The organism is Streptomyces stelliscabiei, from assembly GCF_014873495.1.
Taxonomy (GTDB): Bacteria; Actinomycetota; Actinomycetes; order Streptomycetales; family Streptomycetaceae; genus Streptomyces; species Streptomyces bottropensis.
Genome location: NZ_JADBGF010000001.1, coordinates 5,558,832 through 5,616,502 on the forward strand (window position 1 = coordinate 5,558,832; position 57,671 = coordinate 5,616,502).

Annotated in this window: 50 protein-coding genes, 1 tRNA gene and 3 pseudogenes (2 of these 54 cut by a window edge); 30 read left to right on the top strand and 24 right to left on the bottom strand. The window is 69.3% G+C overall.

The window, feature by feature from the left end:
- Positions 1-327, top strand: partial view of an MSMEG_6728 family protein gene (locus H4687_RS24465; protein ID WP_046915929.1) — the 3' portion only. Its footprint begins 153 nt before the window's first position; only the last 327 of its 480 coding nucleotides appear in the window; its start codon lies beyond the left edge, outside the window; it ends in the stop codon at positions 325-327.
- Positions 328-487: 160 nt separating this feature from the next.
- On the opposite strand, the gene H4687_RS24470 is transcribed toward H4687_RS24465, so the two are convergent.
- A complete protein-coding gene (locus tag H4687_RS24470; RefSeq protein ID WP_046915930.1) occupies positions 488-715 on the bottom strand; it encodes a hypervirulence associated TUDOR domain-containing protein in 228 nt (75 codons plus the stop codon).
- 247 nt (positions 716-962) lie between these two features.
- Here H4687_RS24470 and H4687_RS24475 point away from each other — a divergent pair, with 247 nt between their 5' ends.
- The 3 genes from H4687_RS24475 (at position 963) to H4687_RS24485 (ending at position 5,116) form a co-directional block, all read left to right on the top strand.
- Positions 963-2,621, top strand: a complete 1,659-nt coding sequence (locus H4687_RS24475) for a serine/threonine-protein kinase (protein WP_046915931.1) — start codon at positions 963-965, stop codon at positions 2,619-2,621.
- Entirely contained in the window at positions 2,618-3,682 is a 1,065-nt protein-coding gene (locus H4687_RS24480) for a hypothetical protein (protein WP_046915932.1), read from the top strand. Before H4687_RS24475 ends, H4687_RS24480 begins: the two co-directional genes overlap by 4 nt.
- A 123-nt stretch (positions 3,683-3,805) precedes the next feature.
- Positions 3,806-5,116 carry a DUF418 domain-containing protein gene (locus H4687_RS24485; RefSeq protein ID WP_078907384.1) on the top strand — a complete coding sequence of 437 codons (1,311 nt, stop codon included), beginning with the start codon at positions 3,806-3,808 and terminating at the stop codon, positions 5,114-5,116.
- A gap of 180 nt (positions 5,117-5,296) precedes the next feature.
- On the opposite strand, the pseudogene H4687_RS24490 reads toward H4687_RS24485, so the two are convergent.
- From H4687_RS24490 to H4687_RS24505, 4 genes and pseudogenes are all read right to left on the bottom strand, one after another.
- Positions 5,297-5,473 (bottom strand): annotated as a pseudogene (locus tag H4687_RS24490) (TetR/AcrR family transcriptional regulator); the annotation flags it as partial.
- Between the two features lie 417 nt (positions 5,474-5,890).
- On the bottom strand, positions 5,891-6,091 hold the full coding sequence (locus H4687_RS24495) for a hypothetical protein (RefSeq protein ID WP_225966803.1): 201 nt from the start codon (positions 6,089-6,091) through the stop codon (positions 5,891-5,893).
- A 179-nt stretch (positions 6,092-6,270) separates the two neighbouring features.
- Positions 6,271-6,978 (bottom strand): annotated as a pseudogene (gene lepB, locus H4687_RS24500) (signal peptidase I); the annotation flags it as partial.
- Between the two features lie 622 nt (positions 6,979-7,600).
- Positions 7,601-7,777, bottom strand: coding sequence for a hypothetical protein (locus tag H4687_RS24505; protein WP_159026164.1), 177 nt, complete (start codon positions 7,775-7,777; stop codon positions 7,601-7,603).
- Between the two features lie 44 nt (positions 7,778-7,821).
- Here H4687_RS24505 and H4687_RS24510 point away from each other — a divergent pair, with 44 nt between their 5' ends.
- The 10 genes from H4687_RS24510 (at position 7,822) to H4687_RS24555 (ending at position 18,847) form a co-directional block, all read left to right on the top strand.
- On the top strand, positions 7,822-8,025 hold the full coding sequence (locus H4687_RS24510; protein WP_046915934.1) for a hypothetical protein: 204 nt from the start codon (positions 7,822-7,824) through the stop codon (positions 8,023-8,025).
- Between the two features lie 224 nt (positions 8,026-8,249).
- The gene (locus tag H4687_RS24515) at positions 8,250-9,110 is read left to right on the top strand and encodes a MerR family transcriptional regulator (protein ID WP_046915935.1); all 861 of its coding nucleotides are present in this window, start codon (positions 8,250-8,252) and stop codon (positions 9,108-9,110) included.
- Between the two features lie 274 nt (positions 9,111-9,384).
- Entirely contained in the window at positions 9,385-9,540 is a 156-nt protein-coding gene (locus tag H4687_RS24520; RefSeq protein ID WP_159026165.1) for a hypothetical protein, read from the top strand.
- A gap of 1,138 nt (positions 9,541-10,678) precedes the next feature.
- The gene (locus tag H4687_RS24525) at positions 10,679-11,626 is read left to right on the top strand and encodes a UTP--glucose-1-phosphate uridylyltransferase (RefSeq protein ID WP_046915936.1); all 948 of its coding nucleotides are present in this window, start codon (positions 10,679-10,681) and stop codon (positions 11,624-11,626) included.
- A gap of 71 nt (positions 11,627-11,697) precedes the next feature.
- Positions 11,698-12,483, top strand: a complete 786-nt coding sequence (locus H4687_RS24530; RefSeq protein WP_046915937.1) for an SDR family NAD(P)-dependent oxidoreductase — start codon at positions 11,698-11,700, stop codon at positions 12,481-12,483.
- Between the two features lie 76 nt (positions 12,484-12,559).
- The gene (locus tag H4687_RS24535; RefSeq protein WP_225966804.1) at positions 12,560-14,221 is read left to right on the top strand and encodes an FAD-dependent oxidoreductase; all 1,662 of its coding nucleotides are present in this window, start codon (positions 12,560-12,562) and stop codon (positions 14,219-14,221) included.
- A gap of 105 nt (positions 14,222-14,326) precedes the next feature.
- The gene (gene wecB / locus H4687_RS24540) at positions 14,327-15,523 is read left to right on the top strand and encodes a non-hydrolyzing UDP-N-acetylglucosamine 2-epimerase (protein WP_046915939.1); all 1,197 of its coding nucleotides are present in this window, start codon (positions 14,327-14,329) and stop codon (positions 15,521-15,523) included.
- On the top strand, positions 15,520-16,308 hold the full coding sequence (locus tag H4687_RS24545; protein WP_225966805.1) for a hypothetical protein: 789 nt from the start codon (positions 15,520-15,522) through the stop codon (positions 16,306-16,308). The genes wecB and H4687_RS24545 overlap by 4 nt, the downstream gene beginning before the upstream one ends.
- A gap of 20 nt (positions 16,309-16,328) precedes the next feature.
- Positions 16,329-17,570: an FG-GAP repeat domain-containing protein gene (locus tag H4687_RS24550; protein ID WP_046915940.1), complete on the top strand. Its 1,242-nt coding sequence runs from the start codon at positions 16,329-16,331 to the stop codon at positions 17,568-17,570.
- 131 nt (positions 17,571-17,701) lie between these two features.
- Positions 17,702-18,847: an acyltransferase family protein gene (locus H4687_RS24555; protein ID WP_233443522.1), complete on the top strand. Its 1,146-nt coding sequence runs from the start codon at positions 17,702-17,704 to the stop codon at positions 18,845-18,847.
- 180 nt (positions 18,848-19,027) lie between these two features.
- Here the strand turns inward: H4687_RS24555 and H4687_RS24560 are convergent, their stop codons facing one another.
- The 4 genes from H4687_RS24560 to H4687_RS24575 are packed head-to-tail and all read right to left on the bottom strand — an operon-like array spanning position 19,028 to position 22,869.
- Complete coding sequence (locus tag H4687_RS24560) at positions 19,028-20,005, bottom strand: MsnO8 family LLM class oxidoreductase (protein WP_046915942.1); 978 nt, start codon at positions 20,003-20,005, stop codon at positions 19,028-19,030.
- A gap of 14 nt (positions 20,006-20,019) precedes the next feature.
- Entirely contained in the window at positions 20,020-20,544 is a 525-nt protein-coding gene (locus H4687_RS24565; RefSeq protein WP_046915943.1) for a hypothetical protein, read from the bottom strand.
- Positions 20,541-21,431: an alpha/beta hydrolase gene (locus H4687_RS24570; protein ID WP_233443521.1), complete on the bottom strand. Its 891-nt coding sequence runs from the start codon at positions 21,429-21,431 to the stop codon at positions 20,541-20,543. Before H4687_RS24570 ends, H4687_RS24565 begins: the two co-directional genes overlap by 4 nt.
- Positions 21,421-22,869, bottom strand: a complete 1,449-nt coding sequence (locus H4687_RS24575) for an MFS transporter (protein ID WP_046915944.1) — start codon at positions 22,867-22,869, stop codon at positions 21,421-21,423. The genes H4687_RS24570 and H4687_RS24575 overlap by 11 nt, the downstream gene beginning before the upstream one ends.
- A gap of 240 nt (positions 22,870-23,109) precedes the next feature.
- Between H4687_RS24575 and H4687_RS24580 the strand changes: the two genes are divergently transcribed.
- Positions 23,110-23,994, top strand: coding sequence for a helix-turn-helix transcriptional regulator (locus H4687_RS24580; protein WP_046915945.1), 885 nt, complete (start codon positions 23,110-23,112; stop codon positions 23,992-23,994).
- A gap of 39 nt (positions 23,995-24,033) precedes the next feature.
- Here the strand turns inward: H4687_RS24580 and H4687_RS24585 are convergent, their stop codons facing one another.
- Positions 24,034-25,260 carry an IS701 family transposase gene (locus H4687_RS24585; RefSeq protein ID WP_050398821.1) on the bottom strand — a complete coding sequence of 409 codons (1,227 nt, stop codon included), beginning with the start codon at positions 25,258-25,260 and terminating at the stop codon, positions 24,034-24,036.
- Positions 25,257-26,528: an MFS transporter gene (locus H4687_RS24590; RefSeq protein ID WP_078907379.1), complete on the bottom strand. Its 1,272-nt coding sequence runs from the start codon at positions 26,526-26,528 to the stop codon at positions 25,257-25,259. Before H4687_RS24590 ends, H4687_RS24585 begins: the two co-directional genes overlap by 4 nt.
- Positions 26,529-27,022: 494 nt before the next feature.
- Here H4687_RS24590 and H4687_RS24595 point away from each other — a divergent pair, with 494 nt between their 5' ends.
- From H4687_RS24595 to H4687_RS24605, 3 genes are read left to right on the top strand one after another with little or no spacing between them, the layout of a single operon-like run.
- Positions 27,023-27,493 carry a hypothetical protein gene (locus H4687_RS24595; RefSeq protein ID WP_233443520.1) on the top strand — a complete coding sequence of 157 codons (471 nt, stop codon included), beginning with the start codon at positions 27,023-27,025 and terminating at the stop codon, positions 27,491-27,493.
- Between the two features lie 11 nt (positions 27,494-27,504).
- Entirely contained in the window at positions 27,505-28,026 is a 522-nt protein-coding gene (locus H4687_RS24600; RefSeq protein WP_050398855.1) for an ImmA/IrrE family metallo-endopeptidase, read from the top strand.
- A 23-nt stretch (positions 28,027-28,049) separates the two neighbouring features.
- Positions 28,050-29,159, top strand: coding sequence for an MAB_1171c family putative transporter (locus tag H4687_RS24605; RefSeq protein WP_050398853.1), 1,110 nt, complete (start codon positions 28,050-28,052; stop codon positions 29,157-29,159).
- Between the two features lie 161 nt (positions 29,160-29,320).
- Here H4687_RS24605 and H4687_RS24610 read toward each other — a convergent pair.
- A pseudogene (locus H4687_RS24610) lies at positions 29,321-29,823 on the bottom strand (IS256 family transposase); the annotation flags it as partial.
- A 977-nt stretch (positions 29,824-30,800) separates the two neighbouring features.
- On the opposite strand from H4687_RS24610, the gene H4687_RS24620 reads away from it, so the two are divergent.
- Complete coding sequence (locus H4687_RS24620; protein ID WP_192781713.1) at positions 30,801-31,976, top strand: site-specific integrase; 1,176 nt, start codon at positions 30,801-30,803, stop codon at positions 31,974-31,976.
- A gap of 90 nt (positions 31,977-32,066) precedes the next feature.
- On the opposite strand, the gene H4687_RS24625 is transcribed toward H4687_RS24620, so the two are convergent.
- Positions 32,067-32,140: transfer RNA gene (locus H4687_RS24625), tRNA-Gly, on the bottom strand.
- Between the two features lie 329 nt (positions 32,141-32,469).
- Here H4687_RS24625 and H4687_RS47560 point away from each other — a divergent pair.
- The 3 genes from H4687_RS47560 to H4687_RS24635 all read left to right on the top strand — a co-directional run bounded on the left by H4687_RS47560 (position 32,470) and on the right by H4687_RS24635 (position 33,805).
- Complete coding sequence (locus H4687_RS47560; RefSeq protein ID WP_257035710.1) at positions 32,470-32,592, top strand: hypothetical protein; 123 nt, start codon at positions 32,470-32,472, stop codon at positions 32,590-32,592.
- A gap of 110 nt (positions 32,593-32,702) precedes the next feature.
- The gene (dcd, locus tag H4687_RS24630; protein ID WP_050398817.1) at positions 32,703-33,278 is read left to right on the top strand and encodes a dCTP deaminase; all 576 of its coding nucleotides are present in this window, start codon (positions 32,703-32,705) and stop codon (positions 33,276-33,278) included.
- Complete coding sequence (locus H4687_RS24635; protein WP_050398816.1) at positions 33,275-33,805, top strand: phosphoribosyltransferase; 531 nt, start codon at positions 33,275-33,277, stop codon at positions 33,803-33,805. Before dcd ends, H4687_RS24635 begins: the two co-directional genes overlap by 4 nt.
- 90 nt (positions 33,806-33,895) lie before the next feature.
- Here the strand turns inward: H4687_RS24635 and H4687_RS24640 are convergent, their stop codons facing one another.
- The 8 genes from H4687_RS24640 to H4687_RS24675 form a co-directional block, all read right to left on the bottom strand.
- Positions 33,896-34,717 carry a hypothetical protein gene (locus H4687_RS24640; RefSeq protein WP_233443518.1) on the bottom strand — a complete coding sequence of 274 codons (822 nt, stop codon included), beginning with the start codon at positions 34,715-34,717 and terminating at the stop codon, positions 33,896-33,898.
- A gap of 198 nt (positions 34,718-34,915) precedes the next feature.
- Positions 34,916-35,944 carry a Yip1 family protein gene (locus H4687_RS24645; protein WP_097249700.1) on the bottom strand — a complete coding sequence of 343 codons (1,029 nt, stop codon included), beginning with the start codon at positions 35,942-35,944 and terminating at the stop codon, positions 34,916-34,918.
- Positions 35,945-36,059: 115 nt separating this feature from the next.
- Positions 36,060-37,571, bottom strand: coding sequence for an FG-GAP repeat protein (locus H4687_RS24650; RefSeq protein ID WP_046918923.1), 1,512 nt, complete (start codon positions 37,569-37,571; stop codon positions 36,060-36,062).
- A gap of 114 nt (positions 37,572-37,685) precedes the next feature.
- Positions 37,686-38,081 carry a nuclear transport factor 2 family protein gene (locus H4687_RS24655; RefSeq protein ID WP_046918922.1) on the bottom strand — a complete coding sequence of 132 codons (396 nt, stop codon included), beginning with the start codon at positions 38,079-38,081 and terminating at the stop codon, positions 37,686-37,688.
- A gap of 205 nt (positions 38,082-38,286) precedes the next feature.
- A complete protein-coding gene (locus tag H4687_RS24660; RefSeq protein ID WP_050398815.1) occupies positions 38,287-39,669 on the bottom strand; it encodes an FG-GAP and VCBS repeat-containing protein in 1,383 nt (460 codons plus the stop codon).
- Positions 39,670-39,728: 59 nt separating this feature from the next.
- Positions 39,729-41,153, bottom strand: coding sequence for an FG-GAP-like repeat-containing protein (locus tag H4687_RS24665; protein ID WP_050398814.1), 1,425 nt, complete (start codon positions 41,151-41,153; stop codon positions 39,729-39,731).
- A gap of 199 nt (positions 41,154-41,352) precedes the next feature.
- Entirely contained in the window at positions 41,353-42,828 is a 1,476-nt protein-coding gene (locus H4687_RS24670; protein WP_050398812.1) for an FG-GAP-like repeat-containing protein, read from the bottom strand.
- A 259-nt stretch (positions 42,829-43,087) separates the two neighbouring features.
- Entirely contained in the window at positions 43,088-44,569 is a 1,482-nt protein-coding gene (locus H4687_RS24675; protein ID WP_050398811.1) for an FG-GAP and VCBS repeat-containing protein, read from the bottom strand.
- Between the two features lie 338 nt (positions 44,570-44,907).
- On the opposite strand from H4687_RS24675, the gene H4687_RS24680 reads away from it, so the two are divergent.
- Positions 44,908-45,669, top strand: a complete 762-nt coding sequence (locus H4687_RS24680; protein WP_225966807.1) for a DUF6281 family protein — start codon at positions 44,908-44,910, stop codon at positions 45,667-45,669.
- A 120-nt stretch (positions 45,670-45,789) separates the two neighbouring features.
- On the opposite strand, the gene H4687_RS24685 is transcribed toward H4687_RS24680, so the two are convergent.
- The gene (locus H4687_RS24685; protein WP_046919808.1) at positions 45,790-48,072 is read right to left on the bottom strand and encodes a (Fe-S)-binding protein; all 2,283 of its coding nucleotides are present in this window, start codon (positions 48,070-48,072) and stop codon (positions 45,790-45,792) included.
- Between the two features lie 310 nt (positions 48,073-48,382).
- Here H4687_RS24685 and H4687_RS24690 point away from each other — a divergent pair, with 310 nt between their 5' ends.
- From H4687_RS24690 to H4687_RS24710, 5 genes are all read left to right on the top strand, one after another.
- Positions 48,383-49,642, top strand: a complete 1,260-nt coding sequence (locus H4687_RS24690; protein ID WP_192781714.1) for an MraY family glycosyltransferase — start codon at positions 48,383-48,385, stop codon at positions 49,640-49,642.
- 241 nt (positions 49,643-49,883) lie between these two features.
- Positions 49,884-51,737, top strand: a complete 1,854-nt coding sequence (dnaK, locus tag H4687_RS24695) for a molecular chaperone DnaK (protein WP_005483619.1) — start codon at positions 49,884-49,886, stop codon at positions 51,735-51,737.
- Positions 51,734-52,426 (top strand): nucleotide exchange factor GrpE, encoded by a 693-nt coding sequence (gene grpE, locus H4687_RS24700; protein ID WP_046920093.1) that lies wholly within the window; start codon positions 51,734-51,736, stop codon positions 52,424-52,426. Before dnaK ends, grpE begins: the two co-directional genes overlap by 4 nt.
- A 42-nt stretch (positions 52,427-52,468) precedes the next feature.
- Complete coding sequence (gene dnaJ, locus H4687_RS24705) at positions 52,469-53,647, top strand: molecular chaperone DnaJ (protein WP_050398810.1); 1,179 nt, start codon at positions 52,469-52,471, stop codon at positions 53,645-53,647.
- Between the two features lie 5 nt (positions 53,648-53,652).
- Positions 53,653-54,123 carry a heat shock protein transcriptional repressor HspR gene (locus H4687_RS24710; protein WP_046919836.1) on the top strand — a complete coding sequence of 157 codons (471 nt, stop codon included), beginning with the start codon at positions 53,653-53,655 and terminating at the stop codon, positions 54,121-54,123.
- A gap of 114 nt (positions 54,124-54,237) precedes the next feature.
- On the opposite strand, the gene H4687_RS24715 is transcribed toward H4687_RS24710, so the two are convergent.
- On the bottom strand, positions 54,238-54,462 hold the full coding sequence (locus H4687_RS24715; RefSeq protein WP_050398809.1) for a hypothetical protein: 225 nt from the start codon (positions 54,460-54,462) through the stop codon (positions 54,238-54,240).
- Between the two features lie 456 nt (positions 54,463-54,918).
- On the opposite strand from H4687_RS24715, the gene H4687_RS24720 reads away from it, so the two are divergent.
- Together H4687_RS24720 and H4687_RS24725 are read left to right on the top strand one after the other, a co-directional pair.
- Positions 54,919-55,521: a hypothetical protein gene (locus H4687_RS24720; protein ID WP_050398807.1), complete on the top strand. Its 603-nt coding sequence runs from the start codon at positions 54,919-54,921 to the stop codon at positions 55,519-55,521.
- Positions 55,522-55,883: 362 nt separating this feature from the next.
- Positions 55,884-57,215, top strand: a complete 1,332-nt coding sequence (locus tag H4687_RS24725) for a hypothetical protein (RefSeq protein ID WP_233443524.1) — start codon at positions 55,884-55,886, stop codon at positions 57,213-57,215.
- A 25-nt stretch (positions 57,216-57,240) separates the two neighbouring features.
- Here H4687_RS24725 and H4687_RS24730 read toward each other — a convergent pair whose 3' ends face one another.
- On the bottom strand, positions 57,241-57,671 hold the 3' portion of the coding sequence (locus H4687_RS24730; protein WP_233443517.1) for a hypothetical protein. The gene runs 109 nt beyond the window's last position; 431 of the gene's 540 nt are visible here — the last part of the coding sequence; its start codon lies beyond the right edge, outside the window; the stop codon is at positions 57,241-57,243.

The window sequence follows — 57,671 nt, forward strand, 5'->3', positions numbered from 1 at the left end:
TGGGCGGGTTACGAGGAGGCCCTCGTCCGGTACGGCCTGGAGATCTGCGAGGTGTGGTGCGAGTTGGGCCACCGGGACAGCTGCGCGGCCACCCTGGTCACCGACTTCACGGAGTTCCGGCCCGACGGGCCGCTCCGGGACCAGGCGCGGCTGGCGGCCGCCGGGGAGCTGCCGCCCTGGCTCGGCGACGAGGCCTTCCATCGCAGCCACCGCTCCGCGCTGGTCCGCAAGGACCCCGCCCTCTACGCCGAGTCCTTCCCCGACGTGCCGGACGACCTGCCGTACGTATGGCCCACGTCCGACCGGGAGGCCACCGCCTCACTGTGACCGAGTGACCGGTGGCCGAGTGGCCGAGTGGCAGGGTGATCGGGCGACCGGCGGCGTACCGGCGTCGACGGCTGTCGGCAGCGCCGGCAGCGCACATCCGGTGGCAGCGCTCGATAGGTGGCAGCGCGAGCGCTCGATGGGCGCGCGCTCGATGAGTGCGTCACCCGTCCTTCTTCCTGCCGCGCAGCGCCTGCGGTTTGTGTACGGCCGTGCGCCCGGACTTGTCGCTGCGGACCAGGTACTGAGGGTCCTCGGCGGAGGCGTCGACGGTGCGTCCGGCGGCCTCGGTCTTCTCGGTGATCTTCTTCTCGACCTTGCCCGTGGCCTCGGACCCGTGACTCTTCCACGACACTCGATCGCCCTTGCGCGGCTGTCGCTTCCCGGCCATGCTTCACCTCCCGTCACTCAAGTCGCGAGTGCCCCGGTAAAAACGGACGAAAGCGACACTCGGGCTCCCATCGGAAGCGCGGCGGCGAGCGCCCCCACCACTTCGCCACCGGGCACCGGCATTTCAGAACGGTGGAACCCGCGGCTATCGCCCGCAACCGCGATGGCCGAAAATGTGTCTCACTCTCCACGCGGCCCGGTCCCGGGGGAGTGGATGGGCGGCGGCGCACGGCGGCCTTGGGGGTGGAATGAACACATGGGCGGTGCCCGGATACACCGAGTCACTCGAACTCGGGTCCGGGGCGAGCGGGCGGGTCGTACTGGCCGTGCACGAGGAGACCGGAGTTCCGGTCGCGGTGAAGTACCTCAGCGAGCCCCTGCGCACCCGGCCGGGCTTCGTACGCGACTTCCGGGCCGAGGCGCGGCTGCTCGGCGGACTGCAGAGCCCGCACGTGACCGGACTGTACGAGTACGTGGAGAGCCCGCACGGCGCCGCCATCGTGATGGAGCTGGTGGACGGCGTCTCGCTGCGGGCGCTGCTTTCCAGACAGGGCCCGCTCGACCCCGAGGCCGCGCTCGTCATCCTCAAGGGATCGCTGCTCGGCCTCGCCGACGCGCACCGGATCGGCGTCGTCCACCGCGACTACAAGCCGGAGAACGTCCTGGTCGTACCGGACGGCGAGTCCAAGCTCGTCGACTTCGGGATCGCGGTGGACGCGGGCACCAGCGCCGGTGTGGCGGGAACCCCGTCCTACATGGCCCCGGAGCAGTGGACGGGCGCGCCCGCCTCGCCCGCCGCCGACGTGTACGCGGCCACGGCCACGTTCTTCGAGTGTCTGACGGGCCACAAGCCGTACGCGGGCGACAACCTCGCCGAACTCGCCCTGCAGCACGTCGACGCGCCCGTCCCCGTGGACGAGGTCCCCGAACCCGTACGGGATCTGGTGCGGCGGGGGCTGGCCAAGGACCCGGAGGAGCGGCCGGCGGAGGTCGAGGCGTTCGTCTCGGATCTGGAGGCGGCCGCCGGCGGCGCCTACGGGCCCGACTGGGAGGAGCGCGGTCGAGGCCGGCTCGCCGCGCTGGTGGCACTGCTGCCGCTGCTGCTGCCCTCGGCCCGCGGCGGCCCCCGGACCAGCACGGACAGCGCGCGCACGGTGCTGAGTCAGGGCCCGGGCGGTGGCTGGGCGCGGTCCTGGAGACCCGGCCGGCCCGGGATGCTCGTGTCCGGCGCCGCCGCGCTGCTGGGCGTTCTCCTGACCTACGGGATCCAGCACGCCCCGGGAGCCGCTCCGCAGGAGGCGGCCCAGGCCCTGGCCACCACCAGCGCCGCGCCCGGTACGACGACGGGTCCCACCGCCGCGACCACCCCCGCGTCTGCGTCCCCGGCCCCGACCGCCTCCGAGTCGGCCGACGCGTCGGCGTCACCCGGCCTGTCGCCCTCGGCGCCGTCGCCCACCGACACGGGGGAGCCCTCGGCCTCCGCCCCTTCGACCGGGGACCCGGACACGACGCCGCCCGGCGACAGCGACACGGAGAGCCCACCGGCGCCGACGACGTCCGCCCCCTCCGCGCCCGCCGCCACGGCCGTCAAGGACGTCACGGTGTCGGCCTTCCGGCAGACGGGCCCCACGACCGCCACGTCGACCATCACCATCACCACGGACGGCACCGGCCCGGTCTCCGTCACCGTCTCGTGGTTCAAGGGCGACGGCTCCGGACAGCTCGGCGCACCGGACGGCGCGTCCCAGACCTTCCGGCGCGATGGCGCGAGCCAGTACACGATCACCGTCGACCACACCTTCGGACGAGGCGGCTGCTACTGGGCGGTCCAGGGCACCACCAGCCCGGCCTCCGCCGACGGCGGCGCGTCGCAGCAGCTGCTGACCAGGCAGTGTGAGATCCGGTGACCACGCGAAACGACCGTCCTCCGACACCGTCCGGGGACCACGAGCCGACGCAGGCGCTGGGTTCTGTCGACGAGCAGGGAGCGACTGTCCGGCTGGGCCCGGTCGACGAGGTGGGCGGGACCGTCCGGCTGGGGTCTGTCGACGCGCACGACACCACCGTCCGTCTCGGCTCCGCCGGCTTGGGCGGCCCGGTCGATGAAGGGGGCGGAACCATCCGTCTCGGCCCGGTCGATGACCAGGGCGGGACCGTCCGCCTCGGCCTCGCCGACGCGCACGACACCACCGTCCGTCTCGACCCCGCCGACGGTCACCCCCCGAGCGGCGAACCCGCCTACGACCCCGCCTACGACGACGCCGAGTACAGCGCGACCGTGCTGGCCAGCCACTGGATCCAGCGGCCCCAGTCCGGCGACACACTCGTCGAGAACTCCCCGACGCGGCCCGCGTCCGAGCCCACACCGGTGCTCTCCCCGGAGCCGCAGTCGCAGTCACGGTCGCTGTCACGATCGCAGACACGATCGGAGTCCGAGGCGGACGGGGAGCCGGGATCGACGCCCCCCGACCGCGTCGAAGGCACCCTGCTCCGTTTCGGTCCGGGCGTGACCGCCGAGGTCGCGCACCGCACCCACCGGACGCTGCCCACCATGCAGCCGGTCCAGGTGCCCCGGCGCCGACGGCTGCGCCGGCACGCCCTGCCCGCCCTGGTGGTGCTCTGCGTCCTCGCGTTCCTCGCCTGGCAGCGCCTGGGTCCGTCCGTGCAGGTGCGTACGGTGGCGGTCGCGGCCGAGCCGAAGGTCCTGGGGTGCGACGGCACCGCGGACATCGTCGGCCTCGTCAGGACGAACGGCCGTCCGGGCACGCTCTCCTACCGGTGGATCCGGAGCGACGGCACCACCTCGGGTGTCCTGCGCGAAGTGCTGGTCCGGGACCAGCGTCAGGCGCGCCTGCACCTGCTGTGGACGTTCCAGGGCAAGGGCCGTCACGAGGGCCGGGCCGAACTGCGCATCCTCTCCCCGTCGCAGCGAGCGGTCACCGTCCCCGTCACGTACGACTGCCCCTGACGGACCGAACCGGCCGGCCGGTTCACGACCCGCCGATCGGGGGGTGGAGAAGCCCGCCCGGCGGGGCAACTCCCGTGGATCGTCGGGTGGTTGGACCGCATCCGACTCGGCGACGTTGTCCCGGTGACCGAGATCGAAAGCACCGAGAAACCCTCACCGCCCGGCTCACCCGCACCCGCACCCGCGCCCGAGTCCGCACCGGCACCCGCAACCGCAACCGCGCCCGCCCCGGCGGCGGAACGCACCGCGCCGATGACGCGGCTGGTCGCGGTGGACCTCGCCCGCGCACTGGCGGTGTTCGGGATGTTCGCCGTGCACGTGGGACCCTTTCCGACGCCGGGGGGCGGCGTCGGCGACTGGTTCCTGGGCCTGGCGAGCGGCCGCGCGTCCGCGCTGTTCGCCACCCTCGCCGGATTCTCGCTGACACTGATCGCGGGCCGCCTCGAACCGAAGACCGGACTGGCCGGCCGACAGGCGAGGGCCCGGATCGTGATCAGGGCCGTGGTCCTGCTGGTCCTGGGCGTCGCGCTGGCGACGACGAACTTCGGCGGCGCCGGGATCCTCAACTTCTACGCCGTCTACTTCCTGCTGGCCCTGCCCCTGCTGCGGCTGCGGGCCAGGACGCTCGCGACCATCGCGGTCGCGCTCGCGGTCGTCACCCCGCAGGTGGCGTACGCCCTGCGGTCGCTGCTCACGGAGTCCGTCGTGAGCGGCGTCGACTCGTACGACCCGATCGCCCGCCTCTCCGGCGTGGGCGTGCTCGACTTCCTGCTCACCGGCCTCTACCCGGCGATCACCTGGATGACGTTCGTGGTCACCGGCATGGCGCTGGGCCGCCTGGATCTGGCCTCCGCGGCGGTGCAGCGGCGGCTGGCCGTGGTCGGCCCGGCGCTGATCGCGTTCGGGTACGGCGTCTCGTGGCTGGTGCTGCGGTGGACCGGTGGCGACCAGAGGATCATGAGCGGGATGCCGTCCATGGAGGACTTCGAGGCCATGAAGGACTCCGGCACGGCGGCGGCTTCCTTCGACATGCCGGTCGGCGGTGAGCTGTGGGGCCCTGACGCATGGGGGCTGCTGGCGGCCGAGCCGCACAGTGGTTCCACGTTCGACCTCATCGGCAGCCTGGGGATCGCGATCACCGTGCTCCTGTGCCTGACGGTCGCGCTGGCCCGGCTGCCGTGGCTGGGCCGGGCGGCGACGCTGATCATCGCCGTCGGCACCATGTCCCTGACCCTCTACGTCGGCCACATCCTGGTCATCCTCGCCCTCCCCGGCGAAGCCGCCGCACCACCTCAGTCCGCGTCCACCACACTGCTGCTCGCGTTCATCACCGGAGCCGTCCTCTTCGCGACGGCCTGGTCACGCTTCTTCCGCCGGGGCCCCCTGGAACACCTGCTCCACCGTGCGACGACACTGGCTCGCCGGGTGCGCTGAGCGCGCCGCGGAGAGCAGGAGGGGCACCCTCACGGCCACTGGGCTTGATCCGCTTCGACAGCCACTCGCGATCAGCGGTTCTGCCCCGGGAGAGGCCAGGCCGACCAACCCGCCGTAGCGGCTGCCGCGCCTGGCCCGCGGTCCGGCCGTGGGAGGCGCCCTTCCCGCGGCGCGGATCCGTCAGCGCAGGTCGGGCAGGGGGCGTCGGGCGACCTCGTGGGCGTCGTCCGGGGGGACGCCCAGCATCCGCAGGACCATCTCGGCGAGGTTCACCGCGGCCTCGTCACCATCCAGGTCGGGGCGGGCGAACCTCAGCTCCACCAGGGACAGCAGGGTCCCGCCCAGCGGGGACAGGGCTCAAGACCCTCGCCCTCCAGTTGCCCGGCGAGGTCACGTCGTGCTGGTTCCCATGTCCCGGAGGAGGACCTGACCACCGCTGCTCTGGGACGGGCGCAGGGCGACGACGTCCGATGCGGTCCCGTACGAACCCGCGGTGCGGTTCGAGCCGCTCGCCACCTTCCACCGGCTTTCGGCTCATACCGTTGCGGGTCAAGGACTTGGGAGCGGTGGGTGGGCCGGGGCTGCACCAGTGCCGAAGCACGACGGCTTCTGCGCCGGGGTATGACCGGTACGGGCCGTCCCTCCCGGCCTCGGTACCGTCGCGGTGACCGCCCGGTAAGTACAGCTTGTCGACGGCCGTGGTCGTGGTCTTCTCACGGCCCTCGGCGTCGACGTCGGGAGAGGCACCCTCGACGCGGTCGGCGCAGGTGCGGATCAGGTCGTCGTAGTGCCCTGCCAGAGCCTGGCCTGGGAGGCCGTGCCCGTCACGACGACCAACTGCACGGCGCCGACGTCCACATCGGTGAGGAACGCGCGGTGGCGGCAGTCGTAGTCGAGCATGCCCTCCGTGCTCACGCACAGGCCGAGTGCCTCCGGGAACCCCTCGGTGACCGGCCCGGCGCTTCGGTCGGGCATCCGCTGAGATCTGGGGTCGGCTGTCGCTGTTCGCGCCTGTTGGTGTCAGCCGCTGATGTCAGCCCACTCCGGCGTCTCGACTTGGTGAGCCGAGGTTGTGTCGGGTGTTCCCCCCAGAAGCCAAGATCTGCTGCTGCCCTGCGAGGACTCTGAACACTCGACGTGGCTCGCTACCGTGACATCGGCAGCGTCGCCCAGCGGGTGGGCGGCCATGCGACGACGAAGGCCCGCCCGATGACTTGGTCCTCGGCGATGGTGCCACCGCCGGGCCGGTGCTGGTGGTACCGGGAGTCCGAAGATGCCTGGCGGTGGTCACCCATCACCCAGATCCTTCCCTCGGGCACCTTGATCGGCCCGAACGGTTGGTCACCGCAAGGGGTGTTGCCGGGGTAGATGAACGGATCGTCCAGCGCCTTCCCGTTGACCTTCACAGGGCCGTTCCCTGAGCATTCCACGGTGTCGCCTCCTACCCCGATCACTCGCTTGATCAGGTCTTTCTCGTCCGCCGACGGCATCAGGCCGACGAAACTCAGGACCGTCTGCACCGCGTTCGGCTCCTCAGCCTTGTCAGGGAGCCAGCCACCCGGGTCGTGGAAGACCACGACCTCCCCGCGCTGCGGCTTGGACCCGAACCACGGCGTCAGCTTGTCGACCAACACGCGGTCGCCGACCTGCAACGTGTTCTGCATCGACTCAGACGGAATCGAGAATGCCTGCACGAAGAAGATCTTTACGACCAACGCGAGCACCAGCGCGATTCCGACGAGGATCGGCAACTCCTTCCAGAAGGAGCGCCCCTTCCGCTGGTCCTCGCCCGTCTCGTCGCCGTCGGTATCGTCGTCCCCGGACATCGACCCTGCGCCAGCGGCAAGACCCTTCACAACCACGCCCCCACTCCTGCGCTCGGTCCGAGCGCACCGTGTCCCAAGTGATCCCCCCCGTGTGCACAGCACCGGGCTTGCCACCGTCACAACGAACGAGAGTTCCCGGACTGTCAGCGCTCCCCCTGGCTCCACCCATCGCGCCGTTGGAGCCACTCAGCCGGCCACGCGGTCGGCGGCATCCCCATGGGCACGTCGAGCCGGACACGGTCTCGCAAACCGTCGTGGCGCGAGTCGCCGTGGGTTCAAATCCGATACCCACCGCCAGGCGAAACGGCCTCCGACCAGGATCAATGGTCAGGGGCCGTCAGCGTGTCCGGCCCCGTGATTGCCTGGTGTTCCCCGTGGCTTCCCGCTCGTCCGGGTACGCAAGGGGCACGCGGAGCACCAAAAAACGAAAGTGATCTGGGCACCCGACACCGCACCCGGCGCCGTCCCGATCGCCATGCGACACCCAGCCGCATCGGCAACGCCGCCGACATCCCCAACCCCGACGCGGGCAGCCCCGCCATCCAGGCAGCGTGACGCGGCTGAGCACGCGAAGACGAGGGCCCTGGCCTCCATTGCGGGTGGGGGCCGACGCCGTGTGTGTGGCCGTTGTACAGAGGCCGGCGCACCCGGCCATCATTCAGCTCTGGAACTCGGTGCTCTTCACGCCGTAGAACGTGGGCTTCGCAGGTCGGACCGTGGACTGTTCCAGCGTGTCGGCGAGCGGGGCGAACGTCTTGCTGCGCCGCACGACAGTGAGGAACTTGCCCAGGGCTTCCTTGTCCTCCCACAGCTCCGAAACGGTGCTGAAGATCAACGACTTCAGTTGCTCCAGCTCGGTCCCAGCCTCGTTCGCAGACGATGCTCCCGCCGGACTACCAGCGCATCCTGGCCGTCGTGCGGGAGGCTGCCGGGCCGGTCATGGCTCGGCAGGTCGGCGAGGTGCTGGGGGCGGATGTCAGCGTGCGGGCCGGACCGGAGCCGTTGCCCGGGAAGCTGGTCAGGCTGGCCGACCCCAGATGGCTTCGGAAACTGCCCGACGGCCGGTTCACCACTCGCCTGTGACCACGGACGCTGCCGCCCTGATGGCACTCATGGACTGAATTCCCCACCCCTGTTCTGTTCCCAAGTCCGCTCATCCGGGACGTTTTCTCCGCCCGTGCAGCGATCCGTACGAGAACCCTTGATGGTGTGGGAGCGCGGGGCGAGCCTGCGGCAGCCGGTTTGCATGTGCCGTAGCGGTATGTGGTCCAGTAGGCGGCGAGTACGACATTGAGAGGTTCCCTCGTATGTCCTTTGCTGCGATTCCCCGTCGGGTCAAGATCGGCGATGCCGCCGCGTTCGCCGGGACCACACCCCGCGCCATCCGCCACTACCACGCCATCGGGCTCCTCGCCGAACCGGAACGCGGCAGTGACAACCGCCGCCGCTACGGATACGCCGACATGATCCGCCTGCTGTGGATCCGCAAGATGGCTGATGTGGGTATCTCCCTGGACGACATCCGGGCCAGCTTCGATGGCGCCACCGGCATCGAACAGTCCCTGGCCCGACTGGAGGAGGCCCTCGCCTCCAAGGCGGCCGCCATCGAAGCCCAGCAGGCCGCCGTGCACCGCCTCCGCGAGGCGGGTAGCCCCCTGGGCCTGCTCTCACCGCTGGTCAGTGGCCGCCTGCACGATCTGCCGCCCGGATGCCTGCGCCCGGCCGATCTCGATACTCTCCTGGTCACGGAGCGTATCTTCGGCCCCGAGGGGGCAGCCACCCAGGCCAACCGGTTCATCACCCTGGCCACCCACCCCGAACTGCGGGCCGAGGATGACCGCCTGGCCGAGGCAGAGGGGGCCCTGGACGACACCGTGTCCCCCGACGACCCCGGCATCGAGGACCTGGTTGCCCAGCGGTGTGCTCATGAGACCGCCTTGGGAGCCACCATCGACAGATCCGGCCTGGACGAGGCCCTCGATGAGCTCCTGGACCAGGACGACGAGAACGCTGGTGAGGAGGAAGGCGAGGCGAGGATGAGCGTGGGGGAGGCCATCGGCAAGATGCCGTACGACTTCTCCCCGGCCCGCATCCGCTACGAGGAACGTGTAGTCGAACTGCTTTACCCGGCCCGTCAGGACGACGACGCGGCCCCACGGACCTGCTGACTGGCATCGGCGCTCGGGGCGAGCCCGACAAGAGCAGCCTGGAACGGTGCAGCACGAACGTAACCACGGTGCCCCCGGCGGCCGTTGGGCTCTGTGCGAAGGGAGCCGAAGAGCACGCCGAGGGCACCTGCCCGCTTGTCGACCAGTGCCGTCTGCCGCTGTCCACGCGCACCGTCAACCACCTCGCCGGTCTGCTGCGGCAACATCTGAAGGGCCCCGCGCCTGGACCGCACGTGCAAGAAGATCGTCCGGCAGGGTGGGGAGGTGGTCCTGATTGACGGCACCCTCATCCCAACCCAGCGCCACACTGGGACCCGTCCCCTGGGAGACGCTCGCCGCCCTCCTGGTGGCCGTGCCCCTCGGCGCCGCCCTGCTGGCCGCGCTGGTGACCCGCTCGCGTGGGGCGCTGGCCCGCCGAGCCGCGCACTGAGCCTCCGTTGCCGGACCGCGCCCCTGGACGAGGGCGAATCACCCTCGTCCAGGGGCAGGAGGTAGTCCCCGTCCGAAGGAATCTGCTCGAAGCCGGCCCGTGCTTCCGGGCCATCTCTACCTCTGGGCGCGACGGCCGTTGCGTGAGCAGCGGCACTGGCCCACCTGACAACTGCTGCTCTGCTTACGCGACTTGGTCGACCTTCGCGCACCTTGTGACCCAGGTCGGGTTAGGACACGCGGAGGGCACGGAGCCCCCAAATTGGACTAGACAATAAACAACCCCAGGTCGCTAACCTGGGGTTTCATCATGGAGCGGGTGACGAGAATCGAACTCGCGCTCTCAGCTTGGGAAGCCATGGCGCTTGCGCGGGTTCTACGCCTCTGGCCTGCGCAGATTCCTTCTCCGTCGGTCGTCGTGCAGGTCGGTTCACACCGCTGTTGACCGTGGTTGTCCGTTCTTACGGGCACGCTATGGGCACGGCTTCGAAGAAGGGCGGGTAGAAGGCGTGCGCGAACTGGCATTGCGGCTAGCTGGGCTTGGCCGGATGCCCTGGTTGTAGTGCTTGTTCGCGTGTGCACAGATTTCCGTTGAAGTCGTTCTCTGGCTACTCCAAGTGGTGACTGACGACGGCCTCATCGTCAACGCGGTCACGCAGGACGCGGTCCGCAGGAACCCGACGCCCTAGTCGATCTCAGACGCTAGCTCGCTGCCTGGACGGTGAGGATCCCGCACTGTGCTGGAAGACCGTGGGACGGGGCATGGCCACCCCTGTACTGGAGTGCGGCCCGACTCCTGCTCGACGCGGTCTGCGGACAGTCCTTATGCGACGTCTCGGGCGGACGCCCTCCGGCGGTCATGCTTCCGTCCTCGCAGGATGGTGGACGGCGGGGGACGATCCATGGCGAGCGCAGGGCGAGAGGGCAGTCGGCTCGACGGGCTTCGTGTTCGTGTTGGCAATCGATTTCAGCGTTTTCGGCAAGTCCGCACTGCGACATCTGGTTCGTGATCCAAGAACGCCAGTTCAGGGCGTTCTAGGTCGACCCGTCGAACGCCTGCCGAAGCAAGAACTACCGAAGTAGCCCTGCGCTGCCGGGATTCCTCGCAAGGCGGCCCTGGCCACAGCTAAATTCGATGCATGACCAGTACCTGCCGAATCGCCAAGGCGGTCATCCCGGCCGCTGGACTGGGCACGCGTTTTCTCCCCGCGACAAAGGCCGTTCCCAAGGAAATGCTGCCGGTAGTGGACAGGCCCGCCATCCAGTATGTGGTGGAGGAAGCCGTGTCGGCCGGCCTCTCTGAAATTCTGATGGTGACAGGGCGCAACAAGCGCTCCCTGGAAGATCACTTCGACCGCAGTTTCGAACTCGAGAGCGTCCTCAGGGGAAAGGGGGATGACGCGAAGCTCTCCCGGCTGACGTCGTCCGCCGCGCTCGCGAACATTCATTACCTGCGTCAGGGCGACGCCCAGGGACTCGGCCACGCCGTTCTGCAGGCCGCGTCGTATGTCGGGGGGGAGCCGTTCGCCGTCCTGCTCGGCGACGATCTGATCGACGCCAGGGACACCCTGCTAACGCGTATGACCGAGGTTCATGAGCGGTACGGAGGGAGCGTCCTGGCACTGATGGAGGTGCCCCGGGAGCAGATCGCCCGGTACGGGTGCCCGGCTGTGGCCGGCACCGACGAACACGACGTGGTGCGGGTCACCGACCTGGTCGAGAAGCCCTCGCCCGCCGAGGCGCCGAGCGGGTACGCGGTGCTCGGCCGATATGTCCTGGACCCCGAGGTGTTCGGCATCCTGCGCCGTACCCGTCCGGGCCGCGGTGGCGAGGTCCAGCTCACGGACGCCCTGCGCGAGTTGTGTGGGGATGACGGGGTAACGGGGCCGGTGCACGGGGTGGTGTTCTCCGGGCGCCGATACGACACCGGGGATCCTGGCGACTACCTGCGTGCCGTCGTGCAACTCGCCTGGGAACGGGAGGACCTGGGCCCGGGGTTCCGTAAGTGGCTCGGCGACTTCGTCACATCGAACGCGAGCACATCTCAGCGCCACGTCCCGGCCGCACGCGGTCTCGGAGCTGCGTAGGCGTTTGCTCGCCCCACCTATGTTCCTGTCGCGCAAGTGCCGTCTCAAAAGGCCGAAGAAAGGGAGAAGCGTTGGACCTGCAGCTCTCCGGCAAGGTTTATCTCGTCACCGGAGCATCATCGGGAATCGGTGAGGCCACCGCGCGGCTACTGGCGGCTGAAGGAGCCAGTGTCGTCGGCGTCGCACGTACCACGGAAGGAATCGACTCGATCGGTGAGAACGTTTCCTCGGTAGCCGTGGACGTAACCGAACCGGACGCAGCCCGACATGTTGTCGACATTGTTCTGCAACGACATCACCGTATCGACGGTCTGGTGAATAATGCCGGTGGGCTGGCTTCCCGCAATGGCTTTCTCCACACGACGGACGCAGAATGGAAAGCGACCTTTGAGCTCAACTTCCATTCTGTGGTCCGGATGACGAAGGCCGTTCTTCCCGCGTTGGTAGACCAGAAATCCGGGAGCGTCGTGCACATCGCGAGCGAGGCGGCCCGGTTCCCCGACGCACCGCTGCTGGACTACGCGGCGGCCAAGACCGCGCTGCTGTCGGTCTCCAAGTCCCTGTCGGCGGAGTTCGCGCCGCTCGGGGTGCGCTCCAACGTCGTCTCTCCCGGGCCGACCCGGACCGCGCTGTTCGACGCGCCAGGCGGCTTCGCCGAGCAACTCGCCAAGCGGTACGGGATGTCCCCGGACGACGCGATCGACCATTTCATCCGCGAGGAGCGCCGACTGCCCAGCGGCCGGATCGGCCACCCTGACGACGTGGCCAGGGTCATCGCTTACCTGCTCTCCCCACTGGCCGGCCAGGTCACCGGCGCGGAGTGGGCCGTCGACGGCGGCGCACTCCGCCAGATCTGACAGTAGGCCACTTCGCACCTGCCACTTCACCGCACCGTAACCCTGCCCGTCGATTGAGGTGTATATGACCATCAATATGAGTCGCCGCTCCGCCCTCGCCCGCAGCGCCGCCATCGTCGGGGGTGCCACGGCGATTGCGGCCGGCGTCACGACCACGGCCGCTTCCCCGGCGTACGCCGGCAAGTCGAACGACGTCGGGGCCCTCATCGGGCCCGACGACCCCCGCTACCCGCTGCTGACCACGGGGAACAATCAGCGATACGTCGCCGCCCCTGAGTACGTGAAGATGATCCGCTCGACGGCGGACGCCGAACGCGCGCTGCGCGCCGCCCACCGGGCCGGCAAGCGGGTCTCGGTGCGCAGCGGCGGACACTGCTTCGCCGCCCTGGTGTGCAACCCCGAGATCGAGGTCATCCTCGACTTCTCCGAGATGACGGACGTCGGGTACGACCAGTCCAGACGCGCCTTCTACGTCGAGCCCGGCGCCAGGCTGCTCAACGTCTACGAAGCCCTGTACAAGGGCTGGGGCGTGACTGTGCCCGGCGGCATCTGTTACAGCGTCGGGGCGGGCGGCCACATATCCGGCGGCGGCTACGGGCTGCTCTCCCGTGCCCATGGCCTCGTCGTCGATCACCTTTACGCGGTGGAGGTCGTCACCGTCGACGAGAAGGGCACGGTCCGCACCACCATCGCGACGCGGGAGAAGGACGACCCGAACCGGGATCTGTGGTGGGCTCACACGGGAGGTGGCGGCGGCAACTTTGGGCTGATCACCCGCTACTGGTTCCGCTCGCCCGATGCCCAGGGCGTCAAACCCAGCGACCAGTTGATCTCGCCGCCTTCCAAGGTCCTCGTCCACGCCGTCGATCTCCCCTGGAGCGACCTTGACGAAGCGAAGTTCGCGCGGCTGCTGAAGAACTTCGGCGCCTGGCACGAGGTCAACAGCGCACCTGACTCCCCGTACCGTCACCTGTCGAGCCTCTTCAACGTCAGCTCGAAGGCGCACGGCAGCCTGGGCATGTTCACGCAGGTCGACGCCACCGTGCCCGGAGCCCGGAAGATGCTGGACGACTATGTCGCCGCCATCACCGCCGGCACTGGCCTCGCGGCCAAGCCGATGGCCAAGGCGAACGGGGAGATTCCCCACCTGGCGAATCTGGCCGAGCCTCGCGAGATGCCATGGCTCAACGCCACCCGCATGGTCGGTACCAACAACCCCACAATCACCGACCCCATGTCGCGGGCCGTGCACAAGTCCGGCTACATGCGAAAGAACTTCAGTGACCAGCAGATTGCCGCGCTGTACAAGTACATGACCCGCCCGGACTTCGAGAACCCGGACACGATGCTCGTGCTGTTCTCCTTCGGCGGCCGGGTCAATGCGGTCGCACCGGACGCTACGGCTAACGCGCAGCGCGATTGCGTGTTCAAGATGACCTTCCAGACGTTCTGGCCGGCCGAGCGGGACGACGACTTCCACCTGGACTGGATCCGCGGCCTGTACTCCGAGTTCTTCGCCGAGACCAACGGCGTTCCGGTGATCGGCGGCCGTACGGACGGCTGTTACATCAACTACTGCGACACCGACATGGCGGATCCGGCGTACAACCGTTCTGGTGTCCCCTGGCACACCCTCTACTACAAGGGCAATTACCCCCGGCTCCAGCAGGTCAAGAAGCGCTGGGACCCGGGCAACTATTTCCGCCACGCGCTGTCCGTCGAGCCGGCCAAGAGCTAGGGCCAGGTCAGAGCCGACCACTGTCGGATTCCGCGCCGGAACAGCGTGGTTTCAGTGTGCTGGAAACCGGCCTTCTCACGCGACACCTCAATCGGGAGACACCTGATGCGACCTGTTGCCGTGGTCCTGGGCACCCGCCCGGAGGCCATCAAGTTCGCCCCGGTGATACACGCGCTGCGGGACGACCCCCGCTTCGAACCGGTCGTCATCTCGACTGGACAGCACCGGGAAATGCTGAACGAGACCATGAAGGCTTTCGATCTCACTCCTGACATCGACCTCGGTGTCATGGTCCCCAAGCAGACGCTCTCGCAGACCACTTACCGTGCTCTACGCGAGTTGGAGGGCCAGCTGAGCACTCGGAAGGTCGAGGCCGTGCTGGTGCACGGCGACACGGCCACCACCATGGCCGGTGCCCTGGCCGGCTTCCATCATCAGATCCCCGTCGTCCACGTGGAGGCGGGTCTGCGCAGCGGCTTCCTCGGGTCCCCCTTCCCCGAGGAAGGAAACCGCCGCATGGTCGCCCAGATCGCGGCCCTGCACCTCGCGCCCACTCCGGGCAACAAAGCGAACCTCCTGGCCGAGGGCATCGCCGAGGAGGCGATAGCGGTGACCGGCAACACGGTCATCGACGCCCTGCAGTGGGCGAGTGGCAAGGCGGACAGCTTCGGCCACCCGATGCTGGAGGACCTGGCAGGCGACCGTCGGCGAGTGGTACTGGCCTCCGCCCACCGAAGGGACGCCTGGCCCCATCTTCCCCAGATAGCCCAGGCGTTCGCCAGGATCGCGGACGAGCCCGACACTCGGGTGATCGTGCCACTGCACCGCAACCCGTCGGTACGGCAGGCGATGCTGCCCCTCATCGGCGGACATCCGGACATCACGATCGTCGATCCGCTGCCGTACCTGCACTTCTGCAGGCTCATGCGGCGCGCCGACATCATTCTCTCGGACTCGAGTGGAGCCCAGGAGGAGGGCCCGGCGCTGGGGAAGCCGACGCTGGTGATCAGCAATGTGACCGAGCGTTCGGAGGCCGTGGTTGCAGGCACGGCACGCCTGGTCGGCACTGCGTACGACGGCGTGTACGCCCACACCGTACGGCTGCTTCGCGACAAGGAGGCATACGCACGGATGGCCTCCGCCGCCAACCCGTACGGCGACGGGCGGGCCACGCGACGCACGATCGACGCGATCGCGCACTTCTTCGGCGACGGGCCACCCGCGGAGCCGTTCGTGCCGGAGACCCCGATCGACGAGCTGACCAACGAGACGGCACGCAGAGCGGAGTACGCGCGGACATGACCGGGATGACGACCAGCGAGCAGCACACGGATACGCGGGCGGACAACCAGGACGGTGTGCGCACACTGAACTTCACCGGTGCCCACATCGCGGCGACAACCGTGAGGGGTTCCGACGAGTACCGGATCGACGGCCGGGCGATCGTTGTCAACTGCGGGACGCGGGACGTGTACGTCGCCGAGTCCCCGAGGCGGCCGATCTTACCCCTGACCTCGACGATCGTGGCCGACACGACGCTCACGCAGGCCGACCTCCTGGTCATACTCCGCGTCCACGACGAGGCAACCGGTGCCATCAGCGGCATCACGGGCGAGCCGGGCTGGACACTTCTGGGCGATGTGATCGGCGACGGTCCCAGCACCACTGGCGGCCTTCCCTTCGACAGGAGGATCCCCCTGTGGCGAAGCCCTCAGGACACCCTCGGCCAAGTCGAGTTCGACCCGGCCCACCTGCTGCGGGAGACGGCGGGGGAGGGTTCGCCGAAGCCTTTTGAGGCCAGGGTCAACCTGTGGTTCGCCCCGGCGGGCACCGACTGTTTCATCCACAACCGGCATGACTTCATCGAGGTCCACACGCAGGTGGCCGGACTCGGCCGCATGCAGAAGTTCAAGGAGCAGGACCACTCCACGCTCTACCAGGACGTCCTGATGAGCCCCGGCTACACCACCCCGGATCCCTTCTGTTCCCCCGGGCCTGACGGCTCCTACACCTACCCCTGGCACCAGTACTACGCCGACACCGACTGCGTATGGCTGGCCATCGAGTACCACCGCGTCGCGCGGTGACCGTCGAGCGGAGACACGACATGACCGAGATACGGACCCCGAAGTTCACCCCCGAGCTGGTGGCCGACCAACTCCGCGACGGTTACTGGCTGGAAGCCGCCGACATCGACGGCGACGGGCGACCCGACCTGTTCGGCTACGGGCTGCGGCTGGGTGAAATCTACTGGTACCAGAACGACGGCGAGTGGACCCGGCGCCTGGCCGCCGACGGGTTCCGCATGCCGGTCGGCGCGGATTTCGCTGACGTCAGTGGCAGCGGATCCCCCGACATGATCGTCTGCTACGAGCTGTACGGGCCGATCGGCACGATTGTCGACCCCGACCCTGAAGGTGGCAAGATCGCCTGGCTGGAGAACCCCGGTTCTCCGGACAAGGACCCCTCCCGCTGGAAGAGGCACTACGTCGGCCGGGCAACTGGCATGCACCGCCTGCGGGCGGGCTACTTCACGCAGTCGGAGCGCCTGGAGATCATCGGGCTGCCGATCGTGGCCGAGGCGGATGTGCACGCGGTGCTGCCGGTGGTGCTGTTCACTCAGCCCGACGACGTGATGACCGCCGAGGAATGGCCGATGACGGTCATCGACGACAGCAACTTCCGCATGATCCACGGTGCGGAGAAGAAGCGGGGCCTCATCCCCGGCTCGGACCGGGACTCGGTCCTGCTGGCCTCCGACGAGGGCGTCACCTGGCTGTACTACGACGACTCGCGCGGCGAGTGGAAGCGCGAGCTCGTCGGTACCGGCGAGCTTACCCAGTTCGAGAAGACCGGTTTCCGGGGCAGCGGTGACCTCAACGCCGGACGGCTCGGTGACGACCCCATGGCGTACGTCGCGGCGATAGAGCCGTTCCACGGCAACACGGTCGCCGTCTACACCAAGCGCGACGGCGGGCCGGCAGCCGGGGGAAGCTGGGAGCGGACGCTGCTGGACGTGTACGGCGACCCCAACGAGAACGGCGAGGGTCCCGGCCATCAGATCGTGTGCGCCGACTTCGACGGGGACGGCGAGGACGAGTTCCTGGTGGCGCTGCGAGGCCCGTGGCCCTGGCAGGGCGTCATCTACTACAAGGCCGTCGACGCGGCCAGGGGCATCTGGACGAAGTGGCGGGTGTCGGACGAGTCGGTCGCGCGGATCGCCACCGCCGACTTCAACGGCGACGGGCGGCTCGACTTCGCGACAATCGCCTACTCGGTGCAGAACTACTACGTGGCCAAGGACGCGAAGATCGTTCTGCATCGCAACGAGACCGGCACCGTCGGCTGAAGTTCCGTTCCCCGCGCCCCCTTCTGGGGCGCGGGTCCGTCTCCTCATCTCCGCCCGCCAAAGGGATTGTCATGGTTTCATCAAACCGAGCCAAGCTGCCGTCGCTGACCGGTCTTCGGTTCTTCGCGGCGTTGCTGGTCTTCTTCTTCCATTCCTCCCTCTCCAATTCGCCCATTCCGCCGAACGATCCGATCAACCCATTCGCCGACGCCGACATCGCGCACGCTTACGAGAAGACGTTCCTCAACACCGGCTACATCGGGGTGTCCTTCTTCTTCGTACTATCGGGCTTCGTGCTGGCCTGGTCGGCGCGGCCGGGGCAGTCGGCGCGGGCGTTCTGGCGACGTCGTATGACGAAGATCTTCCCGAACCACCTCGTCGTGTTCGCGGCGTCGCTGATCCTCTTCGCCGGCGCCACGATCAACTCGATCGGGCAGTGGCTGCCGAACATGCTGCTCGTGCACACCTTCTTCCCACAGCCCGAGATCAACCTCAGCGTGAACCCGCCGAGTTGGTCCCTCGGCAGCGAGCTGCTCTTCTACTTGCTGTTCCCGCTGCTGATCGTGCCGATCCAGAAGATCCGGGACGGGGCGCTGTGGGCATGGTCGGCGGTCATGGTCGCAGGGACGGTGGTGTTCCAGCTGGTCTCGATGAACCTGGTACCGGACACGCCCAAGTCGGCGATCACTCCGATCTCCGACATGCAGTTCTGGTTCGGCTACTTGTTCCCGCCGGGCCGTCTTTTCGAGTTCACGCTCGGCATCCTGCTCGCTCGGATCGTACTGGCAGGCCGCTGGCCGCAGCGGATCGGCATCGGAGTGTCTCTGGGTCTCTGCGCGATCGGTTACGCGGCCGGGTTCGTCCTGCCGTTCGAGTACACGTTCGTCGCAGCGACGATCATTCCCATTGGTGCGCTGATCGCCTCGGTCGCGGCAGCCGACGTCGCCGGGCGCCGCACTTGGCTGCGCAGCCGCCCCATGGTGTGGCTCGGCGAGGTCTCCTTCGGGTTCTACCTGGTCCAGGGCGTGTCGATCTTCTACCTGCGCTCCCTGTTGGACGGCGCCACCTATGGCGTGCTTGGTGCGATGCTACTGATCCTGGGGTTCTTCGGCACGTCCCTGCTGGGTGGTTGGCTGCTGTACCGCTTTGTGGAGATGCCGGCCATGCGCCGCCTCAGCCGCAGCCGCAAGGAGGTCCGTTCCCCGCTCCCGGACGTTCCCGCCCCCGTCGCCGCCGACGCGGAGCCCGCTGAGCCGACCTCGCTTCGCGCGCTGTGACAGGCCCCGCTGACGGCGTGGGTCCGTCAGCGGGGCCTTGCCCCACCGCTCCTCTACGCGGGCCCCGGACCGTAGGGGCACTCCCTTCATCCCCTGGCAGGGGGCGCTGTCCCGGGCGGACAGGACGGACGGGGATGGCAGAGGGACACGAGCCCTCTGCCATCCCCGTTGCCCAGGAGTTCACATACCCGCTGGAGCCGCGGACCGAGGCCGGTCGGCGAAGACCTCGGCGAGCAACCGGTAGGAGTTCAGGCGGTCGGCAGGGTCGCAGGTCAAGGTGTTGACCATCACCTCGTCGACGCAGTGTTCGGCGGCCAGGGCCGTCAGGCGCTCGTGGACCTGATCCGGGGTTCCCCATACCAGGGAGTCCCGGCGGGCTGCGGCGCGTTCCTTCTCCAGGCCGGTCCACCGATGGGTGAGAGCCTCCTCGGGAGTGGGCAGGGGGAGGTCTTCGCCGAGGTCCTTGCGGCTGCGCCACAGCAGGACACTCTGCGCCAGTGCCTCGGCCCGGTCCTTGCTCTCGGCGGTGACCACGCGCACCGCGAGAACACCGCCGGGCGAGGGGCGGCCCGTCTGCTCGGTGTACGCCGCCCGGTAGGAATCGAGGGCCGCCCGCGCCGGACCGGGCACGAGAAAGTGCGCGAAGGCGTAATCGGTACCCAACCGGCCTGCCAGCTCGCCGGAGTTGAGGCCGGCCCCGAGGAGCCACATCCGGGGTTGGACGGCGACGGGGCTCACCTCGTCCTCGGTGGGCGTCCCGTCGCCGTCCAACCCCAACAGCAGGCGCACCGCGAGGACCCGCTGCGGATAGTCGTGGGCCGGGCCGCCTGCGCGGCCGAGGCCGAGGTCGACACGGCCGGGGAACACCGAGGCAAGGACGCCGAAGACCTCCGCCACCTTCGCCGCCGGGTAACGGGGCAGCAGCACTCCGCCGGTGCCCACGCGCATCCGCCGCGTGCGGGCCAGCAGGATCGCGGCCAGGATCTCGGGGGCGGTGCCCGCGAAGCCCGGCGAGCCGTGGTGCTCTGCCGTCCAGTAGCGGACGTATCCCAACTCTTCGGCGGCCTGGGCCAGTTCGACCGACGCATGCAGTGCGTCCGCGGACGAGAAGCCGACGCCGATGGGCGACTGGTCCAGCACGGACAGACGCGGTGCCATGGGTGGTGCCCCTCTCATTTCCCCGCCCGCGCGACGGCGGGCACGATCCGGTAGTCGCGCTGGAACACCAGGTTGTGCAGGTCGCCGGTGGCGATGGCCCGGAGTGTGGGTACCTCCGTCTCCGCCTGCTCGGGCGTGAACACGTTCAAGGGCCAGTCGTGGACGGTCGCGCCTCGCAGGTGCGGGTGGTGGAACCCGCCCCCGTAGTACGCCAGCAGCGTGATGGGAGCGATCTCGGTCTCGCGCTGCTCCGGCCACGACAGCGTCCAGGACGCTCCGAGGCCGCCGTCCCGGGTGCGCCGGACCCCGGTCGCGTCGACCTCGCCCGTGCCGAGGAACAGAGTGGCGTCGAACTCGTCGAGGACCTGCACGGCATAGGGGTGGAGCAGTTCGACGGCCCGTCGGAAGTGCCGCTCCTTGCCCAGGCGGGACACGGTGTCGCCGTCCTCGCCGTGGGTGCCGTCGCGCAGGTCGGCGAAGTGCCGGGCCAGTGCGTCGATGTGCGGGAGGCCGGTGGCCTCCGGTGTCTCGGTCGTCATGCTGTCTCCTTCCGTGGCCGCAGCCGCTCGCGCAGCGCCGTGCCAAGCCAGTGCCTCAGGGGAGGGTCGTGCGGGCCGGAGCGGTCGGCGGCGAGGAAGACGGCGTGCGGGGTGTGGGGGAAGACGCGCAGACGTACGTCGTTTCCCGCTCCCTCCAGTCGCCGCGCGTACCCCGTGACGTCGTCGGCGACCGGGTCGAGGTCTCCGACGGCGAGGATGGCCGGGGCCAGTCCGTCGAGTCGCACGGCCTCCAGCGGGGTGCTGTGCAGCCGCTCGCCGTCACGTACAGCGGTGCCCCTCGCCCCCCGGTACCCCCGCCACGCCCGCCGTAGGTCCTCTGCCGAGGGGAACGCGCCGGGCTCGCGCGTGTAGGAGGGGGCGGCGCAGTCAGGGTCGAGCGGCGGGTAGGCCAGCACCTGGGCAGCGAGCGGTTCACCCCGGTCGCGGCGGGCGAGGGCCGCGCAGGCGGCGATGGTGCCGCCCGCGCTGTCGCCCCCGACCGCGACCGGCTCGCCGGGCTCCGCCTGCTCGCCGGCCCATGACAGTGCAGTCAGGACGTCGTCGAGCTGGGCCGGGTGCCGGTGGCGGGGTGCCAGACGATATCCGGTGCTGACCACGGTGCACCCCGACACCCGGGCGAGATCCATGACCGGTTCGTGCCAGTACTCCACGGACCCCGCCTGCCAGCTGCCGCCGTGCGCCCAGACCAGCCAGCCGTACGGGTTCGGGCCGGGCCGGTAGACCCGCACCGGGATGCTGTGCGTCCCAGCGTTGAGCGACCGGCCCTCCCAGTCGGCCTCCTCGCGCTGTGGGTCGCCGAGACGTACGGAGGTGAGGGCTCGCAGGCCGGCGTCCGGCGGCCCGTACCGCCCGTCGTCAGTGCGCACTCGACCGGGCGCCGCGCAGGAACAGGGCGCTGGTGAGGGTGCCGAGGAGCACGATGGCGGCGTTCACCGCGATCGCGACCTTCAGACCGCCGAGCATGGCCGAGGCTCCGGTGCCGGTCATGGCGGCGGTGGCGATGGCGCTCATGATCGGCGTACCCATGGTGATGCCGACCTGCTGGGTCATGGTGGCGAGGCCGGTGGCCAGGCCCTGTTCGTGGTCGGCGAGCCCCGAGGTGGCGGTGACCATGAATCCCACGATGACGAGCATGTTTCCGACTCCACCGGCGAAGGTGGCGACCAGCAGCAGCCACATCCACGAGCGGTCGTCGCCGAGGCCGAGCAGGGCCACGGTGAACACGGTCTGCAGAATGCCGCCCACGATCAGCGTCTGCTTACTGCCGATCTTCCCGATGACCCGCGGGGCCGTGGAGCCGCCTACGACCGTTCCGATGCCCAGTACACCGAAGGACAGACCGGCGGCCAGCGGGGAGAAGCCGAGCACTTCCTGGAGGTAGAGGGTCAGCAGGAAGACCAGCGAGGTCTCGGTGACGAACGCGATCAGACCGGCGACGTTGCCCCAGGCCACGGAGCGCTTGCCAAGCACGCTGAGCGGGACCAGCGGCGCGGACACCTTGCGCTCGACGGCGTAGAACACGAGCAGCAGTGCCACACCCGCCGCCAGCGGCAGCAGTGCGTCCGCCGAGCCCCAGCCCTTCTCACCGGCCTGGGTGAGGCCGAAGACGATGGCCAGCAGGCCGAGCGTGACGCTGATCGCACCGGGCAGGTCCAGCTTCGGGCGCTCGTCGGGCCGGGATTCCTTGATGACCGTCGGGGCGATGACCAGCACGGCGAGGGCGACGGGCACGTTGATGAAGAACGCCCAGCGCCACGACAGCAGGTCGGTCAGCAGGCCGCCGAGGATGGCTCCGGTGGTGAACCCGGCGGACATCAACGCCCCGTTGAGGCCGAGCGCCTTCTCGCGCAGCGGACCCTCCGGGAACGAGGTCGTCAGTAGCGACAACCCGGCCGGGGTGACGGCGGCGGTGGCCAGGCCCTGGCAGACGCGGGCCGCGATCAGCACTTCCGGGCTCTGCGCCAGGCCGCCCACGAGTGAGGCCGCGCCCAGGAGGACGAGGCCGCCGAGAAACAGCCGTCGACGGCCGAACAGGTCCGCGACCCGGCCGAAGAGCAGGGTGAAGCCGGCGGCGCACAGGGCAAATGATGTGGCGATCCACTGCAGGTGCCCGAGCGAGAAGCCGAGGCCCTCGCCTATCACCGGCAGCGCCACGTTCAGGATGGAGAAGTCCACGGCCAGCATGAACTGGGCGGCGAGCAGCAGCACCAGTACCAGCCGGAGCCGGGGTGTGAGCACGGTCGGTGCCGTGCCGACGGCGGTGCCGGACGCGGTACCGGCCGCCTCCGAATCAGTGACAGACATGACGTCGAGTCCCTTTCCTCACGGTTCCGTGAAACCCGCGCACACTGGGTCGCGTCGCGCGCGGTTACAGAGAAGAGGCTCGTCGTTGCCCGGATCGCCAGCCAGAACCCTGTCTCGCACAGCCAGCGGGAGGGTAGTCATCACAGGACCACCCTTACAGCCCCCGGCCTCCGGAACAGGCGGGCATCATGGGAAGTCAGTGGCCACGGCCTGTCGCACTCCGCCGACCTGGAGGCATGGATGGACGCCCCGTCCGAGTTGGGAGACTTCCTCAAGTCGCGCCGCGCCGCGCTGCGCCCCGAGGATGTCGGCATCACCCCGCACCCGAACCGACGTCGCGTCACCGGCCTCCGTCGCGAGGAGCTGGCGATGCTCGCCGGCGTCAGCATCACCCACTACACCCGCCTCGAACAGGGGCGTGCGCTCAGCGCCTCCGACGGCGTGCTGGAGGCGATCGCACGTACCCTCCGCCTCTCCGACGACGAGACGGCCCACCTGAAGGACCTCGCCCGCCCCGCAGCAGCTTCGTCCCGGTCGGCTTCGCCACGGGTGACACATGCCAGCGCCTCGGCCCGACAATTGCTGGCGGCCATGAGCGACGTGCCTGCCCTCGTCCTGGACCGGCGCAACGACGTCCTCGCCTGGAACCGGATGGGGCACGCCCTGCTCGCCGGACATCTGGCGCCCGAGAGCCCCGACGTGCCGGCGACCCGGCCCAACCTGACCCGGATGCTCTTCCTGGACGAGCAGTACCAGGAGTTGTTTACGAACTGGAACGAGGAGGCCCAACTCGGCGTGGCCTCCTTGCGCCTGGTCGCGGGCCGCCATCCCCACGACCGCGCCCTCGCGGAACTCGTCGGCCAGCTCACCATGAACTGCGACGAGTTCGCTTCCCGCTGGGCCCGGCACCCGGTCCGCACCTGCACCTCAGGGGTGAAACACCTGCGCCATCCGCAAGTCGGCGCGATGGACCTCAGCTTCGAGAACCTTGTCATCCCCGGCGCTTCCGGCCAACGCCTCATCGCCTACACGGCCGAGCCCGGCTCGCCGTCGGAGGCGGCGCTGCGGCTGCTCGGTAGCGTGACGGCTCCGGTGGCACAGGACCCGACGGCGATACGGAGCTGAAGCACCGCCGGACCCGCCGCCGGGCGATGCCCGCCTCGCTCAGGCACTGCGCCGCCCGGCGAACAGAGACTCCATCGGGTGCCCGGCGTGGGCGAGGCGCATGTAGGTGTACGCCGCCGAGGCCATGGTCATGTGGTGGTGCCAGGCGGGGAAGGAGCGCCCGGCGAAGTCCAGCAGATTATGGCCGCCGTCCATGAGATCCGCAGTGACGGTGGAGCTGATGTAGAGACGGGTCAGCTCAAGGAGTTCGTCCAGCCGGTGGTGCACGAGGTTGGTGAGCCAGACCTGGGAGCTGGGCCGCCCCGCAGCGTCGAGCTCGGTGAACAGCCGGTACGTCTGCTGCCCACCGCTGGTCTGCCGCGGCACGAGAGTGGACAGGATCTGCGCCTGCCGGAATCTGCCGTCGGCCCCCGTAACGGTGGCGATGCGCCGGCTCCACGTCCGTTGTGCACCGGGCGCGCCCGGGAGCCCGTCGACCGCAATGTCGGCCCTCCCCTGTCGCCCGGTCCGCACGCCGGCGGAGAGCGTCCGCTCCCGCATGCTCCCGGAGCCGGCAGACAACTGGCGGGGATGCACGGCGACCACGAAGTCCCTCCCGGTGCGGTCCAGCTGGGATGTCAGCTCTCTGAAGTCGGTCGCGTCGCTCATATCGGCCACTACGGGCACGGGCGGCGAGGAGCTACGTGTGGCCATGCTGCCCACCAGGTCGAGCATGTGCTTCCACTGCGGCTGGAAGCTCTCAGTCTCGGGTATGCGGGCGCGTCGGCGTAGCTGAGGGTCATCGGTCCACTGCCGAGGAAGGAACAGACGCCAGTCGATCGGAAAGTTGGCACCGGGGCATGACAGGAAGAGAGCGATCCCCAGCTGGCAGTTGAGGCGCCGCCCGGTTGAGTTGACGAACCGCTGGTGCACGCCCACGGAGTGGCCGCCACGCTTGGGCAGGGCGACCGGCGTCAGGGTCCAGGCCCGTACGGACGACCTCTCCTCGACCCACCGGTTCAGCGCGTCACGGGCCGGTTCCCACTCCCATGGACTGCTGTTGATGAACTGCTGTAATGAATACCAGGCCGTAGGTGAGGCGGATACGGACTCGGCCAACCGTCGCATGGACTTCTTGCCCTCGGTGAGCAACAGTCCCCTCAGGTAGACATGAGCCCACCGACGCTGGTCGGCTCGCGGTAGATATCCGAAGATCTCCTCGACCAGCGTGTCCACGGTGTCTATGCCCGCTCCTGCCATGATCTGCCACGCGCGTGTCGCCTTCATGACTGGCGACCTCCCTTGGCGTCTACAGAGTTCCGAGTGCGATTCGTCGTGGTGACCGAGTGTTTCCCCACCAAGGCCGTGGAGTCGGGGGGCGACGCATGCTGCTCCGCGGTACTGCGCTGGACCTGGCGTCTGTCGAGGTGTCCGGACAACAGAGCGACGCCGAGCCCGGTGGCGGCCAGAGCGGCGCCGATCCAGTTAGGCGCTGTGTAACCCAGCCCGTGGTCGATGGCAGCGCCGCTGAACGAGGCGCCCAGCGCGTTCCCGAGGTTGAACGCGGCGATGTTGGCCGCCGCTGCCATAGCGGGTGCGCCCTGGGCCTTCTGCATGACGCGCATCTGGAGTGGCGGGACGGTGGCGAAGCCGACGGCGCCGAACACGGCTATGGTCACGGCGGCCGGCACCTGGCTGCGGGAGGTGAAGACGAAGACCACCAGCACCGTGGCGAGCAAGCCCAACACCCAGTAGAGCGTGGGCATCACGGCCCGGTCGGCAGCCCGGCCACCGACGATGTTTCCGGCAGTCAGGCCGAGACCGAACAGGACCAGAAGCCAGGAGACCGCCGAAGCGGAATAGCCCGCGAGGCCGGTCATCATCGGGACCAAGTAGGTGAACGAGGCAAATACACCGGCGAAGCCGAGCGTGGTCGTGAGGATCGCCAGCCACACCTGCGGATGCCGGAACATCGCCAGTTCCCCGCGCAGACCGGACACCGCGTCACGGCTCTGACGTGGAACGAGCAGAGCGACGCCCAACGCCCCTGTGGCACCTAGCGCCGTGACCGCCCAGAACGTGGATCGCCAGCCCAAGTGCTGTCCGAGCAGTGTGCCCAGCGGAACCCCGAGGACGTTGGCGAGGGTCAGGCCCGTGAACATCAGCGCGACGGCGCTTGCCTTACGGCCAGGGGCCACCAGATCCACCGCGACAACGGAGCCGATGCCGAAGAACGCCCCGTGGCACAGCGCCGCGACCAAGCGGCCGGCCATCAGTACGCCGTAGTCCGGGGCGACCGCGCAGATCAGATTGCCCGCTATGAACACGCCCATGAGTACCAACAGCATGGTCTTGCGCGGCAGTCGGGTGCCTGCAGCCGTCATCAGCGGGGCACCGACCACAACACCGAGCGCGTAGCCGGTGACCAGCATCCCTGCGCTGGGAATGGTCACCGACAGGTCGTCCGCCACTTCTGGTAGCAGACCTACGATGACGAACTCGGTGGTGCCGATAGCGAATGCACCCACAGCGAGAGCTAGAAGTGCCAGCGGCACGGAAGACTCCTTTCTCGGGCAGCGTCAGGCAGCCCGACCCCAGGCAGCGCACAACTGTCAGGGCATGGGGACTGGGCCTGGTTGGGACAGCGGAAAGGCCCGGGGGAACCGGCGGCGGGCACCACCGAAGATTGGTGCGTGACATGACAAGACGCGAGGCAGTCTTTGTGGGGCGCCTCGCCGGCTGCCCACACCTGCTGGGTCGATCGTGCCGTCAGATTCGAACTGGCGTCCACGGGCACGCCGATGTGCCGCGCGAGTGCCTTCCATCCTCTGAGTCGCTGACCTGCCGGAGACCGGCAAGGGTCTCCACGCCTCGTCAAGGACGACTAGGGGCCCCCTTAGGTGTCAACTTGTTGGCGATGGTGCCAATATATTGACGCGATCGATCGAAGGTCAAGGAGGAACCTTGTGGACTGTCCAACACGTAGTACAGAGGGCCGATGTATCATCCCAGTGACTGCACGGGGCCGATTCGGCACCAGGAGTGATGCGTGACAGTAGATGACGACCGGCAGCAGGGGTGTTCGTTGGCCGAGCGCTTGAACGCGCTGTTCGCGACCGTGCGTTGGGCGGATCCGCGAGGCCGTCAACGGGAGTACTCGACCGCCGAAGTGGCGAAAGCGGTCACCGAGGACCCGTCCCATCCGGCCACCCTGTCGCGAAGTTACCTCGCGATGCTCCGTAACGGATCCCACACGAACCCGACATTGAGCGTACTTGTGGGTCTTGCGAAGTTCTTCGACGATCATCGAGACCCAGGGGCCCCGCCGATCACCGTCCACGAGCTCGTGGCGCAAGAGGCGTCCGATGACGCGCTATTGCGGCAGGTTCTGGCCAGTCGTCAGGTGCGGAAGGTCGCGATGAGGGCGGGCATGATGACGCCGGCCATGCGTGAACAGCTGCTCAAGATGATCGATGTTCTCGATCAGGACGGCACTCCCGATCCCGACTTAGGGGTATGAGAAAGGATATCGTGGCCGTACGGGAACGTCAGCTCCGTCGGTATTGTCGACGTCTTCTGCGCCATCTCGACATCCGACCTCCATTGGATGTGCATGAATTGTGCAAAAAGATCGGCCAGTATCGAGGAAAGGAAATCAGGCTGATTCCCTGGGAGCTGCCGATTCCCGGACCTTCTGGGGTGTGGCTGTCCCAGCCGGGTGCGGAGACTATCTTTTACCAGAGGGAGACGTCCAGCCTCCATCAAGATCACATAATATTGCACGAGATCGGCCATATCCTGGCCGATCACGAGAATGATCTGATTACGGCGGATGTGTTCTCCGATCCCGGTCCGGATTTCCCTGAGTTATTACTAAACCAGGGATTTCAGCGCACGTCCTACAGTGAGGACTATGAGTACGAGGCGGAACTCGTCGCGACGATCATCCAGGAGTGGGCGGTGGTCATGGCCTATGTCACGCCCTGCCCACCCGAGGATCCGGCCCTCCACCCTCTGCGTTCTGCGTTGAACCCTCGCCTCGGGTGGCTGTGATGTCTCAGGAACCAGTGGTCGTCATGCTGATCATTGGTTCGTTATGGAAGTTCGTCGACTTGGTTCGCGCCCCGCATGACCGACTTTTGCGGACCTTGGTCTCATGTCTGCTGCTGCTCCTCGTCGGCGAGATCCTGAGTTTCCCGCAGATGATCCGCGCGGTCGACGGGCTGACGGCGGTCGGCGTGGACAAGGTTGCGTACAACGCGGTGCACATGATCGGCGTGTATGTGCTGGTCCTCTTCTTCCTCTCATCCGTCCTGGGTGCGAGTGCCGAATACCGGCGGCAACTAAACGTCAACACCGCGCTCCTCGCCGTCGTTCTGATCTCCCTGGCGACCTGCATGATCGCGACGCCCGCATCGATGCGGGCGCACACGTTGAGTACACCGCACATGGCGCAACCAGCGATCATGAGCTTCTACGTCATCGGCAACCTCTACTATATCTATGTTTATTTGACGGCGAAGCTGTGGGTGTCGCGCTGTGCACGAATGGCATCACGCCATCTCGCGCTCGGGCTGTGGACCATGGTGGTTGGTCTCTTCGGTTTAATGATCGCAGCGGTCAATAGATTGATCTGGGCGTTTCAGCGTATCGGTGAACCCGGATCGCGCGAGGCGTTCCGCATCATGAACTCGTCGATGACTGACTGGGCGCTGAGTATCGTTCTGATCGGTATTTGTTACTCAGCCAGTGTCCAAATGTTCTTGTGTTGGAAATCTGCCCTGCACCACCGTCGCATGTACAGCGAACTAACGCCTCTGTGGTCGGCTCTCGTCGCCGCATACCCGGATCTTGTGTTGAACCGCCCGGAAGCGTCCATGTGGAGTCGTGTCCGGCGCCCCCGTGCACACGAGCGCTTCTACCGTCGGCTCATCGAATGTCGCGACGGGCTAGTGCGCCTGAGCCCTTATCTGACACGTGTCGCCCCTCACGCCGATCTTGCCCATGGACCGCCTGAGCAGACTGCCAAATACATCACCGAAGCGTTGGCGCTTCAGCCGGCTACGGAGGACCCGGAGATGGCACTCTTCGCAGCACGGGTGGCGTTGCCACACACCAACGACCTGGGCGCGGATGTCGGTGCACTGATATCTATATCCCACGCTTTGCGCGGCAGGGCTTCGTAGAGAGATCGGTGATCACTGGCCTCTTTGTCGGCAACCACTCGGCAGAGTGAATCGATCGCTCACCGGTCTGGCGGTTCGTCCGTCAAGTCCGATCCGGGCTGAAAACGGATCGTCGAGTGAGGCGTGGGTGCGCCTGGGGCAAAGGCCAAGGACTGCGGGTGGTTCCGCAGCAGGTGCACCACGCAGGTCTGCACGATCGTCCGCGGCCAGACCGTCTCCACCGCCTCGGGCAGGCCCTTGAGCCCGTCACAGACCAGCATCAGCACATCGCTGACGCCGCGGTTCTTGATCTCGGTGAGGATGTGCAGCCAGTGCTTGGCGCCTTCGCCGCCGTCACCGGCCCACAACCCCAGGATCTCCCGCCGGCCCTCGGTGGTCACGGCCAGAGCCACGTAGATGGGCCGGTTGGCCACCGCACCGTCGCGGATCTTCACGTGATGGCATCGATGAAGACCACCGGATAGACGGCGTCGAGGGGGCGGCTCTGCCATTCGGCCATGCCCTCCAGCACCTTGTCGGTGATGGTGGAGGTGGTCTGCCGGGAGACCTCGGCGCCATAGACCTCGGCCAGGTGCGCCTGCACCGCGCCGGTGGTCAGCCCCTTCGCGGCCGGCGAGATGACCATCTCGTCGACGCCGGTCAGGCGCTTCTGCCGCTTCTTGACGTGGAGTCCCGCGCGCTGGAGGCGGGCTGGATGACGGACCTCGTCGAACTCGCCTACACGCCCCAACTCGTCCACCAGATCCGGGACGTCGGCGATACCGCCGAGCGTCAGCACCAGCGGGCAGCGCTCCACGGCCTACGCCAGCTCACCCCTGCCTCCGAGGCTGTGGCCGAACGAACGGCTGAGCTGCTGAAGGCAGCCGCGGAGTCGCTTGCAGACCTCCCCGTCGACGCGACACTCCGACGCTGCCTGCACTACGTGGCCGAGACATCGTGCGCCGGCCTTCAAGTCCTGGCCACCCGGAACCCGCTCCTGTCCCGTCTTGCCGACGTGGCTTGGGAAGTCGCCCGTGTCCGCGTCGTATCGCCCTCCACCGTGACTCTCCACGTGGACGAGTTGCGGCAAGCCCAGGTGTATCGCCCGGCCGATCTGATGGGCACGGAGTTCCGGTCGAGCGCGGTGGCACCAGGTGCGGAGTACGAGCTGGTGGCCTTCTTCAACCAGTCGGGCGGCGACGACGGCTCGGCTTTCGCCGAGCGCCTTCGGTCACTCACGGATGACACGGTCGCGTGGCGTCGAGAGCTGCTGAGGGACGGCCAGGGCCACCCGGTCGCCCTCTACGCATGGGGGTTGGACGGTCGGACTCTGATCGTCCCCGTACTGCGCACCGCAGGCCATCCGCTGGAAGAGACCCTGGCCAGGCAGCTCCTCTTCCTGCTGAAGCGCCATGGGCGCGACTGCGGGGCGGAGACCATACGCATCAGCGACCCGCACCTCTCCGCCGTAGCCGAGGCCGCCGCTGGGGACGACGGCTTTTTCGAGCACGACGGCAAGTTCGTGGCCCTCCTGGTGAATGTGTGCGGTACGGCAGCCGAGGTGGAGGCGGTGGCCGGCGGACTCGCCCGCGAACTGACCGTGGAAGCGGCCTCACTTCACGCTGGGATGCCGGCCGAGGTGGCCTCTGTGGTGGAGCGCGCTTGGTGGCCGGCGAAGGTCATCGACTCGGAGCTGCCCGCTTCGGAGCCGTGCGGCAGTACCGGTCCGGGAAGTGGACGGCGTCGTACATTGCTCCCGACAACGAGCGTGTGCGTGCACCCGAGACCTTCGAGACGAAGAAGGACGCTGAGATCTGGCTCTCTCAGGTTGAGGCGGATCTCAGCCGGGGCGACTGGCGCGCTCCCGACGCGGGCGCCGTGAACTTTCGTGAGTACGCCGAGAAGTGGGTCGAGGAACGGGAGTTGGCCGTACGGACGGTGGACCTGTACCAACACCTTCTTCGGCTCTACATCCTCCCGGCCTTCGGCACGCTCGACCTGGACGAGATCACCGCCCCTCGCGTCCGCGAATGGCGCGCTGAGCGGCTGCGGGCAACAAGTGCCAAGACAACCGTTGCCAAGGCGTACAGGCTGCTCAAAGGCATCATGGAGACGGCCGTTGATGACGACCTGATCAGCCGCAATCCGTGCCGGATCAAGGGCGCGGGGAAGGAGTCGGCGGCTGAGCGCCGGATCGCCGCCGTCGCCCAGGTCGACGCACTTGCCGACGCGATCGGTATCCGTTGGCGTCTCATGGTCTACCTGGGCGCGTACGGACCGATGCGGCCCGAGGAGCTGGCCGGCCTTCGGCGCCGAGACGCCGACCTCGACAATCTGGTGATCCGCGTCCGTGCCGCCGAGCCCGAGCGGACCAACGGCAAGCGCGCTCCCGGTGCCACCAAGTCCGACGCGGGTGCCCGTCTCGTCGTCCTTCCCGCCTTCCTGGAGAAGGACGTGAAACGCCACCTCGCCTGGTACGCGGAGAAGGGGCCCGATGGACTTCTCTTCGTCGGAGAGAAGGGCGCTGCCTTCCGTCGCACATCCTTCGGCCGGAAGTGGCGTCGTGCGCGTGCCGCCGCGGGGCTGCCGGACGGCTTCCGCTTCTACGACCTTCGCCATACCGGGCACACGCTCTCCACGCGCTCCGGCGCCACGCTCAAAGACACCATGGTTCGGGCGGGACAGTCCTCCGAGAAGGCCGCGCTGATCTACCAGCACTCCGACGACGAGCGGCAGCGCGACTTGGCGGCCGGCCTCGACGAGATGGTGCGCGCCGAGCGTGCGAAGAACCACACGGGCGACTCCGCGCACCACAAGGAGGAGTCCACCGGGACGTAGACGAGTCCTTATGGTGCGGTTGTGGTGCGCTACCCACCCACCGGTCTAGACAACAAAGAACCCCCGGGCCGCTGGCCTGGGGGTTTCGCGTGGAGCGGGTGACGAGAATCGAACTCGCGCTCTCAGCTTGGGAAGCTGATGTTCTACCATTAAACTACACCCGCGTAAGACGCCGGTCGGTGCCGGTGTCGGAACGCGTCGTTACTTTACCTCATGTCGGGCCCCGCGCGTTGAAGGCGTGGGGCCCCGTTGTGTTTGTGGGGCGGGGACGGGGCTGCGGGGCGCGGGAGTTGGGGCGTACGGTGGAGGTGCGGAAGAGGGTCCGGGTGGGGCTTCGGCGGGATCGGAGTGCCGCCTGGAGGGCCGTCCCGAGTATCCCGTAATGTGGCGGTTCGTCGTCAGGTCGACGTAGGTCGACAGCCAGACGCGGCTCTTGGGGAAGGGACTCTTGGACTTGATGGAGCGCACCGTCGTCCGCTGTGCCGATGGGCACATGTTCAGCACCGCTTCGTTCCCGATGCAGCAGGCCGAACGCCTCGGCCCCGGCCGGCTCATGCGCTGCCCGCGCTGCGCCCGGTTGCGCAGTGTCGTACCGGTGACGCTGCAGAAGCGGTAGAAGCAGCGGGAGTAGCAGAAGCACTGGAAGCGGCACAGCAGGAACAGACAGGCGCGCGGGTTCGTCCAGCTGGTTAGGGACGGTCCGCGCGTCTTGCGTATCCTCGGGGCGTGCTTCTCTCAGACAAGGACATCCGGGCCGAGATCGACGCCGGACGGGTACGCATCGATCCGTACGACGAATCCATGGTGCAGCCGTCGAGCGTCGACGTGCGTCTCGACCGGTTCTTCCGGGTGTTCGAGAACCACCGGTACCCCCACATCGACCCGTCCGTCGAACAGTCCGACCTCACGCGGCTCGTGGAGCCCGAGGGCGACGAGCCGTTCATCCTGCATCCGGGCGAGTTCGTGCTCGCGAGTACGTACGAGGTCATCACCCTCCCCGACGACCTCGCCTCGCGACTGGAGGGCAAGAGTTCCCTCGGGCGGCTCGGGCTCGTCACGCACTCCACCGCCGGGTTCATCGACCCCGGTTTCTCCGGGCACGTGACCCTTGAGCTGTCGAACCTCGCGACGCTTCCGATCAAGCTCTGGCCGGGCATGAAGATCGGGCAGCTGTGCCTGTTCCGGCTCAGTTCGCCGGCCGAGTTCCCCTACGGCAGCGAGCGCTACGGTTCCCGCTACCAGGGGCAGCGCGGGCCCACCGCCTCCCGGTCCTTCCTCAACTTCCACCGGACCCAGGTGTGAGCGCCGAGCAGACGGCCGGGACGAGCGACGACGCGCCCGCCCGCGAGAACCTCACCTACGAGGCGTTCGGCACCGCCGTACGCGAACTGGCGCAGACCATCGCCGACGACGGGTACGAGCCCGACATCATCCTCTCCATCGCCCGCGGCGGCGTCTTCGTCGCCGGCGGGCTGGCCTACGCCCTGGACTGCAAGAACATCCACCTCGTGAACGTGGAGTTCTACACCGGCGTCGGCACGACCCTCGACATGCCCGTCATGCTCGCGCCCGTCCCGAACGCGATCGACTTCTCCGACAAGAAGGTCCTGATCACGGACGACGTCGCCGACACGGGCAAGACACTCAAGCTCGTCCACGACTTCTGCCTCGACGCCGTGGCCGAGGTCCGCTCCGCCGTGATCTACGAGAAGCCCCACTCCCTCGTGAAGTGCGAGTACGTGTGGAGGCGGACGGACGACTGGATCAACTTCCCGTGGAGCGTCGAACAGCCCGTCGTCAGGCGGGCCGGGCAGGTGCTCGACGCCTGAGTGGGGCTGGCCGTCGGTGACCGCTCCGGGCGGCGGGGCGTGGCGGCGCGTTCGCGTCGGCCTGCCTGCGCCGCCCGGGTGGGCCGGGGGTCAGGGGGCCGGGTGGGTGCGGACGCCCCAGGGTTCGAAGTCGTAGACGGTCTCGTTGATGCGGAGGCCGTCGACGGCGCCGATCCACATGTAGTCGCGGCCCTTGCCGACCGCGGCGCTGTAGAGGCTCGCCGGGTCGCCGCCGTCCTGGAGGGCGGCCATGACCGTGTCGAAGGTGCACAGGTCCGACTGCTCGCAGTTGGTCAGGCCGCCCGCGGCGCCCGTGAGGAACCAGGTGCCCGTCTCGGTGGCGTCGAGATAGTCGGTCCAGCGGTTGGTCACCGGGGCGGCGGCCGGTACCCACACGAGCGTGGAGTAGTTGACGCCGGCGTTCGGGGCGGCCAGGTTCGGGTCGATCTCGAACCTGATGTTCGGCATGTTCGTCGGGCCGCCGTAGGTGACGTTCTCGCCCGTCTGGAACACGTGGAAGCCGACCTCCTTCAGGCCCGACACCGGCCTGCTGAAGAAGTCGACCTCATTGCCGAAGTCGACCTTCTCGTTGGGGGCGGGCACGGTGGTGGTGCTGCCCGACACCTCGATGCCCAGGCTGCCCCGGCCGTACGGCGGTCTCCCCTCCGGGCCCAGCACGCCGAAGGAGCCGAACGGGCCGTTGCGCAGCTCGGCGACGGGGGAGCCGATCGTGTTGCGGGTGATCACACCCCAGTGGTCCGAGCGGCCCTGGTGGCCACCGCCGTCCCCGCCCTCGTCCCCGTTTCCGTTCCCGCTGGCGGAGGCGGTCCCGGGGAGGACCGCGGCGGACATGGCGACGAGCAGTGTGGCCAGGAGGATCGTTCCCCGGCGGACGCCAATGCGAGCTTTCACGCGCACTCCTGTGGAGGTCTTCGTGGTGCAGGATCAGGACGCGATGACGTTATCGGACGGTATGTGAATTGATGGTGTGATTGTGCGGTTTATGTGCACGGTTCGTCCGTTTGTGCAGGAGTGCGCCCGCGCACGGACATAGGGCGGGGCCCCGGCGCGCTGACTGCGCCGGGGCCCCGCCCTACGGAGACGTACCGCCTAGAACGTACCCAGCTTGATCAGCGACAGGATCGCCACCAGCTGGATCGCCGAGGCGCCCAGGGCCTTCGGCCAGGGGAGGTCGTGGGACTTGGAGACCATCAGGGTCAGGAGGGCGCCGGCCGCGACCCAGGTGATCCAGCCGAGGATCTGGACGAAGGAGGCGTCGCCGCCCGCGAACATGGCGACGACCAGGCGGGGCGCGTCCGTCAGGGCCATGATCAGCATCGAGAGGCCGACCGTGGGCTGCCAGGCGCCGTCGCCGCCGAGCTGTCGGGCCAGGGTGTGGGTGACCACGCCCAGGATGAAGGTGCTGAGCACCATCGTCACGGCCGTGACGAGGACGATCGGGACGGCGTTCGACAGCGTCGCGTTGATCGCGTCCTCGCGGGCGCCGTCGAAGCCGAAGACGGCCAGCAGGCCGTACAGGAACGTCACGATCAGGGCGGGGCCCCACACCGCGTAGTCGCGCATCACCAGGAACGTCTGGTTCGGGCTGGTGACGATGCCCTTGAGGAGGCCCTTCCACGGCAGACGGGGGCCGAGCGGGGCCGCCGGGGCGTTGCCCGCCCGGTAGGTGTCGCCCTGCTGGTACGGGTCCTCGCCGACGGCGAACATCTGCGTGTGACCCGCGTTGTTGGCCGCGTACGGGTCCGCGCCGCCCTGGGGGTGCCCGCCGTCGCCGAAGTACTCCGGCTCGCCGTGGCCCCCGGGGCCCCCGTGGTTCCCGCGTGGCCCGTGGTTGCCGGGCTGCCCGCCGCCGTGTGTCTGCGGCCAGCCGCCCTGGCCGCCGCTCCGGCCGCCGCCGTACGGCGGGCCCGGGGGCGTCTGGGGGTAGCCGTACGACGGGCCGCCGGCCTGCGGGGCCTGCTGTCCGTACGGAGGGTTGTGCGGTCGCGCTTGAGGAGCGCCGTTGTCCCGGCCGCGTCCGATCCTGAATCCAGCCACGTCATCGAACGTACCTGGTCCCGGGCGGCCGCGTGCCGGGCCGGGGCCAACCGGCCCGGCTTTGCGGCCGAGCTGTGACATCCCCTAAGGGGTCGTCAGGGGCGCGTCAGGGACGTGGGAGGGACGCGAGAACCGGGCGCCCCGCAGGCCTGTCCCGGCAGGTCGGCGCCGGTCCGCGTGATCGCTCGCCGGCGCGTCAGTGGCTGCTCAAGAACCTGCCGTACGACAGGGCCGAAGTCGGGGACGGGAGGCCGAGGTTGTTCGGGGTGAGGGCGCGGGAGTTCGTCACGGACATCTTCGGGAAGACCCAGACGCCGCCGGAGTTCGCGTTCTCGCCCGGGGAGCCGACGGCCATGTCGGGGACGCCGTCCTTGTCGTAGTCGCCGGTGGCGACGGCCGTGCCGAAGGCGTCGTTCGTCTCCGCCACGCCGGGGACGTGGGGGCGGTTCTGGTGGTACGGGACGGAGGTCGCCTCGCCGAAGGCGTCGACGATGCCGCCCTTGTGGCCCAGCAGCAGCGTGGCGGCACCGGCCGCCTTGCGGGTGCCGATGGCCTCGCCGGGGGCGCCCGCGATCAGATCGTCGCGGCCGTCGCGGTTCCAGTCCAGTACGGCGAGGGCGGCGCCGAAGCGGTCGCCGGTCTCGGCGACGCCGTACACGCCGACGGTGTCCTGGTTGAGGGTCTGGGAGCGGTACCCGAAGGAGTTCTTGTCGCCGTACTCGATGTGGATGCCGCCGCCCTTGGCGTACGACTCCGGGCCGCACGGATCGTCGATGTTCTCGTCGGCGATCTCACGGCACTCGCCGAGGGCCAGGTCGTCCAGACCGTCGCCGTCGAAGTCGCCGGCGGCGAGAGCGGAGGCGGCGGCGTTGTCGGAGTTCCAGGTGTTGGCCATGCGCCGCTCGGCCTCGTCCCACGCCCACAGCCGGACGTGCGACTGCGTGGAGGGGGCGTCGACCGTGTGGTAGGCGAGGGCCAGGTCGTCGATGCCGTCGGCGGTGAAGTCGCCGGTGGCGAGGATCGGGGCGCGGCCGCCCATCGGGGTGGTGAGGACGGTGGTGATGACGAGGTCCTCGCCGTCGTCGACGACCGCGCGCATCGCCACCGTGCCCCGGCCGCCGACCACGATGTCCCTCTGGTGGTCACCGGTGAGGTCGGTCGCCGCCACCGACAAGCCGTACTCGGACTTCGCCGACGGGCCGGTCAGGGCCGTGGAACCCGGGCCCGTGCCCTTCTTCGCGCCCCCGACGACGGTGATCGCGCCGGCGTCGGTGCCCCGCCCGTCGATGTCCTCGCCGGGCGCCCCGATGATCAGTTCCGCCCTGCCGTCGCCGCTCAGGTCCCGCAGCAGGACGGACGCGCCGAAGCGGTCGCCCTTCTCCGGGGAGCCGGGGACCTCGGGGGTGGCCTGGCTGACCCGGATGCTCCCGTACCCGCCGAGGCCCTTCGCGCCGCCCCAGACGAGGTTCACATAGCCGGCCTTCGCCTTGCCGTTCACGGTCGCGTCGGGCATGCCGACGGCCAGGTCCGCGTAGCCGTCGCCGTTGAAGTCGCTGGTCGCGGCGGTGGGCGTGGGGGCGGGCTCGGTGCGCGGGGCCGCGATGGCGCCCGTGGCGAGTGTCAGGGCGAGGGCGGCCGTGGTGGCGGTGGTGGTCGCCACGGTGGCGGCGGCCAGGGCGTACGTCCGTCGGTGCGTCCGTCTGTGCACGGGTGGCTCCAGGTGAATGGCCGGATGTCGAGGGTGTGGCTGGTTCACCTGTGTGACACCTGGAGGCCGTGCGGGGTTGTGCGGGCGGGGCCGGAAGAGTCTCGCCCCACGCGGCTAGGACCAGAACTCGCTCTCCTTGTCCAGGTCCTCCTGGCACTCGTCGATGTCGGTCATCTTGTCCCCGACGATGCGGAAGACGAGGCAGCCGTTCTGCTCGATCCGCCTGCCGCCGCGCTCGGCGGTGTAGCGGTGCACGGAGACGGCGTGGCCGCGGCCGTCCACGCAGACATGGCTCAGGGTGACGCCGAAGGTTCCGGCGGTCTCCTCGAAGAGCCGCTGGTACAGGGCGATGATGGAGTCCTGGCCCTTGTAGTCGCCCGACAAGGGGTGGCTGCCGGGGACGTGGTGCGTGCAGTCCGAGGCCATCAGGCCGCGGAGGGTGTCCATGTCGCCGCGGGTGAAGGCGTCGTAGCCCTTGCGGACGAGGCTTGCGTTCGGATGTTCGGCCATGGGGATCGCCGGCTTTCCGCTGCTACGGGGTTCTGCAGGAGGTCTACGGGGTTCTGTGGGGGTTTCCTGCCATATGAGCCATTATCGCGCGGGCGTGGGCTTTCGCGCGCGGTCCGGTGGCCGCCACCGGGTACACGGTCCGGTGGCCGCCACCGGGTACACGGTCCGGTGGCCGCCACCGGGTACGCGGTGGCGGCCGTCGTCGCTACTGCAGCATCCCCGAGACGATGTCGCCGTTCGCCGACTCCGCGCCCGACGTCGTGATGCCCTTCGACGAGCCCCGGAGCAGGAGCGAGCCGTAGTTCGCGGTGACGTACAGGTCCGCCCTGCCGTCGCCGTCGGTGTCGCGGAGGCGGACCGTGCTGCCGAAGGACTCGTCCTCCAGGCCACCGGGGACACCGGGGGTGTCGCGGGCGAACCACTGCGAACCCGTGCCGGTGAGGCCGGACTTGGCGCCGCGCAGGACGTGGACGCCGCCCGCGTAGGCCTGGGCGCCGATCTTCTCGCCCTCCGCGCCGACCGCCAGATCGGCGTGGCCGTCGCCGTCGACGTCGCCGGCGGACACCGACGCGCCGAACCAGTCGCCCCGCTCCGCGGTGCCCGCGACACCGGAGGTGTTCTGGGTGAAGCGGGCGCTGCGGCCCGGTCCGGACGAGGAGCCGTACCACACCGACACGCGGCCCTTGCCCCCGTCGTACACCGAGGTGCCGATGGCGATGTCGCCGTAGCCGTCCTTGTCGAAGTCGGCGATGACGCCGTCGCCGCCGCGTTCGGCCTGGCCGCCGTTGCCGTTCTCGCGCTCCAGGCGGAGGGTCTTGCCCGGGTAGAGCTTCGCCTTGCCGCCCTTGATGAACCAGGCGTCGGAGGCGATGTACTCCGGGTACACGACGTCGCCGATGACGACCAGGTCGGTCTTGCCGTCCTTGTCGACCTTGCCGGAGACGACGGCGGTGGAGTAGAAGCTGGAGCCGTCCTTGTCCAGGACCGTCACCGAGCCCGTCGCGCCCGACTTGGTGATCGCGCCCCGGTAGACGTACGTCTTGCTGTCGCGGACGAGGGCCAGGTCCTGGTTGCCGTCGCCGTCGAAGTCACCGGTGGCGAAGTCGCGGGCCTCGCCGGAGACGCCCTTCGGGCCCTTGAACGGGAGGGTCGTGCCGCCGGAGAGGCCCTGCTTGCCGCCCCACAGGACGGTGACCGTGCCGTTGTCCTTGTGCGTGCCGACGTTCTCGCCGTTCGCGGCGACCACCAGGTCGCCGTAGCCGTCCTTGTTGAAGTCCGCCGCCGTGCGGACCTCGCCGAAGAAGTCGTTCGACTCGTCGGCGCCGGGGACGCCCGCGCTCGCCTGGTCGACGAACTGGGTCTTCGTGCCGGGGCGGCCGGCCGCCGTGCCGAAGGTGACCAGGACGCCGCCGCCCTTGCTGTCGCCCTCGGGGCCGTACGAGAAGGCCGCGTAGTCGCGGTGACCGTCGCCGTTGAAGTCGTCCGCGTGACGGGCGGGCGCGGCGGAGGCGGAGCCGGCCGAGAGGGCGAGCGGGGTCACGGTGGCCGCCACGAGTGTCGCGGCCAGCGTGGCGCTACGGAATCGCATGCATGTCCTTCGAAGTGGGAGGAGGGGAGGGGGAAGGGAAAGGAGGGGGAGGGGCGCGGCTACTGGGCGAGCTGCGCGCCGAAGCTGTACGCGGTCTCCTTGAGCCCGACGTTCGCCGCCGTGATGCTCCTGGCGCCCTTCGTGGTCAGGCCGGAGGCCGTGCCCTTGAGGACGAGGAGCGCGCCCCTGGTGTTCTCGCCGGGCGCCGCGACGACCAGCTCGGCCCTGCCGTTGCGGTCGAGGTCGATCAGGCGGACGGCGCCGCCGAAGCCGTCCTGGGTCTCGGCGGTGCCGGGGACGCCCGCGGTGTCCTGGTGGTAGGCCTTGGCGCCCTTGGTGGTCAGACCGGTGGCCGAGCCGTACAGGACGGTGACGCTGCCGGCGTACCGCTTGCCGTTCACGCCCTCGTACTGCGCGCCGACCGCGAGGTCGGCGTACCTGTCGCCGTTGATGTCGCCGACGGAGAGCGAGCCGCCGAAGAAGTCGGACTCCTCGCCCGTGCCCGGGACGCCGGGGGTGTCCTGGTTGATGACCGTCGGGGTCTGGGTGAGGTCGGGACCGCCCTTGCCGCCGTACCAGATCTCCACCTGGCCGCCCGGGTGGCCCGCGCCGTCCTGGAGCGACGGCTCTCCGGGGTCGGCGAGGACGAGGTCGCCGTAGCCGTCGCCGTTGATGTCGCCGACGGTGACGCGGCCGTTGCCCTCGGCCTTCGGCATGTCGACCACGCTGGTCCTGCCGCCCTTGTACGTGTGGTACCTGACCTGGCCGCCGGGGTCGGAGGTCGTCGCGTACGTGTAGACGCGCTCGGCGGCCCTGTCGCCGGTGAGGTCGCCCGCGCCGACCTCGTCCGTGGAGCCGACGGTTCTGACGTAGCTCGCGCTCGCCGCGGCGCCGGTGGTCTTCTTGAACGGGCCGTTGTAGATCCGAGTCTGCCACAGGCCGGTGACGGTGAGGTCGGGTGAGCCGTCACCGTTGAAGTCGGCCGCCGCGAGGCCGTGGCCGTACCCCTGCTCGGCGGCGATGTCGGACGGCTGCGGCAGCGCGGTGCCGCCCGACAGGCCCTTCTTGCCGCCCCACAGGATGGTGACCTGGCCCACGTACGTGTCGACGCCGACGCCCTCGCCGGTCGCGCCGACGGCGAGGTCCGCGTAGCCGTCCTTGTCGAAGTCGGCCGAGGCCAGGCTGGCGCCGAAGGAGTCCTGCCGCTCGGCCGTACCGGCGACCCCGCTCGTGTTCTGCGTGATCACGCTCCGGTTCGCGGCCGAGACGCCCGACCTGGAGCCGTAGAGCACGACCACCGCGCCGGCCGACGAGGCGCTGCCGACATCGGTGCCCGGCGCGCCCACCGCGAGGTCGTGGTAGCCGTCGCCGTTGTAGTCGTCCGCGTACCTGGCGACCGCCGCGCCGGCGGGCGTGGCCAGGGCGAGCGGTGTCAGACCGGAGGCGAGCAGGCCCGCGGCCAGGAGGAAGGGGCGAGTGCGCAAGGGGACTCCAGGAGGGAGGAGGGCGCGTGGCGGGCGCGGCGCGCCCCACTGCCGGCGTAGGGGTGTGCGAGCAGGAGACCGGTGAAGGGGCGGGATGGTTGCACGGGAGGGCGGGGCGACTCCCGGGGGTGCGGACCCGCCCTTCGCGAGCGGGCCCGCCCCCTTGCCGGATGCGGGCCCGACTCGGATGTCCCGTACGTCAGTTGGCCGCGTTCGCGCCGAAGAACGGCTGGCCGGAGGTGGAGACGCCGACCGCGGACGGGGCGAGGGAGCGGGAACCGGTGGTGGTGATCTTCGTGCCGTCGGAGGGCAGGTAGAGCACCGAGCCGTTGAAGTCGTTCTCGCCGTACGCGCCGATCGTGAGGTCCGCCTTGCCGTCACCGGTGACGTCGGTGAGCTTGACCTCGCCGCCGAGCTGGTCGTCCTTCTCGTCCGAGCCGGGGACGCCGGCCGTGGACTGGGCGAAGTACTGGTAGCCGGAGGTGGTGTTCACGCCGGAGGCCGAGCCGTACAGGACGGTCACCGCACCGGCGTTGACGACACCGCCGAGGTTCTCGCCGGGTGCGCCGACGACCAGGTCGCTCTTGCCGTCGCCGTTGATGTCGCCGAGGGACAGCTCGCTGCCGAAGTAGTCGCCGCGCTCGGAGGAGCCGGGCACGTTGCCGCTGTTCTGCGTCACCGCGACCGTGGTGGCCGGGCCGTCGGCGGAGCCGTAGATGATGTGGACCTTGCCGCCGGTGGACGATCCGGGCACGCTGGGCTCGCTGCCGTCCTTGGACGGGTCCCAGTCCTGACCGGTGACCACGTCGCCGAAGCCGTCGCCGTTGACGTCGCCGATGCCGGTGATGACACCGCGCTTCAGCTCCCGCACACCGCCGTCCGAGCCCAGGCCGTCGGCCGCGCCGGGCACGTACCAGTTGGTGTTGTAGCCGTAGTCGCCGTCGGTCTCGAAGCCGTCGACGACCAGGTCGGTCCGCTTGTCGCCGTTGGTGTCGCCGGCGGTGAGCATGATCGAGCCCCCGTTGCCGGTGCGCAGGTCCAGCTTGATGCCGTACTGGTCGCCGAACGACCCGGACTTGGTGATGCCGTCGCCGATGACGTACACGAGGTTCGACGAGTTGCCGATCGCCAGGTCCTCGGTGCCGTCGCCGTCGAAGTCGCCGGCGGCCAGCGACTTGCCCCACTGGTCGTGGGACGAGGGCGCCAGGTCCTTGACGGTGGTGGCGCCGGAGAGGCCCTTGGCCGAGCCCCACGCGATGAGGACGGTGCCGCCGTCGGTGTCGCCGGACACGTCCTCGGTCGGCGCGCCCACCGCGAGGTCGTCGAAGCCGTCGCCGTTGAAGTCGCCGTACGCGCTGGACCAGCCGAACCAGTCGCCCGTCTCGGCGTCACCGGGCACGCCGGTGGTGTTCTGGCTGATGGCCGTGCGCTTGGCCGCCGTCACGCCGCTCGCGGATCCGTACAGGGCGACGACCTGTCCGGCGGACTTCTTGCCGCCCACGGTGGCTCCCCCCGCCGAGTACGCGACGTCGCCGAAGCCGTCGCCGTTGAAGTCGGCCACGGGGTGGTGGACCGAGTCGGCCGCCGTCGCCGACGCGGCCGAGAAGGTGAGCAGACCGCCGGTCAGCGCGACCGCGGAGGCCGTCGCGAGGGCGAGTCGCAAATGCTTGCGCATGCGGGAATCTCCTGCCGCATGCGGGACGCCTGGCAGACGTCCCGCGTCAAATGGGGTGCCTGTCTGTCCGTGTTCGCCCGGATTTCACCTGGGCTTCACGGGGAAGTTGGCGAACAAGAGACCGGTGAGGTGGCGGGAGGGTTGTACGGGAGTTCGAGAAATTTTTGCGACGGGAGGGACGGGAGGGACGGGAGGGATAGGAGAGATGAGAGGGACGGGAGAGATATGAGGGACGGGAGAGGTCAGGACCGCGCACGGGTCAGTTGGCCGCGTCGGCGCTGAAGTTCGGGGAGGCGTGCGTCGACACGCCCACGGCGGACGGGCCGAGGGAGCGCGTGCCGGTCGTGGTGATCCTCGTGCCGTCGGAGGGCAGGTAGACCACCGAGCCGTTGGCGTAGTTCTCACCCGCCCTGCCGACCGTGAGGTCCGCCCTGCCGTCGCCGGTGAGGTCGGTGAGCTTCACCTCGGAGCCGAAGTGGTCGTACCTCTCGTTCGTGCCGGGGACGCCGGCCGTGGACTGGGTGAAGTACTGCATGCCGGAGTCCGTGTCCAGGCCGGCGGCCGAGCCGTAGAGGACCGTGACCGCGCCGGCGTCGACGACACCCTTCAGGTCCTCGTCGAAGGTGCCGACCACCAGGTCCTGGAAGCCGTCGCCGTTGATGTCGCCGAGCGAGACTTCGAAGCCGAAGCTGTCCTCGCGCTCGGAGGTGCCGGGCACCTGGCCCGTGTTCTGGGACACCGCGGTGGACGTGGCCGTGACCGGGCCGGCGGCCGAGCCGTAGGTGATGTTGACCTTGCCGCCGGTGACGGAGTCGGGCGCGGAGAGCACGTCGGGGTCGTCGATCGGATCCCAGTGCTGGCCGGTGACGATGTCGCCGAACCCGTCGCCGTTGATGTCGCCGACGGCGCTGACGAGGCCGGGCTTCAGCTTCCGGGCCGAGGCGACGGACAGGCCGGTGGCCGTGCCGGGTACGTAGAAGTTGACGTTGTGGCGCCACGCGCCGCCGGTCTCGATGCCGCTGACGATCAGATCGGTCCGCCTGTCGCCGTTGGCGTCGCCCGCGTGGAGGTCGAGCGCGCCTGTGAACTCCTCGGACCTGATGGGCGCCTTGAAGGTGCGGTACGAACCGGGCTTGCCCGACGTGGCGATGCCGTCCCCGAACACATGGACCGTGCTCGACGCGGTGCCGACCGCGAGGTCCTCCGTGCCGTCGCCGTCGAAGTCGCCCGCCGCCAGCGACTTGCCCCAGCCGCCGTGCCGGGAGGGCGCCGGGTCCGCCAGCGTCGTACCGCCGGACAGGCCGCGCGGTGAACCCCAGACGATCGTGACCGTGCCGGTGTCCCGCACGCCTCCGGTGTCCTCCAGGCTCGCGGACACGGCGAGGTCGTCGAAGCCGTCGCCGTCGAAGTCGCCGTACGCGCTGACCCCGCCGAAGCGGTCGCCCTGCTCGGCGCTGCCGGGGATGCCGGGCGTGTTCTGGCTGAGTGTGGTGCGGTTCTCACCCGTCACGCCGCTCGGCGAGCCGTACAGGGCGACGATCTGGCCGGCGTAGGTCTTGCCGTCCACCGTGGCGACGGGGGCCGAGTACGCGATGTCGCCGTACCCGTCGCCGTCGAAGTCGGCCACGGGGTGGTGGACCGGGTCGGCGGCCGTGGCCGTCGCGGCGGAGAAGGTGAGCAGACCGCCGGTCAGCGCGGCCGCGGAGGCCGTCGCGAGGGCGAGTCGCAGGTGCTGGTGCATGCGGGGATCTCCTGCGGCATACGGGACGCCCGGCAGCGGGCGTCCACGTCGATGGGGTGCCTGTTCCGCCCGCGTACGCCTGGAGTCGGTCGGCGGTCGGGGAGGACGTCGGCGAAGAGGAGACCGTCGGAGGGGTGGAGGGGTTGTACGTGAACTCGGGGGGAATTCCGGGGTGTTGGGTGCGTCGGGGGTGGGGGGTGCTGGGCGTGTCGGCGGTCCGAACGTTCTTCCGCGCTCGTGCGTCTGCGGTGCGAGGCAACGACAGACGAGCCGTCGAACCGGTGGGAGACATGATGCTGAGCGGTACCCGTGTACGGATCGCCCTGACCGTCCTTGCGATGACACCCCTGGCCGTCGGGTGCGCGGCACTGGACACCGGGGGCACGAGTTCGTCCTCGTGCGCGTTCGCCGTGGACTACGACGACCGGCAGTACGTCGACGCGGGCAGGGTCGGTTACACCCTCGGCGCCGAGGTGGGCACCGCACGGGACTCGGTCTGCGACGACCAGGGCGGTGGCGAGGAGGATCGGGTGGAGCCGGGGGACCTGGGCGACTACGCGGCCTACGCCATCAAGGGCGTCGACACCGAGGACGCGATCGCGGTCCGCGAGTCCCCGGGGGCCGAGGTGCGCGTCGTGATCCACATGACCGCGGACGAAGGCGTGCGGGAGGCGGCCGAGCGCCTCTTCGGGAAGGAGGGGCGGGGCGGCGAGGGCGCCGGCACCCACGAAGACGGCACCCACGACGACGGCTCCGACAGCGGTGACGGCGGTGACAGCGACAGCGGGGTGGCTGCGGGGAAGTGTGTGCTCGTCGTGGAGTACGGGGACGAGAGCTACGTCAGCCGGGGCGACGCGAAGATCGAGCTGGGGGACAAGGCCGGGATCGCCCGTGCGGTGCCCTGTGGGGACACCCCCGGCGAGGTCGACCCCTCGGCCGAACCGGCGGCGTTCCAGGCGTACGAGATCAAGGGGCTGGACCCGGCCGACGCCATTGCCATCCGTTACTCGGCGGACCAGGAGCCGTTCCTCATGGTCCCCCTGTCCGACGACGACCTGGCGCCGGAGGTCGAGGACCTGCTCGCGGCCGAGGAAGGGTGAGCGGTACCGGCCCCGAGCCGCAGGGTCCTCGGCCCGTGCGTGCCCGCGCGGGCCGTGGCACGGCGACGCCCCCGGTCCGTGCGGACCGGGGGCGTCGGGGCGACTGCCGTGCGCGGACGGCTACTTCACCGGCTGCGGCTCCGGCTCGCTCTCCGTGTCCGTCGTGCCCGCCGGGGGCTCCTCCTCGTCCGGGACGGGCGTCTTGACGGACTCCAGCAGCAGCTGGGCGACGTCGACGACCGTGATGGACTCCTTGGCCTTGCCGTCGTTCTTCTTGCCGTTGACCGAGTCGGTCAGCATGACGAGGCAGAACGGGCAGGCGGTGGAGACGATGTCGGGGTTGAGGGAGAGGGCTTCGTCGACGCGCTCGTTGTTGATGCGCTTGCCGATCCGCTCCTCCATCCACATCCGCGCGCCGCCGGCGCCGCAGCAGAAGCCGCGTTCCTTGTGGCGGTGCATCTCCTGCTGGCGCAGGCCCGGGACGGCGGACATGATCTCGCGCGGGGGCGTGTAGATCTTGTTGTGGCGGCCCAGGTAGCAGGGGTCGTGGTAGGTGATCAGGCCCTCGACCGGGGTCACCGGGATCAGCTTGCCCTCGTCGATCAGGTGCTGGAGCAGCTGGGTGTGGTGGATGACCTCGTAGTCGCCGCCGAGCTGCGGGTACTCGTTGCCGAGCGTGTTGAGGCAGTGCGGGCAGGTGGCGACGATCTTCTTCGCGGACTTGGGCTTCTTGGTCGACTCGTCCTCGTCGTCCTCGCCGAAGGCCATGTTCAGCGCGGCGACGTTCTCCATGCCGAGTTCCTGGAACAGGGGCTCGTTGCCGAGGCGGCGGGCGGAGTCGCCGGTGCACTTCTCGTCGCCGCCCATGATGGCGAACGTGACGCCCGCCATGTGGAGCAGCTCGGCGAAGGCCTTGGTGGTCTTCTTCGCGCGGTCTTCGAGGGCGCCGGCGCAGCCGACCCAGTACAGGTACTCGACCTCGGTCAGGTCCTCGATGTCCTTGCCGACGACCGGGACCTCGAAGTCGACCTCCTTGAGCCATTCCAGGCGCTGCTTCTTCGCCAGACCCCAGGGGTTGCCCTTCTTCTCCAGGTTCTTGAGCATCGTGCCCGCCTCGGAGGGGAACGCGCTCTCGATCATCACCTGGTAGCGGCGCATGTCGACGATGTGGTCGACGTGCTCGATGTCCACCGGGCACTGCTCGACGCAGGCGCCGCAGGTGGTGCAGGACCACAGGACGTCCGGGTCGATGACGCCGTTCTCCTCGACGGTCCCGATCAGCGGACGCTCGGCCTCGGCGAGAGCGGCGGCGGGCACGTCCTTGAGCTGCTCCTCGGACGCCTTCTCCTCGCCCTCCATGCTCTTGCCGCCACCGGCGAGCAGGTAGGGGGCCTTGGCGTGCGCGTGGTCCCGCAGCGACATGATCAGCAGCTTGGGGGACAGCGGCTTGCCGGTGTTCCAGGCCGGGCACTGCGACTGGCAGCGGCCGCACTCGGTGCAGGTGGAGAAGTCGAGGATGCCCTTCCAGGAGAACTGCTCGACCTGGGAGACACCGAAGACGTCGTCGTCACCGGGGTCGGTGAAGTCGATCGGCTTGCCGCCGGAGGTCATCGGCTGCAGACCGCCGAGCGCGGTGGCGCCGTCGGCGTTGCGCTTGAACCAGATGTTCGGGAAGCCGAGGAAGCGGTGCCAGGCGACACCCATGTTGGTGTTCAGCGAGACCGTGATCATCCAGATCAGCGAGGTGCCGATCTTGATCATCGCTGTGAGGTAGATCAGGTTCTGCAGGGTGCTCGGGTCGAGGTCCTTGAAGGCCAGGACCAGCGGGTACGAGGCGAAGTACCCGGCCTCGTAGTGGTCCACGTGGTGGATGGCGCCTTCGAGGCCGCGCAGGGTGTAGATCGCGAGGCCGATGGTGAGGATGACGTACTCGACGAAGTACGCCTGCCAGGCCTTGGAGCCCGCGAAACGCGACTTGCGGCCGGCCCGGGAGGGCAGGTTGAGCAGCCGGACGGCGATCAGCACCAGGATGCCGAGGATCGTCATCACACCGATGAACTCGATGTACATCTCGAACGGCAGGAAGCCGCCGATCACCGGCAGCGTCCAGTCGGCCTCGAACAGCTGGCCGTACGCCTGCGCCAGGGTCGGGGGCAGCGTCAGGAAGCCGATCGCGACGAACCAGTGGGCGAAGCCCACGATCCCCCACCGGTTCATCCGGGTGTGGCCGAGGAACTCCTTGACCAGGGTGATCGTGCGCGCCTTCGGGTCGTCCGTACGGCTGCCCGCGGGCACCGGCTGGCCGAGCTTCACGAACCGGTAGATCTGCGCCACGGCTCGGGCGATGAGCGCAACGCCGACCACGGTCAGGACCAGCGACACGATGATCGCGGCGAGTTGCATTGGGGGCTCCTCGGGCCTGCGAGGGTTTTCTCCGGGGTGCCTGCCCGGCTCCTCGGAGATCATTGGAGATCATTACTAAGCGGTAACTTATGCAGTCCGTCTGAGACTACCCAGTTCTCCTGCCGCACTGTAGCCAGGGGGGCGGTGATCTGCGTCGCTGAGGGTTGCCTGAGTGCGGGCCTGTCGCGCCGGGGGTGATACGCGCCGGTGTCGGGGCGGGGGCCGGCCGTGGGGGCCGGTGCGGGCGCGCTGTTTCAAAACGATCGTGTTATTCATGAGAAATTGTGACATTCACGCCTAACTTGGATCCGTGCTGTACGGAATCCTCGCTGCCGCCTCCGCCCTGTTGCTGACCGCCGTGCTCTCGGCGGCCGTCCGTGTGCCCGCGCTGCGGCTGGGGATCGTGGAGCGGCGGCGCGGGCGGCGGGTGCCGGTGCTCGGCGGTGTCGCGGTGATGGCCGGGGTGGGGGCCGTGGCCTGGGTGGGGGAGTGGAGCGGGGTCGCTCCGCTGGGGGACGAGGCCGGGTGGCTGATCGTCGCGGGGGCCGGGCTCGGGCTGCTCGGGCTGGTCGGTGACGTGTGGCGCCTTCCGGCGGTGGTCGGGGCGGCGGGGGTCGTCGTCGCCGCCGCGCTGGTGGTGCCGTACCGCGACCTGGGTGTGCTGGGCGGGGTGTCGGGGATCGCCTGGATCACTCTCGTGGTGCACGGGTTCAAGGGGATGGCGCGGTCCGACGGGGTGCTCGGGGTGGTGGGGGCGGTCACCGCGTTCGCGCTGAGCGGGTGCGCGGCGGCGGAGGTCATGGACGGTCTGGCGACGCTGTTCAGCGTGGTGGCGGCCGCGCTCACGGGGTTCCTGATGCACAACTGGCCGCCCGCGCGCGTCGCGCTCGGCACCTGCGGGGCGCTCTTCGTGGGCTTCGTGCTGGCGGGGGGTGTGCTGCATGTGTACGCCGTCGGGTACGGGGCGGGGGTCGGGGCGCCCTTCGCCCTCACGGCCGTGGCCACCGCCGACGCCGTCCTCGTCCTCGTGTCGCGGAAGCGGGCGGGGCGGGAGCTGTGGCGGGGCGGGCCCGACCATCTCGCCCACCGGCTGCGGCGGATCGGGCTCACGCCGCCGGGGGTGGTGGTCGTGCTGGGGATCGCCGCGGGGGGCTCCGCCGGGATGGGGCTCGCCATCCACATGCTGTGGACGGAGCCGGGGGTCGCGTGGTGGGTGGCGGGGGCGGCCGGGGTGGTCGTCCTCGGGATGCTCTTCGTGCCGGTGGGTCCGCCGCGTACCGCCGTGGCCGCCGGGCGGGCCGCGCGGTCCGGTGCGCGGTCCGGTGCGGGGTCCGGTGCGGGGTCTGTTCCGGCCGCCGCGGGTGCCGTCGCTTCGGCCGCCGCCGGTGCCGCCGCGCGCCGTCCGCGGCCCCCGGGCGCCCGGGCGGTTCCGACGGGCGTCCACCGGGTGCCCGACCCCGCCGCCCCTCGCTCCATTCCGGGGGGCCGCGCCCCCGGCCCCTCCTCCCGGCCGACCCGCCTCGGCCGGCAGGAGGCGGCCGAGCTGGGGCGGCGGGGGCGGGTGGGGTAGGGGGATCGGAGGTCCGGGGAACCGGGGGCCGGGGGTCGGGGGAACCCTCCACGCGCCCCCATCCAGCCCCCGTCACCCTCATGCCCCCGCCCCTCCTCTCCTCATAAGCGCAGGTCAGCGCCCGCATGCGTATAAGGAAAACATAAGAGTTGAGCCCCCTCGGCTCAGGTCTGTTGACCCATCGGGAGGCGTCGTGCACACTTGAGCCTGTTCCACTCAAGTCATTGTTGGAGGAATCGAAATGGCACGTGCGGTCGGCATCGACCTGGGCACGACTAACTCCGTCGTCAGCGTTCTTGAAGGCGGCGAGCCCACCGTCATCACCAACGCAGAGGGCGCCAGGACCACGCCGTCCGTCGTCGCCTTCGCCAAGAACGGTGAGGTGCTCGTCGGCGAGGTCGCCAAGCGCCAGGCGGTCACGAACGTGGACCGGACGATCCGGTCCGTCAAGCGTCACATGGGCACGGACTGGAAGATCGAGCTCGACGGGAAGCACTTCAACCCGCAGCAGATGAGCGCCTTCATCCTGCAGAAGCTGAAGCGCGACGCCGAGGCGTACCTGGGCGAGAAGGTCGCGGACGCGGTCATCACCGTCCCGGCGTACTTCAACGACTCCGAGCGCCAGGCGACGAAGGAGGCCGGTGAGATCGCGGGGCTGAACGTGCTCCGTATCGTCAACGAGCCGACCGCCGCCGCCCTCGCCTACGGCCTCGACAAGGACGACCAGACGATCCTCGTCTTCGACCTCGGCGGCGGCACCTTCGACGTGTCGCTCCTGGAGATCGGTGACGGCGTCGTCGAGGTGAAGGCCACCAACGGTGACAACCACCTCGGTGGTGACGACTGGGACCAGCGCGTCGTCGACTACCTGGTGCAGCAGTTCCGCGCCGGCCACGGCGTGGACCTCGCCAAGGACAAGATGGCCCTGCAGCGTCTGCGCGAGGCCGCCGAGAAGGCGAAGATCGAGCTGTCCTCCTCCACGGAGACCTCGATCAACCTGCCCTACATCACCGCCTCCGCCGAGGGCCCGCTGCACCTGGACGAGAAGCTCACCCGGGCCCAGTTCCAGCAGCTGACGGCCGACCTGCTGGAGCGCTGCAAGACGCCGTTCCACAACGTCATCAAGGACGCCGGGATCGCCCTGTCCGAGATCGACCACGTCGTTCTCGTCGGCGGCTCCACCCGTATGCCCGCCGTCGCCGAGCTGGTCAAGGAACTGACCGGCGGCAACGAGGCCAACAAGGGTGTGAACCCGGACGAGGTCGTCGCCATCGGCGCCGCCCTCCAGGCCGGTGTCCTCAAGGGCGAGGTCAAGGACGTCCTGCTCCTCGACGTCACCCCGCTGTCCCTCGGTATCGAGACCAAGGGCGGCATCATGACCAAGCTCATCGAGCGGAACACGACGATCCCGACCAAGCGGTCCGAGATCTTCACCACCGCCGAGGACAACCAGCCGTCCGTGCAGATCCAGGTCTACCAGGGCGAGCGCGAGATCGCGGCGTACAACAAGAAGCTCGGGATGTTCGAGCTGACCGGTCTGCCGCCCGCCCCGCGCGGTGTCCCGCAGATCGAGGTCGCCTTCGACATCGACGCCAACGGCATCATGCACGTGACCGCGAAGGACCTGGGCACGGGCAAGGAGCAGAAGATGACCGTCACCGGCGGCTCCTCGCTGCCGAAGGACGAGGTCGACCGGATGCGCCAGGAGGCCGAGAAGTACGCGGAGGAGGACCACGCCCGCCGCGAGGCCGCCGAGAGCCGCAACCAGGGCGAGCAGCTCGTCTACCAGACCGAGAAGTTCCTCAAGGACAACGAGGACAAGGTCCCCGGCGACATCAAGACCGAGGTCGAGGCCGCCGTCGCCGAGCTGAAGGAAGTCCTCAAGGGTGAGGACACCGCCGAGATCCGCACGGCCACCGAGAAGGTCGCCGCCGTCTCGCAGAAGCTCGGCCAGGCCCTGTACGCCGACGCCCAGGCCGCGCAGGCCGCGGGCGGCGAGGCCGGCGCCGGCGCCGGTGACGCCAAGGCCGACGACGATGTCGTGGACGCCGAGATCGTCGACGAGGACCGTGAGCGCAAGGACGGTGCCGCGTGACGGAGGAGACCCCGGGCTTCGACGAGCAGCAGCCGCAGTCGGCTCAGCCGCAGCAGCCTGATGTCCCCTCCGGCTCTGACGACGCCGAGCCGAAGGCCGCCCCCCAGGAGGGGGCGGCCCCGGCCGGGGACGCGGCGGCGACGGCCCAGGTGGCCGGTCTGACGGCACAGCTGGACCAGGTGCGTACGGCGCTCGGTGAGCGCACCGCGGACCTCCAGCGTCTCCAGGCCGAGTACCAGAACTACCGCCGACGGGTCGAGCGCGACCGGATCACGGTCAAGGAGATCGCCGTGGCGAACCTCCTGACCGAACTCCTGCCCGTGCTCGACGACATCGGCCGCGCGCGGGAGCACGGCGAACTCGTCGGCGGCTTCAAGTCCGTCGCCGAGTCGCTGGAGACGGTCGCGGCGAAGATGGGCCTGCAGCAGTTCGGCAAGGAGGGTGAGCCCTTCGACCCGACGATCCACGAGGCCCTGATGCACAGTTACGCGCCCGACGTCACCGAGACGACGTGCGTGGCGATTCTCCAGCCGGGGTATCGCATCGGCGAGCGCACCATCCGCCCCGCGCGGGTGGCCGTGGCCGAACCGCAGCCCGGTGCGCAGTCCGCCAAGGCCGAGGAGTCCGAGGGCGCCTCCGATGCCTCCGGTGCCGACGACAAGGAGAGCGGTGGCCCGGACGAGGGCTGACGCAGGCGGCATGCAGGCTGAGCGGAAGGAGGGACGTCGCGGATGAGTACCAAGGACTTCATCGAGAAGGACTACTACAAGGTCCTCGGCGTCCCCAAGGACGCCACCGAGGCCGAGATCAAGAAGGCGTACCGCAAACTCGCCCGCGAGTTCCACCCGGACGCCAACAAGGGGAACGTCAAGGCCGAGGAGCGCTTCAAGGAGATCTCCGAGGCCAACGACATCCTCGGTGACCCCAAGAAGCGCAAGGAGTACGACGAGGCCCGCGCCCTCTTCGGCAACGGCGCCTTCCGCCCGGGGCCGGGCGCCGGCGGCGGCTCGTTCAACTTCGACCTGGGCGACCTCTTCGGAGGCGGCGCCCAGGGCGGGGGGCAGGCGGGCGGCTTCGGCGGGGGCATCGGCGATGTCTTCGGCGGCCTCTTCAACCGGGGCAGCTCCGGCACCACGCGGGTGCAGCCCCGGCGCGGCCAGGACATCGAGTCCGAGGTCACGCTGAGCTTCACCGAGGCCATCGAGGGCGCGACCGTCCCGCTCCGGATGTCCTCGCAGTCGCCCTGCAAGGCCTGTTCGGGCACCGGCGACGCCAACGGCACGCCCCGCGTGTGCCCGACGTGCGTCGGCACCGGCCAGGTCGCGCGGGGCTCCGGCGGCGGCTTCTCCCTGACCGACCCCTGCCCCGACTGCAAGGGCCGGGGCCTGATCGCCGAGGACCCCTGCGACATCTGCAAGGGATCGGGCCGCGCCAAGTCGTCCCGCACCATGCAGGTCCGGATCCCGGCGGGCGTCTCCGACGGCCAGCGGATCCGGCTGCGCGGCAAGGGCGCCCCCGGTGAACGGGGCGGCCCGGCAGGCGACTTGTACGTCGTCGTGCACGTCGACCCGCACCCGGTGTTCGGCCGCAAGGACGACAACCTCACGGTGACCGTCCCGGTGACGTATCCGGAGGCGGCCCTGGGCGGCGAGGTCCGGGTCCCGACCCTGGGCGGACCGCCGGTCACCCTGAAACTGCCTCCGGGCACCCCCAACGGCCGTACGATGCGGGCCCGGGGCAAGGGCGCCTTCCGCAAGGACGGCACCCGCGGGGACCTGCTGATCACCGTCGAGGTGAGTGTTCCGAAGGACCTGTCGGGGAAGGCTCGTGACGCCCTGGAGGCGTATCGCGAGGCGACCGCGGGCGAGGACCCGCGGGCGGAGCTGTTCCAGGCCGCGAAGGGAGCATGAATGTGATGGACGGCCGCCGTAGGCAGAATCCGTTGGGTAGGGCGTACGAGCTGACGGAGGAGACACCGGTGTACGTCATCTCGGTGGCCGCCCAGCTCTCCGGTCTGCACCCGCAGACCCTGCGCCAGTACGACCGTCTCGGCCTGGTCTCCCCGGACCGCACCGCCGGGCGCGGCCGTCGCTACTCGGCCCGCGACATCGAACTGCTGCGCACGGTCCAGCAGTTGTCGCAGGACGAGGGCATCAACCTGGCCGGCATCAAGCGCATCATCGAGCTGGAGAACCAGGTCGCGGCCCTCCAGTCGAGGGTGGCCGAGATGGAGGCCGCCCTCGACGGCGCCGCCGCGACCATGCGCCAGCGCGAGGCGGCGGTCCATGCCTCCTACCGGCGCGACCTGGTGCCGTATCAGGAGATGCAGCAGAGCAGCGCGTTGGTGGTGTGGCGGCCCAAGGGGCGGCAGACGTCATCGGACTGACCATCCCGAGTACGCGGAAGGGCCCGGAGGTTCGCACGAACCTCCGGGCACGCCGCGCCTGGCACGACGTCATTGCGTTAGGCACTCATCGAGGACGATCCAGTCGTCACTCATTCACGAGCCCTGTGGATACTTCCGGTCGATGGAGGACGCGAACCACTCGCACAGCCACGTCAGTTCCGGCCCGGGCGGCCGGGCTGATCGGCAGCTCTGCTCGTAGGGGCCGTACCGGCCCTCGATGCCGTCGGGCCACAGAGGGGTGTGCGAGACACCGATCTCGAAGAAGAACCGCAGTAGTGACCAGCGCCGACGAATGAGCCCAACAGCGCCCAGGGTCATGCCACGTTGACAGCACGCTCGTCGGCCGAATCACATCTGTACATGGACCTGCGTCGCTGTGCGTGCGGGACGGGCTGCTTCGATCGTCGACACCGGCTGGAGCTGCACGGTGACGTCCTGGGCGCGGCGTACGAGGGTGCGTGCGGTCGGTGCGGGGTGACCCGCCGTTTCGAGTTCCGCCTGACGGAGGAGATCCCCCGCCCCCGCCGGCCTTCGGTGGCGCGGAGGCTTCGCAGATCATGGAGAGAGGCGGTGACGGGGGGGAAGGTCGGCGGTCCTGGAGCTGTAGCGGCGGTGGGTGGTCGGGATTCCCGGACTCCCGCCCGCCGGCACGGTGCCCCATGGCGGCTCCAGCCATCACCACTGTGCTCGGAGGGGCGGATCGGCGCGGTGAGCGGTGACCGGGCACAGTCCGGTGGATATGAATGACGTGACCATGATTACGTCGAGAATCTGATGACGGACTGTGCCGTTCTGGTGGCTGCCGGAGCTGTAGGCATCACGGTCTTCATCTTCGCGGCGCGCCCGCCGCTGCGGCGCCTCTACGCGCGACGTCTCGTGAGTCCGCTGGCGGTGCTCGCCGTCCTCGCCCTGGAGATGGGCATGTTCTGCCTCATGCTCCAAGCGGTGCGCGGCAACGCCCTTTCTCCGGATGGCCTCAACACGTGGTTGTCCGAGGCCGATGACCCAGAAGCAGGCACCGGTACCGTGATCCTCGGTCCGGCGCTCGGCCTGCTGGCCCTCGTGGCTCCCGTCGCCTGCTTCGTTCTGATGCTCGTCTCCGCGGTCGCCATTCCGGTGACCACCTACACGGCGCTCAACTCATGCTTCCGCGTGGGCGATGTGCACGAGATGCTGCCCGGACTCCTCTCGCCGCTGCTGGTCTGGTCGCTGTTCTTCATCAGCCTCTCCGACGGTCCCGACGTCTCGGCTCCGCCGGAGGTGCTGTACTCCTTCCTGCTCGGCGGCCCGCTGTCGGTGACGGCACTGTCCGTCTGGGAGATACGTCGACTACGCACGAAGTACGGGATGAACCTGCGGGCCGCGTTGGCCCGATAGGGCCGTGAGACCGCCAGAGCCGTCACCGGTGGAGGGCGGGCCCAGGACTTGTACCTGGCACCCAGGCGTACATCTCCAAGTGTCCGGAGCCGGAGTGCTGCGGAGCGACCAGTCGACACCCCCGGTCCTGTCTGTCCGCTGACGGGGAGGTGACGGCGGGGACCCAGCCGACGGCCGGCTTCGCGGCCTCCGAGCCAGTTGGTGATCCGTCAGCCGGGAGGGGCGGAGGGTGTTCGCGGTTCCGGGCTTCATGATCTAGATGTTATCGTCGAATAGACGATAATAATGCCGGGGTCGACGAGTGTGCGGATCCGTCGTCGTAGGCGACCCCTGTACCGAGGGAGTTGCTTGCCTTGTCCGCTGTGAACAGCGAGCCCGTAGCCGGTCCCCAGGTCCACACGACACCTCAGGAGTTGGCGACGGAACTCGCGGTGCTGACCGAAGTCGACTGGAGAAAGGTCTGGCCAGGAGCAGGCGGAGGCTATGAGCCCGACCCCGCCTGGCTCGCCCAGTTCGACTGGCAGGTGATCGACTTCCAGTGGCGCACCAACGACTGGGGGCCGATAACGGTGCAGACCCGCACCGGGAAGCGGCATCACCTGGAGACCCCGACGTCCCATTCGCAGGACTACGCCCGGGCCTCCCATCGGCTGTGGACCGGCGGCGATCCTGACCGGCACAGGGGGGTGCACGACAGGGAAGCGGCTGAGGCGGCCATGGCGTGGGCCGAGTACCTGGCGGCCGCTCGGCTTGTTCTCGGCGCGCCGACATGGGAGGGGGCCTGGGACGGCGCCGGATTCCCCGTCAGCTTCGGCCGCAGGTACGGCTCTCCTGACGAGCGGCGGCGGCACAACCCGTACCGGCTGGCCGTGTGGAATCCTCCGGAGCCCGGCTCCGCAGTGATCACCATCGAGGTTTTCGCCGACATCTACGGCCGACACTCCGTCAACCTGGAACTGCACGATCCCGCGCGCATCGTGCTGGACGACAGCGACGCCGAAGTGGAGAAGGTCGTCGACGTCACCAGCAGGGGAGCGGCTCCAGGGGCCCGGCGAATCTTCGGCGATCCCGACCCGGTCGACAAGCCTGACACGACCTGGCAGGACGTGGCCACCCAGCTGAGAGCGGTCTCGACCTGGGACTGGGACGTGATCTTCGGCGACCACCGGTGGAACCGGGCATTCGCCTCGCTCGACGAACTGGAGCGCTGGGCGCGGCGACTCGACTGGACCGTGTCCGGCGTCGACACATCACAGTGCGTCTCCGTCTCCACAGGGAAAGGCCTCTCCCTGTGGCTGCCCCCGGTGCTCCGCTACCCCGCACGCGTGAACTGGCTGGAGGCAAAGCTCTGGAGGATCAGCTCCAGGCCCTCCTCGCGCCACCACAGGAACGTGCTCGACCCCGCGGATGCCCTGTGGACGGACTGTGTGGCCGCCGCCACCGAGATCCTGGGCGGACCCGGGTACTGCGGTTCCCCTCACGGATCGGGGTACCCGAAGCAGTGGAGGAGCCGGAGCCAGGGCCTGCGCTTCCCCGTCGACACCCGCTGGGTGGCGATATGGCCCTCGCCGGGCGAGCCCGCTCCCGCCATCGGGCTCTTCATGCGGGGCGGATTCCTGGAGCGGAGCTACGAAGGCGAAGCCGCTCAGCTCGACCTGCGGATCTGGCGCCCGGCCATCCCCTGCGTCATCTGATCGCTGCGCCGTGATGTCGTGCGGATCAGATCTCGGGTGGGCGGCATTCGATGGTGATCAAAGCGTGTCGTAGCTCGCCCGGGTCGAGTGCGGGGCCCAGGTCCACTCCGAGCACGGTGACGCGGTCCTCGGGATGGCGTTCCCGCCAGATCGTCACCCGGTACGGGCTCATGTCCTCCAGTCGGAGATCGCGGGGCATGAGCCAGTGGTGCTCGTGCCAGGGCTCGGGGAAGTCCGGGTCGTCCCAGGCTCCCGAGAACTCCGGCTCACCGAGGACCGGCCGGAGGGCCGCTTGGAAGGCGCTCCAGGCGTCGGCCGCCCGGTCGAGGACGGCGTCGTTCTCGGAGGTGTCGTCGGCGCACAGTTGCCAAGGGGTCCAGCTGACGAGCTGCACCGGTGCCCAACCGCGCTCCTGGACGGGGTAGAGCGCCATGCCCTGTCCGGTGGAGCCGGTCA

Excerpts from the sequence above, each read along its gene's own strand:
- H4687_RS24470 (WP_046915930.1), bottom strand. The coding sequence starts at position 715 with ATGGCCGGGAAGCGACAGCCGCGCAAGGGCGATCGAGTGTCGTGGAAG.
- H4687_RS24475 (WP_046915931.1), top strand. The coding sequence starts at position 963 with ATGAACACATGGGCGGTGCCCGGATACACCGAGTCACTCGAACTCGGG.
- H4687_RS24495 (WP_225966803.1), bottom strand. The coding sequence starts at position 6,091 with ATGCCCGACCGAAGCGCCGGGCCGGTCACCGAGGGGTTCCCGGAGGCA.
- H4687_RS24510 (WP_046915934.1), top strand. The coding sequence starts at position 7,822 with ATGCTCCCGCCGGACTACCAGCGCATCCTGGCCGTCGTGCGGGAGGCT.
- H4687_RS24515 (WP_046915935.1), top strand. The coding sequence starts at position 8,250 with ATGTCCTTTGCTGCGATTCCCCGTCGGGTCAAGATCGGCGATGCCGCC.
- H4687_RS24525 (WP_046915936.1), top strand. The coding sequence starts at position 10,679 with ATGACCAGTACCTGCCGAATCGCCAAGGCGGTCATCCCGGCCGCTGGA.
- H4687_RS24535 (WP_225966804.1), top strand. The coding sequence starts at position 12,560 with ATGAGTCGCCGCTCCGCCCTCGCCCGCAGCGCCGCCATCGTCGGGGGT.
- wecB (WP_046915939.1), top strand. The coding sequence starts at position 14,327 with ATGCGACCTGTTGCCGTGGTCCTGGGCACCCGCCCGGAGGCCATCAAG.
- H4687_RS24545 (WP_225966805.1), top strand. The coding sequence starts at position 15,520 with ATGACCGGGATGACGACCAGCGAGCAGCACACGGATACGCGGGCGGAC.
- H4687_RS24550 (WP_046915940.1), top strand. The coding sequence starts at position 16,329 with ATGACCGAGATACGGACCCCGAAGTTCACCCCCGAGCTGGTGGCCGAC.
- H4687_RS24560 (WP_046915942.1), bottom strand. The coding sequence starts at position 20,005 with ATGGCACCGCGTCTGTCCGTGCTGGACCAGTCGCCCATCGGCGTCGGC.
- H4687_RS24565 (WP_046915943.1), bottom strand. The coding sequence starts at position 20,544 with ATGACGACCGAGACACCGGAGGCCACCGGCCTCCCGCACATCGACGCA.
- H4687_RS24575 (WP_046915944.1), bottom strand. The coding sequence starts at position 22,869 with ATGTCTGTCACTGATTCGGAGGCGGCCGGTACCGCGTCCGGCACCGCC.
- H4687_RS24580 (WP_046915945.1), top strand. The coding sequence starts at position 23,110 with ATGGACGCCCCGTCCGAGTTGGGAGACTTCCTCAAGTCGCGCCGCGCC.
- H4687_RS24585 (WP_050398821.1), bottom strand. The coding sequence starts at position 25,260 with ATGAAGGCGACACGCGCGTGGCAGATCATGGCAGGAGCGGGCATAGAC.
- H4687_RS24605 (WP_050398853.1), top strand. The coding sequence starts at position 28,050 with ATGCTGATCATTGGTTCGTTATGGAAGTTCGTCGACTTGGTTCGCGCC.
- H4687_RS47560 (WP_257035710.1), top strand. The coding sequence starts at position 32,470 with ATGTTCAGCACCGCTTCGTTCCCGATGCAGCAGGCCGAACGCCTCGGC.
- H4687_RS24645 (WP_097249700.1), bottom strand. The coding sequence starts at position 35,944 with ATGTCACAGCTCGGCCGCAAAGCCGGGCCGGTTGGCCCCGGCCCGGCA.
- H4687_RS24655 (WP_046918922.1), bottom strand. The coding sequence starts at position 38,081 with ATGGCCGAACATCCGAACGCAAGCCTCGTCCGCAAGGGCTACGACGCC.
- H4687_RS24660 (WP_050398815.1), bottom strand. The coding sequence starts at position 39,669 with ATGCGATTCCGTAGCGCCACGCTGGCCGCGACACTCGTGGCGGCCACC.
- H4687_RS24670 (WP_050398812.1), bottom strand. The coding sequence starts at position 42,828 with ATGCGCAAGCATTTGCGACTCGCCCTCGCGACGGCCTCCGCGGTCGCG.
- H4687_RS24675 (WP_050398811.1), bottom strand. The coding sequence starts at position 44,569 with ATGCACCAGCACCTGCGACTCGCCCTCGCGACGGCCTCCGCGGCCGCG.
- H4687_RS24680 (WP_225966807.1), top strand. The coding sequence starts at position 44,908 with ATGACACCCCTGGCCGTCGGGTGCGCGGCACTGGACACCGGGGGCACG.
- H4687_RS24685 (WP_046919808.1), bottom strand. The coding sequence starts at position 48,072 with ATGCAACTCGCCGCGATCATCGTGTCGCTGGTCCTGACCGTGGTCGGC.
- dnaK (WP_005483619.1), top strand. The coding sequence starts at position 49,884 with ATGGCACGTGCGGTCGGCATCGACCTGGGCACGACTAACTCCGTCGTC.
- dnaJ (WP_050398810.1), top strand. The coding sequence starts at position 52,469 with ATGAGTACCAAGGACTTCATCGAGAAGGACTACTACAAGGTCCTCGGC.
- H4687_RS24710 (WP_046919836.1), top strand. The coding sequence starts at position 53,653 with ATGGACGGCCGCCGTAGGCAGAATCCGTTGGGTAGGGCGTACGAGCTG.
- H4687_RS24715 (WP_050398809.1), bottom strand. The coding sequence starts at position 54,462 with ATGACCCTGGGCGCTGTTGGGCTCATTCGTCGGCGCTGGTCACTACTG.
- H4687_RS24720 (WP_050398807.1), top strand. The coding sequence starts at position 54,919 with ATGACGGACTGTGCCGTTCTGGTGGCTGCCGGAGCTGTAGGCATCACG.